The 57,671-nt window shown below is 59.7% G+C and carries 51 protein-coding genes (1 of these 51 running past the window's edge); 27 read left to right on the top strand and 24 right to left on the bottom strand.

What is annotated here, in order from left to right; translation table 11 throughout:
• The 4 genes from EI291_RS09315 to EI291_RS09300 form a co-directional block, all read left to right on the top strand.
• A protein-coding gene (locus tag EI291_RS09315; protein ID WP_125419549.1) for a PAS domain-containing protein crosses the window boundary here: on the top strand, window positions 1-740 show its 3' portion. The gene continues 562 nt to the left of window position 1, outside the view; only the last 740 of its 1,302 coding nucleotides appear in the window; the start codon falls outside the window, past its left edge; its stop codon occupies window positions 738-740.
• A 51-nt stretch (window positions 741-791) separates the two neighbouring features.
• Window positions 792-1,142 carry a hypothetical protein gene (locus tag EI291_RS09310; RefSeq protein WP_125419548.1) on the top strand — a complete coding sequence of 117 codons (351 nt, stop codon included), beginning with the start codon at window positions 792-794 and terminating at the stop codon, window positions 1,140-1,142.
• A 43-nt stretch (window positions 1,143-1,185) separates the two neighbouring features.
• Window positions 1,186-2,847 carry a M28 family peptidase gene (locus tag EI291_RS09305; RefSeq protein WP_125419547.1) on the top strand — a complete coding sequence of 554 codons (1,662 nt, stop codon included), beginning with the start codon at window positions 1,186-1,188 and terminating at the stop codon, window positions 2,845-2,847.
• Window positions 2,848-3,031: 184 nt separating this feature from the next.
• Window positions 3,032-3,658 carry a hypothetical protein gene (locus tag EI291_RS09300; RefSeq protein ID WP_125419546.1) on the top strand — a complete coding sequence of 209 codons (627 nt, stop codon included), beginning with the start codon at window positions 3,032-3,034 and terminating at the stop codon, window positions 3,656-3,658.
• A gap of 14 nt (window positions 3,659-3,672) precedes the next feature.
• On the opposite strand, the gene EI291_RS09295 is transcribed toward EI291_RS09300, so the two are convergent.
• Window positions 3,673-5,223, bottom strand: coding sequence for a glycosyltransferase family 39 protein (locus tag EI291_RS09295; protein ID WP_125419545.1), 1,551 nt, complete (start codon window positions 5,221-5,223; stop codon window positions 3,673-3,675).
• Window positions 5,224-5,256: 33 nt separating this feature from the next.
• Window positions 5,257-5,502, bottom strand: coding sequence for a hypothetical protein (locus EI291_RS09290; protein WP_125419544.1), 246 nt, complete (start codon window positions 5,500-5,502; stop codon window positions 5,257-5,259).
• 178 nt (window positions 5,503-5,680) lie between these two features.
• On the opposite strand from EI291_RS09290, the gene EI291_RS09285 reads away from it, so the two are divergent.
• Window positions 5,681-7,030, top strand: coding sequence for a YfcC family protein (locus EI291_RS09285; RefSeq protein ID WP_125419543.1), 1,350 nt, complete (start codon window positions 5,681-5,683; stop codon window positions 7,028-7,030).
• 170 nt (window positions 7,031-7,200) lie between these two features.
• Here EI291_RS09285 and EI291_RS09280 read toward each other — a convergent pair whose 3' ends face one another.
• A complete protein-coding gene (locus EI291_RS09280; protein WP_125419542.1) occupies window positions 7,201-7,602 on the bottom strand; it encodes a DUF6960 family protein in 402 nt (133 codons plus the stop codon).
• A gap of 320 nt (window positions 7,603-7,922) precedes the next feature.
• On the opposite strand from EI291_RS09280, the gene EI291_RS09275 reads away from it, so the two are divergent.
• Both EI291_RS09275 and EI291_RS09270 read left to right on the top strand, forming a co-directional pair.
• On the top strand, window positions 7,923-9,743 hold the full coding sequence (locus EI291_RS09275) for an alpha-amylase family glycosyl hydrolase (protein WP_240635469.1): 1,821 nt from the start codon (window positions 7,923-7,925) through the stop codon (window positions 9,741-9,743).
• A gap of 145 nt (window positions 9,744-9,888) precedes the next feature.
• The gene (locus tag EI291_RS09270) at window positions 9,889-11,727 is read left to right on the top strand and encodes a glycosyltransferase (protein ID WP_125419541.1); all 1,839 of its coding nucleotides are present in this window, start codon (window positions 9,889-9,891) and stop codon (window positions 11,725-11,727) included.
• 153 nt (window positions 11,728-11,880) lie between these two features.
• Here the strand turns inward: EI291_RS09270 and EI291_RS09265 are convergent, their stop codons facing one another.
• Window positions 11,881-12,909 (bottom strand): fasciclin domain-containing protein, encoded by a 1,029-nt coding sequence (locus tag EI291_RS09265; RefSeq protein ID WP_125419540.1) that lies wholly within the window; start codon window positions 12,907-12,909, stop codon window positions 11,881-11,883.
• A 218-nt stretch (window positions 12,910-13,127) separates the two neighbouring features.
• Between EI291_RS09265 and EI291_RS09260 the strand changes: the two genes are divergently transcribed.
• The 6 genes from EI291_RS09260 (at window position 13,128) to trpS (ending at window position 18,090) form a co-directional block, all read left to right on the top strand.
• Window positions 13,128-13,991, top strand: a complete 864-nt coding sequence (locus tag EI291_RS09260) for a DUF4198 domain-containing protein (protein WP_125419539.1) — start codon at window positions 13,128-13,130, stop codon at window positions 13,989-13,991.
• A 101-nt stretch (window positions 13,992-14,092) separates the two neighbouring features.
• Window positions 14,093-14,467 carry an STAS domain-containing protein gene (locus EI291_RS09255; RefSeq protein WP_044002696.1) on the top strand — a complete coding sequence of 125 codons (375 nt, stop codon included), beginning with the start codon at window positions 14,093-14,095 and terminating at the stop codon, window positions 14,465-14,467.
• Window positions 14,468-14,632: 165 nt separating this feature from the next.
• Window positions 14,633-15,550 carry a ribonuclease Z gene (locus tag EI291_RS09250; RefSeq protein WP_125419538.1) on the top strand — a complete coding sequence of 306 codons (918 nt, stop codon included), beginning with the start codon at window positions 14,633-14,635 and terminating at the stop codon, window positions 15,548-15,550.
• A 151-nt stretch (window positions 15,551-15,701) separates the two neighbouring features.
• Window positions 15,702-16,451: a queuosine precursor transporter gene (locus EI291_RS09245; RefSeq protein WP_125419537.1), complete on the top strand. Its 750-nt coding sequence runs from the start codon at window positions 15,702-15,704 to the stop codon at window positions 16,449-16,451.
• Between the two features lie 17 nt (window positions 16,452-16,468).
• Window positions 16,469-17,074 carry a hypothetical protein gene (locus EI291_RS09240; RefSeq protein WP_125419536.1) on the top strand — a complete coding sequence of 202 codons (606 nt, stop codon included), beginning with the start codon at window positions 16,469-16,471 and terminating at the stop codon, window positions 17,072-17,074.
• Between the two features lie 38 nt (window positions 17,075-17,112).
• A complete protein-coding gene (gene trpS / locus EI291_RS09235) occupies window positions 17,113-18,090 on the top strand; it encodes a tryptophan--tRNA ligase (RefSeq protein ID WP_125419535.1) in 978 nt (325 codons plus the stop codon).
• Between the two features lie 200 nt (window positions 18,091-18,290).
• On the opposite strand, the gene EI291_RS09230 is transcribed toward trpS, so the two are convergent.
• From EI291_RS09230 to EI291_RS09220, 3 genes are all read right to left on the bottom strand, one after another.
• Window positions 18,291-19,139 (bottom strand): hypothetical protein, encoded by an 849-nt coding sequence (locus EI291_RS09230; protein WP_240635466.1) that lies wholly within the window; start codon window positions 19,137-19,139, stop codon window positions 18,291-18,293.
• Window positions 19,140-19,324: 185 nt separating this feature from the next.
• Window positions 19,325-20,461, bottom strand: a complete 1,137-nt coding sequence (locus EI291_RS09225; protein WP_240635465.1) for a CaiB/BaiF CoA transferase family protein — start codon at window positions 20,459-20,461, stop codon at window positions 19,325-19,327.
• Window positions 20,462-20,482: 21 nt separating this feature from the next.
• Complete coding sequence (locus EI291_RS09220; protein ID WP_125419534.1) at window positions 20,483-21,223, bottom strand: class I SAM-dependent methyltransferase; 741 nt, start codon at window positions 21,221-21,223, stop codon at window positions 20,483-20,485.
• 228 nt (window positions 21,224-21,451) lie between these two features.
• On the opposite strand from EI291_RS09220, the gene EI291_RS09215 reads away from it, so the two are divergent.
• On the top strand, window positions 21,452-22,474 hold the full coding sequence (locus EI291_RS09215) for a Gfo/Idh/MocA family oxidoreductase (protein ID WP_125419533.1): 1,023 nt from the start codon (window positions 21,452-21,454) through the stop codon (window positions 22,472-22,474).
• 219 nt (window positions 22,475-22,693) lie between these two features.
• Window positions 22,694-24,334 carry a DEAD/DEAH box helicase gene (locus EI291_RS09210; protein WP_125419846.1) on the top strand — a complete coding sequence of 547 codons (1,641 nt, stop codon included), beginning with the start codon at window positions 22,694-22,696 and terminating at the stop codon, window positions 24,332-24,334.
• Between the two features lie 114 nt (window positions 24,335-24,448).
• Here EI291_RS09210 and EI291_RS09205 read toward each other — a convergent pair whose 3' ends face one another.
• From EI291_RS09205 to EI291_RS09190, 4 genes are all read right to left on the bottom strand, one after another.
• A complete protein-coding gene (locus EI291_RS09205; RefSeq protein ID WP_125419532.1) occupies window positions 24,449-26,428 on the bottom strand; it encodes a DUF2075 domain-containing protein in 1,980 nt (659 codons plus the stop codon).
• Between the two features lie 71 nt (window positions 26,429-26,499).
• Window positions 26,500-27,426, bottom strand: a complete 927-nt coding sequence (locus tag EI291_RS09200; RefSeq protein ID WP_125419531.1) for a 1,4-dihydroxy-2-naphthoate polyprenyltransferase — start codon at window positions 27,424-27,426, stop codon at window positions 26,500-26,502.
• Window positions 27,427-27,492: 66 nt separating this feature from the next.
• The gene (locus tag EI291_RS09195; RefSeq protein ID WP_125419530.1) at window positions 27,493-28,161 is read right to left on the bottom strand and encodes an HAD family hydrolase; all 669 of its coding nucleotides are present in this window, start codon (window positions 28,159-28,161) and stop codon (window positions 27,493-27,495) included.
• A 132-nt stretch (window positions 28,162-28,293) separates the two neighbouring features.
• Window positions 28,294-28,884: a glutathione peroxidase gene (locus tag EI291_RS09190; protein WP_125419529.1), complete on the bottom strand. Its 591-nt coding sequence runs from the start codon at window positions 28,882-28,884 to the stop codon at window positions 28,294-28,296.
• 179 nt (window positions 28,885-29,063) lie between these two features.
• On the opposite strand from EI291_RS09190, the gene EI291_RS09185 reads away from it, so the two are divergent.
• Window positions 29,064-30,152 (top strand): 3-oxoacyl-ACP synthase III family protein, encoded by a 1,089-nt coding sequence (locus EI291_RS09185; protein WP_125419528.1) that lies wholly within the window; start codon window positions 29,064-29,066, stop codon window positions 30,150-30,152.
• Window positions 30,153-30,279: 127 nt separating this feature from the next.
• On the opposite strand, the gene EI291_RS09180 is transcribed toward EI291_RS09185, so the two are convergent.
• The 4 genes from EI291_RS09180 to EI291_RS09165 all read right to left on the bottom strand — a co-directional run bounded on the left by EI291_RS09180 (window position 30,280) and on the right by EI291_RS09165 (window position 35,706).
• A complete protein-coding gene (locus tag EI291_RS09180; protein WP_125419527.1) occupies window positions 30,280-30,861 on the bottom strand; it encodes an LOG family protein in 582 nt (193 codons plus the stop codon).
• A gap of 176 nt (window positions 30,862-31,037) precedes the next feature.
• Window positions 31,038-32,831 (bottom strand): arginine--tRNA ligase, encoded by a 1,794-nt coding sequence (gene argS, locus EI291_RS09175; protein WP_240635463.1) that lies wholly within the window; start codon window positions 32,829-32,831, stop codon window positions 31,038-31,040.
• A 355-nt stretch (window positions 32,832-33,186) separates the two neighbouring features.
• Window positions 33,187-34,029, bottom strand: coding sequence for a universal stress protein (locus tag EI291_RS09170; RefSeq protein WP_170172584.1), 843 nt, complete (start codon window positions 34,027-34,029; stop codon window positions 33,187-33,189).
• 315 nt (window positions 34,030-34,344) lie between these two features.
• Window positions 34,345-35,706, bottom strand: a complete 1,362-nt coding sequence (locus EI291_RS09165; protein ID WP_170172583.1) for a L,D-transpeptidase scaffold domain-containing protein — start codon at window positions 35,704-35,706, stop codon at window positions 34,345-34,347.
• 280 nt (window positions 35,707-35,986) lie between these two features.
• Here EI291_RS09165 and EI291_RS09160 point away from each other — a divergent pair, with 280 nt between their 5' ends.
• Window positions 35,987-36,799: a universal stress protein gene (locus EI291_RS09160; protein WP_125419523.1), complete on the top strand. Its 813-nt coding sequence runs from the start codon at window positions 35,987-35,989 to the stop codon at window positions 36,797-36,799.
• Between the two features lie 5 nt (window positions 36,800-36,804).
• Window positions 36,805-37,533, top strand: coding sequence for a sulfite exporter TauE/SafE family protein (locus EI291_RS09155; protein ID WP_125419522.1), 729 nt, complete (start codon window positions 36,805-36,807; stop codon window positions 37,531-37,533).
• A gap of 33 nt (window positions 37,534-37,566) precedes the next feature.
• Here EI291_RS09155 and rocF read toward each other — a convergent pair whose 3' ends face one another.
• A complete protein-coding gene (rocF, locus tag EI291_RS09150) occupies window positions 37,567-38,541 on the bottom strand; it encodes an arginase (protein WP_125419521.1) in 975 nt (324 codons plus the stop codon).
• Between the two features lie 313 nt (window positions 38,542-38,854).
• Here rocF and EI291_RS09145 point away from each other — a divergent pair, with 313 nt between their 5' ends.
• The 3 genes from EI291_RS09145 (at window position 38,855) to EI291_RS22835 (ending at window position 40,910) form a co-directional block, all read left to right on the top strand.
• The gene (locus EI291_RS09145; RefSeq protein WP_125419520.1) at window positions 38,855-40,258 is read left to right on the top strand and encodes a type III PLP-dependent enzyme domain-containing protein; all 1,404 of its coding nucleotides are present in this window, start codon (window positions 38,855-38,857) and stop codon (window positions 40,256-40,258) included.
• Between the two features lie 143 nt (window positions 40,259-40,401).
• On the top strand, window positions 40,402-40,557 hold the full coding sequence (locus EI291_RS22840) for a hypothetical protein (RefSeq protein ID WP_170172582.1): 156 nt from the start codon (window positions 40,402-40,404) through the stop codon (window positions 40,555-40,557).
• A gap of 203 nt (window positions 40,558-40,760) precedes the next feature.
• Complete coding sequence (locus EI291_RS22835) at window positions 40,761-40,910, top strand: hypothetical protein (protein ID WP_170172581.1); 150 nt, start codon at window positions 40,761-40,763, stop codon at window positions 40,908-40,910.
• Between the two features lie 76 nt (window positions 40,911-40,986).
• Here EI291_RS22835 and EI291_RS09140 read toward each other — a convergent pair whose 3' ends face one another.
• The gene (locus EI291_RS09140; RefSeq protein WP_125419519.1) at window positions 40,987-41,493 is read right to left on the bottom strand and encodes a D-glycero-alpha-D-manno-heptose-1,7-bisphosphate 7-phosphatase; all 507 of its coding nucleotides are present in this window, start codon (window positions 41,491-41,493) and stop codon (window positions 40,987-40,989) included.
• Window positions 41,494-41,648: 155 nt separating this feature from the next.
• Between EI291_RS09140 and hemG the strand changes: the two genes are divergently transcribed.
• The 3 genes from hemG to EI291_RS09125 all read left to right on the top strand — a co-directional run bounded on the left by hemG (window position 41,649) and on the right by EI291_RS09125 (window position 45,043).
• Window positions 41,649-42,980 (top strand): protoporphyrinogen oxidase, encoded by a 1,332-nt coding sequence (gene hemG, locus EI291_RS09135; RefSeq protein WP_125419518.1) that lies wholly within the window; start codon window positions 41,649-41,651, stop codon window positions 42,978-42,980.
• A 196-nt stretch (window positions 42,981-43,176) separates the two neighbouring features.
• Window positions 43,177-43,968 carry a polyprenol monophosphomannose synthase gene (locus EI291_RS09130; RefSeq protein WP_125419517.1) on the top strand — a complete coding sequence of 264 codons (792 nt, stop codon included), beginning with the start codon at window positions 43,177-43,179 and terminating at the stop codon, window positions 43,966-43,968.
• A 139-nt stretch (window positions 43,969-44,107) separates the two neighbouring features.
• Complete coding sequence (locus EI291_RS09125) at window positions 44,108-45,043, top strand: TerC family protein (protein WP_125419516.1); 936 nt, start codon at window positions 44,108-44,110, stop codon at window positions 45,041-45,043.
• A gap of 169 nt (window positions 45,044-45,212) precedes the next feature.
• On the opposite strand, the gene EI291_RS09120 is transcribed toward EI291_RS09125, so the two are convergent.
• Window positions 45,213-47,360 (bottom strand): biosynthetic peptidoglycan transglycosylase, encoded by a 2,148-nt coding sequence (locus EI291_RS09120; RefSeq protein WP_125419515.1) that lies wholly within the window; start codon window positions 47,358-47,360, stop codon window positions 45,213-45,215.
• A gap of 169 nt (window positions 47,361-47,529) precedes the next feature.
• Between EI291_RS09120 and purB the strand changes: the two genes are divergently transcribed.
• The 3 genes from purB (at window position 47,530) to EI291_RS09105 (ending at window position 51,447) form a co-directional block, all read left to right on the top strand.
• Complete coding sequence (purB, locus tag EI291_RS09115) at window positions 47,530-48,894, top strand: adenylosuccinate lyase (RefSeq protein WP_125419514.1); 1,365 nt, start codon at window positions 47,530-47,532, stop codon at window positions 48,892-48,894.
• A gap of 82 nt (window positions 48,895-48,976) precedes the next feature.
• The gene (locus EI291_RS09110) at window positions 48,977-50,224 is read left to right on the top strand and encodes an Lnb N-terminal periplasmic domain-containing protein (RefSeq protein ID WP_125419513.1); all 1,248 of its coding nucleotides are present in this window, start codon (window positions 48,977-48,979) and stop codon (window positions 50,222-50,224) included.
• 116 nt (window positions 50,225-50,340) lie between these two features.
• Window positions 50,341-51,447 carry a glycosyltransferase family 9 protein gene (locus tag EI291_RS09105; protein WP_125419512.1) on the top strand — a complete coding sequence of 369 codons (1,107 nt, stop codon included), beginning with the start codon at window positions 50,341-50,343 and terminating at the stop codon, window positions 51,445-51,447.
• On the opposite strand, the gene EI291_RS23590 is transcribed toward EI291_RS09105, so the two are convergent.
• From EI291_RS23590 to EI291_RS09075, 6 genes are all read right to left on the bottom strand, one after another.
• Window positions 51,439-51,801: a DUF7079 family protein gene (locus EI291_RS23590; RefSeq protein WP_125419511.1), complete on the bottom strand. Its 363-nt coding sequence runs from the start codon at window positions 51,799-51,801 to the stop codon at window positions 51,439-51,441. The two genes, EI291_RS09105 and EI291_RS23590, sit on opposite strands and share 9 nt — an antisense overlap.
• Window positions 51,802-51,804: 3 nt before the next feature.
• Window positions 51,805-52,929, bottom strand: coding sequence for a glycosyltransferase (locus EI291_RS09095; protein ID WP_125419510.1), 1,125 nt, complete (start codon window positions 52,927-52,929; stop codon window positions 51,805-51,807).
• Window positions 52,930-53,063: 134 nt separating this feature from the next.
• Window positions 53,064-54,050, bottom strand: coding sequence for a glycosyltransferase family 2 protein (locus EI291_RS09090; RefSeq protein ID WP_125419509.1), 987 nt, complete (start codon window positions 54,048-54,050; stop codon window positions 53,064-53,066).
• Window positions 54,043-54,570: a DUF4199 domain-containing protein gene (locus EI291_RS09085; RefSeq protein WP_125419508.1), complete on the bottom strand. Its 528-nt coding sequence runs from the start codon at window positions 54,568-54,570 to the stop codon at window positions 54,043-54,045. The genes EI291_RS09090 and EI291_RS09085 overlap by 8 nt, the downstream gene beginning before the upstream one ends.
• Before the next feature lie 42 nt (window positions 54,571-54,612).
• Window positions 54,613-55,095 carry a DUF4199 domain-containing protein gene (locus tag EI291_RS09080; RefSeq protein ID WP_262697272.1) on the bottom strand — a complete coding sequence of 161 codons (483 nt, stop codon included), beginning with the start codon at window positions 55,093-55,095 and terminating at the stop codon, window positions 54,613-54,615.
• A 124-nt stretch (window positions 55,096-55,219) separates the two neighbouring features.
• Window positions 55,220-57,271, bottom strand: a complete 2,052-nt coding sequence (locus tag EI291_RS09075; protein ID WP_170172579.1) for a BatA domain-containing protein — start codon at window positions 57,269-57,271, stop codon at window positions 55,220-55,222.
• Window positions 57,272-57,671 lie beyond the last annotated feature (400 nt).

Genomic DNA, 57,671 nt, shown 5'->3' with positions numbered 1-57,671 from the left:
GGCAGGCTATGGAACAGCAAACCGGTCTGCAATGGATCAGCAGCCTGCATCCCGACGACCAGGAGCGGGTACGCAAAGCCTGGCTGGAGTGCGTGGACAGTGGCCAGCCCTATCAGGTGGAGTACCGCCTGCGCCGCGCCGATGGACAGTACCGCTGGGTGCTGGTACGCGCCCAGCCCCGCCTCGCCCCCGATGGCTCCCTGCTGATGTGGGTAGGCTGCGGCATGGATATTCATGACCAGAAGCAGATGGTGCAGGAGTTGCTGGAGCAGAACGAGCAGCAGGCCGTGCTTTCAGACCAGGCGTACCATGCGTTTCAACAGGTGCAGCAGCAGCGCGAAACCTTCTATAACCTGTTCATGCACACCCCGGCCCTGATTTGTGTGCTGCGGGGACCTCAGCACCGCTACGAGTTTGTGAACACCCAGTACCAGAGCATGTTTCCTGATCGGCAGCTGCTCGGGTTGCCGGTAGCCGATGCACTGCCCGAGTTAGTAGACCAGGGTTTTATTACGCTGCTGGACAATGTGTACAATACCGGCGAGGTATTTGTGGGCAACGAAATACCTGTTGCTATTGACAGGAATCAGAGCGGGAAGCTGGAAACCAATTATTTCAACTTCACCTATCAGCAACTGCGTGAAAACGGCGAAAAAGCCGGCATTACGGTGTTTGCGTATGATGTAACTGCTCTGGTACTGGCCCGGCAAGCCCTCGAAAACCGTGATGCTAATGCCTAGCAGGTCCCGGTATTTCCTTTTGGCTGGCTTCCGGGCCGAACTGCACACCCTATGGAGTTGAGTGTTCTGGATTTTCAGCAGGCCCGCATCAAGCAGGTGCTGTTCAAGTCGCGGCTGCGCTCGGTGCTGTATGGCGTACGGGAGCCCGACCCCAGTCTGTTCTCGCTGGCCGACAACCCGCTGGGCGTGTGGCTGCAAACAGTCGTGAAGCCCAAGTATGGCACGTCGCTGCCGTATCAGCGCCTGGAGCAGGAGCTGCAGCGGATGCTGCGCACCGGCCAGTCACTGGTGCAGCAGTACCAGCGCGGCCAGTTGGAGGAGTCGCGCGCAGGGCTGGAACAGTTGGATGATCACGCCGCCCGCATCGAAACGCTGCTGCAGGAACTGGAGCAGCTGGCTTAGTTCCACGGCGAAGGTATAAGGTCGTTGGTTGTACTTTGGGACCATGAAACGCCCTTTTCACCTACTTCTAACTGCCCTTCTGCATTTAGCTGCCACGTCGGTGCCAGCCCAGCTAGTTCCCAAAAAAGTTGATAAAGCCCTGCGACAGGTTCGCGCCGACGACCTGAAGGCCCATATTCAATACTTGGCCGATGATAAGCTGCGCGGCCGCAAGCCCGGTACCCCGGGCTACCAGCTGGCCGTGGATTATGTAACCGCTCAGCTGCGCAGCTTCGGCGTGCAGCCCGCCGGCGAGGACGGTACGTTTACGCAGCGCGTACGCCTGCGCCGGGCTACGGTGCAGCCGGGTGCCATGGTTACCTACCAGCCCGGTGGCGGACCACTGGCCGTAGCCCCAGCCGAGATTCACCTGTTTCCCCACCCCGAGCAGCCAAAGGCCCAGCTGCCCGCCTCTGCTCTGGCCTTTGCGGGCTACGGCATCTCGGCCCCCGACCAGGGGTACGACGACTACCAAAACCTGGATGTGCGGGGCAAAGTAGTGGTGATTGTCCGGGGTGCGCCGCGCCGCTTCCCCAGCACGGTGGCCGCCGCCAGCCAGGACCAGACGCTGTTGGTGCAAACAGCCGCCCGGCACGGGGCCGTGGGCGTATTGTTTGCCAGTTCCCGCCCCGCTCCCACTTCAACAGTTGCAACCCCGGCCCGGCCGCTTTCTACCACCAGCGTGCTGGGCTCCGATGGCCGGGTGGCCGCTTCCCGGGGCTTCATCAGCGGCTCGGGCGTGGAGCTGACGGGTACGCTGTCGGCGGCCGGGCTGCACGCGCTGCTGCTCAATGCCGCCACCGATACGGGCAAAGTGCTCAGCAGCCTGCGGCAGGGTATCCCGGCACCAGCGGCGTTACGCGGTACTTTGAGCGCCAATTGGCAGTCGTCCTACCAGGATATTGACTCCTACAACGTAATCGGCCAGATTCCGGGTTCCGACCCGGTGCTGCGTACTGAATACGTGGTGCACTCTGCCCACCTCGACCACCTGGGCGTAGGCGCACCCGTACAGGGCGACTCTATTTACAACGGGGCCCACGATAATGCTTCGGGCGTGGCTTCGGTGCTGGAAATTGCCCGATTGTACACGCATCTGAAGCAGAAACCCAAGCGCAGTATTTTGCTGGTGCTGCAAACCGGGGAAGAGCTCGGCCTGCTGGGCTCGGCCTACTTTGCCGCCCGGCCCACGGTGCCCAAAACCAGCCTCGTAGCTGACGTAAATACCGATATGCCAACCATCATTGCCCCGCTGCTGTCGGTGGTGCCGTTGGGGGCGCAACACTCCACGCTGGCGCAGCCCGTAGCCGAGGCCGCCCAGCACCTGGGCCTAACGGTAGAGGAGGATCCGGAGCCCGAGCAGAACCGCTTCATCCGCTCCGACCAGTACAGCTTTGTGGCCCAGGGTATTCCGGCCCTGCACATCAAATACGGCAACCGCACCGCCGACGGCAAAAACAACCTGGCTGAGCAGGTCCAGAAGTGGCGGGCCGTCACCTACCACAAGCCCCAGGATGACAGCAATGGCACCTTCGATTACGAAGCCGGTCGGAAATACGTGCAGCTCAATTTCCTGATTGGCTATCTGGTGGCCCAGAACCCAACACGGCCAGCCTGGAACCCCGACGACTTTTTTGGCCGCCGCTTTGGCCGGCCGCAGCCATAGCGGCACCTGGCAGCACTAGCATAATGCTAAAAAATGAACAGATTTAGGATTTTTTCTTGTCGAATTCCGGGTAAAAATTCCGAATATTAGGCCTCGACAATAGTGTACCACGAAGCCCCTTAACCGGGTCACGGCTTTATTGCTACTGCCGAGCCAAGCACTTCGCTTTCTGACCTGCTACCGCATGATTATCTACGGCTACCGCTCCTCTCATCTGCTTACTGAATCCGTTTCGGGCGAGTGTCTGGCCTGCTCCGCTCCCAGCGGGATGCGCATGAGTGTATTTGGCCGGTACGCGCACATTTACTGGATACCGCTGTTTTCAATCGGGAAAGTGGGAGCCTCGGAATGCGGGCACTGTCGGCAGGTGCTTAAGCCCAAGGAAATGGACACTGGCCTGCGCCAGACGTTTCAGGAGCTGAAACAGCGCGCCAAGGTGCCCGTGTGGCATTTTATCGGTCTGGCAGTAGTAGCGGCCCTGATCATCTGGGGACTAATAGCCAGCAGCAACAACCACCGGGCCAATCAGACGTTCATCACCGCCCCTCACAAAGGCGACTTATACCACGTGCGGACGGATAATGGCCATTACTCACTGTGGAAGGTGCAAGATGTAACCGGCAACACCGTGAAGCTGCTGGCCAACAACTACGAAATCGACAACGAAGGGAAAGTTCAGTCTCTGAACCAGCCGGAGTACTATGCCTCCGACCCCCTGGAGCTTACCCGCTACGACCTGAAAATCATGCTGGAAAAGCAGGAAATTGTGGACGTAGAGCGCCCGGAAGCCAGCGTGGTAGTGAAACGGTAAGTGAACAGTTGGCCTCAACGGTCCTGCTCCCGAAACTTTCCCCATTCGGCCAGCCCCTGCCGCCGCTCCTGGCGGATGCGCTGCACAATGGCACTATCGGGGCCGGTGCCGAGCAGGATGGCGGTGCCCCGCTCCCGGGCATACGGGTTGCGCACTTCTCCTACCCGGCAGAACGAGCGGAAGTGGGCGGCCAGATTATCCGGCTCGTCATCAATGAGGAGTACGTATTGCCAAGGCAATGAAGGCATGCGGCTTTGCCAGAGCAGGTAGCTGCCATTGAAGCTGTGCGCGGCCGGAAGTGGGCGGCGGCGGTTATAGTAGTTGATGGCCCCGGCCTGCCCATAGTTGGCCGCCAGAATAAGCGTGTGGGCGCGGGTGGCCGCGGGTAGCGCCAAGTAAGCCTGCCAGGTTTTGTCGGCCAGTTCCTGCCAGCCCAGCATATCGGCAAAATCCTGGGGCAGGGCGTGGTTGCGGCCATCTTCCCAGCGAAACGCACCGGTGCTTTGGTAACGCGGCCCCAGCGCCTGCATGCGGGCCGGGGGCTCCACGGTGAACAGCAGCGGCAGCAGCGGCAGACACAGCAGCACCGGCAGCAGCAGCAGGACCGGCCGGGCCAGGCGGGCAGCTCGCGGCCACTTAGCCCACGCCTGCTCCCACCACACCCCACCGGCCGCAAACAGAATGGGATAATACCCCAGGGCGTAATAGCTTTTGCCGTGCAGCACCGTAAGCAGCAGCCAACCACCGCACGAGAGCAACCCCACGGCCCGGTATTGCCGCAACGGCCCGGCCAGCAGCGCCAGCAGCCCGGCCGACCACACCCACAGCCCCGGCAGGTTCATCAGTAGCTGGTCTTTCCAGAAATCAGCTACCGATACGTTTACCAGTTGCGTATCGTGGAGCAGCGCCATATGATGCCGAAACGGAATGCCGTGCCGCAGCTGCCATAGCAGGTTGGGCAGCCACAGCAGCAGTGCCAGCCCGGCCCCCAGCCAGAAGGCCCGCGTGCGTAGTGCCCACCGCAGCGGTGTAAGCAACAGGGCTACTCCCAGGGCAGCAATAAAGAACAGGGCGGAGTATTTGTTCAGTAGGGCCAGTCCGAGCAGTATGCCCATCGCCAGCCACCAGCGTGGCCGACCGTCCTGCTGGTACCGGATGAGCAGGTAGCCGACTGCCGTGAAGGCAAACACCTCGAAGGAGTTGGGCTGAAACAGAAAATTAAGCCGGGTATAGGCTCCCACGAGGTAGCATATCCCGGCCAGTACCACCGCCCAGCTGCCGCCGCCCAGCCGTTGCGCCGCCCGGGCCACCACGTACACCGTAAGGCTGCCCCACAGGACCGGCCAGAACTTCACCCAGAACCAGCTCCCGCCCAAGGCCAGCGTCAGCCAGCTCTGCAGGGCCATCAGCGGCGGCACTTCCAGATACCCCCAGGCCAGGTGCTGGCCGTAGTTCAGGTACAGGTATTCGTCGCGGTGCAACTCGTAGGCGGAACTGGCCACCAGCATGCTGCTGATAAATTTTATAAAAGCCAGTAGCAGTGGCAGGAGGCGGGAAGGCTTCATGGCCTCAATATAGCAGCCGCCGGATACACGGCATTACAACTCCTCGGGCAGCCGGATGGCGCTGAGGTAGTCGTGCAGGCCGGCCGGATGCTGAAACAGGTGAATGAACAGAATCCGCTCCGCCTCCCATTCCCGCCACTCCTCCGCGTAAAAGTCGCCCAGGGCAAACAGCCGCAGCCGGAAGCTGTCCTGTCGCCGCTCGGCCAGCAGGTGGCCGTGCTGCGCCAGGTGCTCGGCCTGCCGGTACATATGCAGCTGCTTGAACTCGGCGTACTTCATGAAAGGGGAGTGATGAATGTTGAGTGATGAATTGGCCGGTGGTCAATGCGCAGGGTTTGCGGTAAACAGCTGCCGGGGGGCTTGTGGTTCGCGCTGCCCCGGCACAAAGTAGCCCGCACAGCAATTCATCACTCATTATTCAGAATTCAACTTTCAACATCCGTCCTACCTTCGCGGCATGAAAACGATACGCTTTCCGCACCCGCTGGTCCTGATGGTGGGGTTTATCCTGCTGGCCTGCCTGCTGAGCTATGTGCTACCGGCCGGCGTGTTTGAGCGCCACCCCGATGCCGCCACCGGCCGGGAAGTGGTGGTGGCCGGCTCCTACCACCGCGTAGCCGCCACGCCGGTCAGCCCACTTCAGGCCCTGGTAGATATTCCCAAAGGCCTGGTGGATGCTGCATCGGTGATTTTCCTGGTGTTTCTGGCCGGCGGAGCGTTTACGGTGGTGGACCTGACCGGGGCCCTGCGCCAGGGCGTCGACTGGCTGCTGAGCAAATTCCGGGGCCGCGAGGCGGTGGTGATTCCCATCATTTCGGTGCTGTTTGCTACTATGGGGGCGCTGGAGAATATGCAGGAGGAAATTGTGCCTCTGGTACCGGTGCTACTCATTCTGATGCGACGCATCGGGTACCCCACCCTCACGGCGGCGGCCGTCAGCATTGGGTCGGCGGCGGTAGGCGCGGCGTTCAGCCCGCTCAACCCGTTTCAGGTGGGCATTGCCCAGAAACTCGCCCAGTTGCCGCTCCTCTCAGGTGGCGGGTTCCGATTGATATTTCTGGCCTTGGCGCTGGTTATCTGGATTGGCGGCACCGTGCGCTACGCCCTGCGCCACCGCGTGCAGCCCGAAACCGCCGATGCGGCTGACCCGGCCGGCACCATTGCGCCGGGCCGCAACCACGGCGTGGTACTGCTCCTGCTCTTCAGTGGGTTTGCCTTTTTCGCCTATGGGGTGCTGAAGCTGGGCTGGGAGTTTGAACAGATGGCCGCCCTGTTTTTCACCCTGGGCATGGTGGCCGGACTGGTGGGCGGTTTGGGCCTCACGGGTACGGCCGAAGGCTTCATTGCCGGCTTCCGGGATATTGCCTTTTCCGCGTTGTTGATCGGGTTTGCCCGGGCCATTTTCGTGGTGCTGGAGCAGGGCCAGATTGTGGATACCATCGTCAACAGCCTTTCGGCTCCGCTGGCTGGTTTACCGGCCTGGATAGCAGCCCTGGGTATGATAGGCGTGCACACGGCCCTGCACCTACCGGTGCCCAGCGTAAGCGGCCAGGCCGTGCTGACGATGCCCCTGCTGGTGCCCCTCTCCGACCTCATCGGCCTTTCTCGGCAGGTTACGGTGCTGGCCTACCAGTACGGGGCCGGCCTCTGCGAGCTGATTACGCCCACCAACGGTGCCCTCATGGCCATTGTAGCCGCCTGCGGGGTGCGGTTTGATGAGTGGTGGAAGTTCGTGCTGCCCCTCTACCTGCTGCTGCTGGCCTTGGGAGCCGCAGCCGTGGTTATCGGTATTGCCGTGGGCGTGTAGGCACAAGCTAAAGGGAGAACGTAAAAAGCCTAACGCCGCATTCGTCATCCTGCGCACAGCGAAGGATTTTCTCACGTCAGCACGAGCCGTTGTACGGTTGTCGCTCTTACGTCAAAAGGCCCTTCGCAAGCTCAGGATAACGAATAGGGCGTTGGCTTTTTACTTCCCGGCTACACCAATTCCAGCTCATTGGCCTCGAATACACGCTTGATTTTGCGCTTTTTTTCCACCAGCTGAAACCGGAAAGCATCGGTGGCTTCGTCGTAGTACACGTCGGAAATCAGGCCTTCATGGGCGGGCTGGTCGTCGGCGGGGTCGGTTTCCTGCACCAGGTCACCGAAGCTAAACGGGGGCTTCACGTACAGCTCCTTAAACAGCTCACTGCTCACCTTGAACTGCTGCTCATCGTAGCGGAGCGAAATCCAATCGTCGGTTTCATCAATCTTCTCGAACACCTTGCCCAGCGGCTCCAGCCACTCAAACGTGCGGCGGTTGGCAGGGTGAACATAACGCAGGCCGTATTCGGGCGTCCAGGAATACAGGCCGTATACAACGGGTTTGGGACGAGGCACTCAGTAGAGAATGTTAGCAGTGAGGATGGGTAAACAGCCGGGCGCGGGCAGCAGTTCCGGATTGGGCCGGACGTGCGAATGGCATCAGCCCGGCAAAAATGCAGCTTTTCCGACTGGCCTATGGTGTATTTGCATGACCGTAGGTAACGCCTCTGCTCCTGCCAGCCGCATTACAGCAAGGGTAAAATCAGCTTTCTGCGCCGTATATCCATATCTGGCATATCGTTAAACCACTATACATAGCACAACCTTAATGCTTTAGTTGTAGTAAAGGGGGCATTGACTGTTGACCTTTTGTGCTGCCTTTCTTACACACTACAATGCCTGTAACCGACTCCCCTTCTGCCCCCGCCGTGCTTCAGGCCGGTATGGGCGCTATTCCGCATGAGCACGGCACCACGTTCCGGGTGTGGGCTCCGGCCGCTTCGGCCGTTTCGGTGGTCGGCCCGTTCAACGACTGGGACGCTACTGCTCACCCCCTCACCCACGAAGCCGACGGCTACTGGGCCGCTGATTTTGCTGACCTTGGCCCCGGTACCGAATACAAGTTTCACCTGACCACGCCCACCGGCGAGCTGACCAAAAACGACCCCTACACCCGCGAGGTAACGCATTCGGCCGGCAACTCCGTGGTGCACGACCCCCATTTCGACTGGGACACCGACGCTTTTCAGATGCCGGCCTGGAACGAGCTGGTGGTGTACGAGCTGCACATCGGCACCTTCCACGCCCCCGACCCCGAGCGGCCCGGCACCTTCTACGACGCCATTGAGAAGCTCGACCACCTGGTGGAGTTGGGCATCAATGCCGTGGAAATTATGCCCGCCACTGAGTTTCCGGGCAGCCTGAGCTGGGGCTACAACCCGGCTCACCCCTTCGCCATTGAAATTGATTACGGCGGGCCCAAGGCTTTCAAAGAGTTTATCAAACAGGCCCACCGCCGCGGCATTGCCGTAATTCTGGACGTGGTGTACAACCACTTCGGGCCGGGTGATTTGGACCTGTGGCAGTTCGATGGCTGGCAGGAAAACGACGGCGGCGGCATCTACTTCTACAACGACTGGCGCGCCGAAACGCCCTGGGGCCACAACCGCCCCGATTACGGCCGCGAAGCCGTGCGCCGCTACATCCGCGACAATGCCCTGATGTGGCTGGAAGACTACCGCGTGGACGGCCTGCGCTGCGACGCCATTGCCCACATCCGCAACGTGGACGGCACCAGTGACCCCTCCCGGGACCTGCCCGACGGCTGGAGCCTGATGAAGTGGATCAATGAGGAAATCCGGGAGCGGATGCCCTGGAAAATCACCATTGCCGAGGACCTCATGGGCAATGAGTACATCACCAAAAGCCCCGAGGAAGACGGCCAGGGCTTTTCGTCGCAGTGGGATGCGCGCTTTGTGTACCCCGTGCGCGACGCGCTGGTAACGCCCGAAGATGCCGACCGCAACATGTTTGCCGTGGCCGAAGCCGTGGAAGCCCGCTACAACGGCGACGCCTTCCAGCGCGTGGTGTACACCGAAAGCCACGACGAGGTAGCCAATGGCAAAGCCCGCGTAACCGAGGAAATCATGCCCGGTAACGCGGCCTCCTGGTTTCCGAAAAAGCGCTCCACGCTGGGCGCAGCTTTGGTATTCACGGTACCCGGTATCCCCATGATTTTCCAGGGGCAGACCATGCTGGCCGATGGCTCCTTTTCCGATGACCAGCCCCTGGATTGGAACCGGGCTGAGGAACACGCCGGGCTAGTGCGCCTGTACCAGGATCTGATTCGGTTGCGGCGCAACCTGGATGGCAATACCCGCGGGCTATTGGGCCAGAGCGTGCACGTGCACCACATCAACAATGAGGATAAGATTCTGGCCTACATCCGCCGCGACCAGGGCGGCCCCGGCGATACGACTGTGGTGCTCTGCAACTTTGCCGACCGGGCCCACCCCAACTACACCATTGGCCTGCCCCGCGGCGGTACTTGGCGGGTACGCTTTAACTCCGACTGGCAGGGCTACGACCACGAGTTCGGCAACTTCGAAAGCGTGGACTCCGAGGCCGACAATGGCGTGTACGACGACCAGCCTTTCCATGGCACTTTTGGCCTGGCACCTTACTCGGTGCTGATTATTTCCCAGGACCCACAATAGGCCTGAATTTTTGCGGAACGCGAAAGCGGCGTTTTACGGTGGGGCTTCGGGCCGCCCGTAAAACGCCGCTTTTTCTTGCAACGGCCGTCGGAAACTCCGGTAGGCCGTATATCTTGCCGGTACTCCCATCCGTAGTTGTTTGTTCATGCAAGTTCCCTTACCCACGCCCGAGCCCGTGGCTCCTGATGCCCTGCTGGTGGAAGCCGCCTGGGAAGTCTGTAATCAGGTCGGCGGGATTTACACCGTTATCCGCAGCAAAGTGCCCGCTACCGTGCAGGTCTGGGATGACCGGTATTGCCTGTTGGGCCCCTATTTCGCGCATCAGGCCCAGGGCGAGTTCGAGCCCTACGACGACTACCAGTTGGCCAAGCTCTCCGACCCGTTTGCCCGGGCCGTGCTGGAGATGCGCCGCCGGGGCTACGATGTGTGCATGGGCATCTGGCTGGTAACGGGCCGGCCCCGGGTAGTGCTCATCAACCCTTTCCAGGCATACCCCAGTCTCGGCCAGATCAAGTCCGACCTCTGGCATCACCACCACATCCCAATGCCCGACAACGACGACCTGCTGCACCAAGTAGTGGCGTTTGGAGAGCTGGCGAAGGTATTTCTGCAGATTCTGGCCGCCGAGGTAGCCCCGCCCCAGCAGCTCATTGCCCACTTCCACGAGTGGATGACGGGCGTGGCTATTCCGGCGTTGCGCCGCGAGCAGGTGCCAGTGCACGTGGTGTTCACCACTCACGCCACCCTGCTGGGCCGCTACCTGGCCATGAACGACCCCAACTTCTACGACCACCTCATGCAGGTGGACTGGCAGGCGGAGGCCCGGCACTTCAACATTGAGCCGGCCGTGACCATGGAGCGGGCCGCCGCCCACGGCTCCCACGTATTCACCACCGTGAGTGAGCTGACGGTGCGGGAGTGCATCTACCTGCTCGACCGGATTCCGGACGCGGTGCTGCCCAACGGCCTCAACATTGAGCGGTTTGTGGCCCTGCACGAGTTCCAGAACCTGCACCAGCAGTATAAGAGCAAGATTCACGAGTTTGTGATGGCGCACTTCTTCCAGTCGTATTCTTTTGACCTGGATAAGACGCTGTACCTGTTCACCTCGGGCCGCTACGAGTACCACAACAAAGGCTTCGACCTCACGCTGGAAGCCCTGGCCCGCCTCAACTACCGCCTGCAACAGAGCGGGCTGGAGGGCAACGTGGTCATGTTCTTCATCACTAAGCGGCCCTTCCACAGCATCAACCCGCAGGTGCTGCAAAGCCGGGCCGTGCTGGAAGAAGTGCAGGCCACCTGCGAGGCCATTGAGCAGCAGGTGGGCGAGCGGCTGTTCTACGCCGCCGCCGCCAGCACCGACCACCGTCTGCCCGACCTGAGCAGCATGGTGGACGACTACTGGAAGCTGCGCTACCGCCGCCTGCTGCAAACCTGGAAAACCACCAACCTCCCCCCCGTCATCACCCACAACCTGGTGGACGACGCCCAGGATGACATCCTGAACTTCCTGCGCCGCTCCAACCTGGTAAACAACCAGCACGACCGGGTGAAAATCGTGTACCACCCCGATTTCGTGGCGCCTACTTCACCCCTGTTCGGCATGGAGTACGGGCAGTTTGTGCGCGGCTGCCACCTGGGCATTTTCCCGAGCTATTACGAGCCCTGGGGCTACACCCCGCTGGAATGCGTGGCGCGCGGCGTGCCAGCCGTCACCAGCGACCTGTCCGGCTTCGGCGACTACGTGATGCAAAACGTGCCCAACCACGAGGAGAAGGGTATTTTTGTGGTGCAGCGCCAGGAAAAAAGCTTCGACGAGGCCGCGGAGGAACTCACCGATATGCTTTGGAACTTTGTGCAGATGAACCGCCGGGAGCGGATTATGCAGCGCAACAACGTGGAAAGCTCCGCTGAGATATACGACTGGAAAAACCTGCGCGTGTATTACGACCGGGCCTACGAGCTGGCACTGGAGCGGAGTTGATTTGTTAGTTGTCAGTTCCCAGTTAAAGTTCGGCCTCAGGAAACGGATGGCGAAGAACTAAAAACAAAAAGGTCCGCCTCAAGAGGCGGACCTTTTTGTTTTTAGTTCTTCGCTGCCAAATAAAAACTGACAACGAACAACTGATAACTAAATTCAGGGGCGAATTACCTGGTCGATGATGTGCACGACACCGTTGGTAGCCAGTACATTGGCCGTGGTTATATTGGCTGCAGTGCCCGCTCCACCGCGCACGGTGAAACCAGTACCCGCCGCAGCTACCGTTACGGGGCCGCCCAGCGTCGTGACCGTACCAGCCGTCAGATCAGTCGAAAACACCCGACCTGTCCCGATTACGTGGCGCGACAGAATAGCCGTCAGGTCGGCATCTGATACGGAGCTCAGCGCGGCCCCATTCAGCAACGTGCGGAAAGCGGCATCAGTAGGTGCAAACACGGTTACGTTAGCGCTCTGCGTACCAGCCGCCGTGAGAATGGCCGAGGCTGCCGGCCGCTGCAGAGCCTGAAGCAGCAGCGTGAATTCGGGGTTCGTAGTGCGGCTGGCGTTGGCTACCACAATCTGGGCAATGGTTTGGGAAGGCGGCATCAGCACATTGTCGATGGCGTGGATGGTACCATTGCTGGCGGCTACATCGGCCGTCACTACTTTGGTGTTGCCGTTGATGAATACGCCGTTGCTGTTTTTGCTTAGGTAGATCGTATTATCGTTCAGCGTCACGCCGCCCACCACGCTGGCTGGGCGGGCCGTGGTGCGGGTGCTGGCTCCGGATGGAATATCGGCCGCCTTAATATTGGCCCCTACCACGTGATAAAGCAGAATACCGCGCAATGTGGCAATCTGGTTGGCATCGGTAATGGCCGTAATGTTAGCCGCCGTGTTATAGGGTGGACTTAGCTTGGCAAACGCATCATTGGTAGGCGCAAAAACGGTAAATGGACCGGTACCGCTGAGCGTAGTGCCCAGATCGGCCTTGGTAACGGCGGCTACCAGCGTGCTGAAGCTGGCGTTGCCCTGCGCTACCTGCACAATATTCTGCGTGGTGTTGGCGGGCATGGCATCATCGTCGTCGTCATCGTCGCAGGCCGCGAGGCCCAAAGCCGCTACACCGCCCAGCCAGAGTGCCAGCACCCGTAGTAAGGACCATGTTTTCGAGAATCTGTCCATTTTGTTTAATTTTTTTGGGCGAAACATTAAACACATAACTACACTACCGTCAGTCTTTTACAAATGTTGAGGGAGCACAAAATTTTGTATCCTAACCAGGTAAATCCTGCTTAATTAGCAGATAAAGCGTATTACGCCATCTGAACATATCTCTGACAGCCACTAACCTCAGCCCAGGGCCGGCTTCCACCATTCCTGTAACCACCAGCATACTCGCCATGCTCCACATCCGCCCCGGCCGGCCGCTGGTCTGCCGTTTTGCCCTGCTCGTCGCTTTCAGCGGAGCCCTCGTTGGGGTTGCCCGGGCCCGGGAGTTCTGGCTGGAACCCGTTCGGTTTTGGGTGCAGCCGGGTCAGCGCGTGCACATCCGGCGGCTGATCGGCAGCCATTTTCAGGGAGATGTCTGGGCCGGCAAGCGTAACCGCCTCACCGGTTTCTGGCACCACGCTCCGGGCCAATCTTCGGTTGACCTACTCTCCGCCACTGCTCCCGCCGATACGCTAGCCAGCACCATCACGCTGCAGCAGCCTGGCACGCATCTGGTGACCCTGACCACCGATAACGCCTTCACAACCTTGCCCGCAGCTGAATTCACAACCTATCTGCAGCAGGAAGATTTTGGTTTTATCCTGGCTCAGCGCCAGCAGCGCGGTGATTCTGCCAAGCCTGGCCGTGAAGCCTACCGCCGTTGCGCCAAAACGTTGGTACAAGCTGGCCCGGTACTGCCCACCGACACAGCCCGCGCCTGGGCCCGGGTACTGAACTTGCCACTTGAACTGGTACCGGAGCAGAATCCTTATACCTTGATGCCTGGGGCCGCGTTTACCGTGCGCGTGCTACGCTATGGGCACCCGGTAGCGGGCCAACAGGTAGCACTTTGGCAGCGCGCCCACCAGCCTCAGGCACTAATCAGCAAGCTCCGCAGTAACCAAAATGGCCGGGTGCTGTTTCGTTTATCGGAGGCTGGTGAGTACCTTGCCAGCACTGTGCGCATGGAGCCAGCCCCTGCAGGCGTCTCCGCCGACTGGCAGAGCACATGGAGTACCCTGAGCTTCGGATTGGCAGGCAAAAAACGGCTTTAAGCCGCTGTTTTAGCCGTTTTCCGACCGTTCATCAACTCCTCACGTCCCATGAGTTTTTTTGTTACCTTCGCAACTCCCGTAAACACCGAATAACCTGCGGTATGAAGTACTCCATCGATAAAAAAGAAACCTACACAATTATTACGATTGACGAGAAGAAGCTCGACACCACTGTTGCGCCTGATCTGAAATCGGAATTTGTGAAGCTGAATGCCGAAGGCATCAATAACCTGATTCTGGACCTGAGCAATGTAAAATACACCGATTCGTCGGGGCTGAGCTCTATCCTGATTGCCAACCGTCTGTGCAACTCTACCGGCGGCCTGCTGGTGCTCACGGGCCTGCAGGACCATGTGATGAAGCTCATTACCATTTCCAAGCTGGAGTCGGTACTGCACATCCTGCCCACAGTGGAAGAAGGCATTGACCGGATTTTCCTCCACGCCATTGAGCGGGACCTGACCAGCAAGGAATAGCCGGTATAGAAGCTGTTAGCTGTTGGCTATTAGCTGTTAGCTTTCCGCTGATAGTTAATAGTCAACAGCTTTTTTTATTCCCTTCTGTGGCTTCGTAACCGCGCCTTTAGTTTGTGTTTTACCGCATATGCTAGCAGCCAGCAGCTAGTAGCTAACAGCTAAATTTTGGAGTTCGAGCTGAAAATTCTGGGCAGTGCCTCCGCCACCCCTTTCATGGACCGCCACCACACGGCGCAGGTCCTCACGGTGGGCGGCACGCAGTACCTCATTGATTGCGGCGAGGGTACCCAGCGCCGGCTGATGGAGCACAAAATCCGGCATCAGCGCATCCACACCATCTTCATCAGCCACCTCCACGGCGACCATTTTTTTGGGCTGTTTGGCCTGTTGGGCACTATGCACCTGAACGGTCGCACCGAGCCCCTACGGCTGTTTGGCCCGCCCGGTCTGGATGAAGTGCTGACCACACAGTTCCGGCACTCCTACACTCACCTCAATTTTGAGCTGGAGTTTACGCCCGTGGATACCACCCAACACCTCCAGATTTTTGAGGACAAGAACCTGACGGTACACACGCTGCCCATGCGCCACCGCATTCCGTGCTGTGGCTACCTGTTTCGGGAGAAGCCCAAGCGTCGCCGCCTGCTGGCCGAGCGTTTGCCCGATGGCCTCACCCCCGCCCAACTCACTGCCCTTACTTCCGGCGACGACCTGCTGGACGACTACGGCCAGGTACTGGTACGCAATGCCGAGGTAACCGCCGAGCCCAAACGGGCCCGCAGCTACGCCTTCTGCTCCGATACGCTGTATACCGAAAGTCTGGCTGATCTGGTGCGCGGCGTGGATCTGTTGTACCACGAGGCCACTTTTCTGGATGACATGCGCGAGCGGGCCGCCGCTACACACCATGCCACCGCCCGGCAGGCTGGCCTGCTGGCCCGGCGGGCCCAGGTGCACCGCCTGCTTATCGGCCATTTCAGCAGCCGCTACCGCGACCTGCAGCCCCTACTGGCCGAGGCCAAAACGCAGTTTGAATGGACAGAACTGGCCGTGGAAGGCCTGTCGGTAAGCCTGACTGAGTAGCAGAGCGTTATGCCGTAGCATAGCCAAGTATATTGCTTGAGACGTTACTAAGCTATCCAGACGCCAGCACGCGAGATGCTTCTCTGCCCTCTGCATAGTGCCCTTCCAGTACCCGAAATCAACCGCTGATTTCCTTCTTCTCCCCTCCCGTATGCCCCAACCTTTATCCCATAAAAAGCAGCAGCTCTACCTAGTGCTGAGTGGCATTTTTATTGTAAATGCGCTGCTGGCCGAAATTATCGGCGTCAAGATTTTCTCGGTGGAGGCGCTGCTGGGCCTGCCCGGCAACCTCACGGCGGGCGTTATCATCTGGCCGGTGGTGTTCATCACCACCGATATCATCAACGAGTACTTCGGGCGGGCTGGGGTATTGCGCGTGAGCTTCCTCACGGTGGGCCTGATTCTGTACGCCTTCCTCGTGATTCTGGCCACTACCAAGCTGCCGCCGGCGCAATTCTGGCTGGATGTGAATAGCAAGGATGGCCAGGGGCGGCCGTTTAACATTGAGTTTGCCTACCAGAGCATTTTCCGGCAGGGGCTGGGCATTATCATTGGCTCCATTACGGCTTTTATTATCGGGCAGGTGCTGGATGCGTCGGTGTTTCAGTGGTTCCGGCGCGTAGCGGGCGGGCGCTACATCTGGCTGCGGGCCACCGGCTCCACGCTCATCTCCCAGCTCGTCGATTCGTTTGTGGTGCTGTTCGTGGCCTTCTATGTATTCGGCAACTGGAGCTTCGACCAGGTATTAAGCGTGGCAAACACCAACTACTGGTATAAATTTGCGGCGGCCATTCTGCTCACGCCCGTGCTGTACCTCGCCCACGCCCTCATCGACCGGTACCTGGGCGACGAGGCCACCCGCGAGCTGCAGCAGGAAGCAGTGGCCGACGAGGCAGTGTAAATAATCACCATTAATCAATGAAAACGCTCTTATTAGTTTTGCTAACTATCTGCGGTCTTGGCACTCCAGCAATTGCGCAAAAAAAAGACAAGACCGGAAGCTTCTTATTAGTCAATGGCACTACAGGCAAAGGCGAAATAACTTACAATTTAGCCACCTTTTTCTCGCGTGCCAAGCTGGTTGTGAAAGATGAATCAGGAAAAAATAAATATCCGATTCATGAAGTACAGTCCTTTAATATTGATGGCCAGTCATTCATTCGGGTTGATAACATTCCTTTTGCCAACAGAGCTATTTATGACCGAAGGGAACATAATGACCCTGTTTTTTTGGAGATATTGGAGTTAGCAGAGATAGAAATTTACAGATATGGCTACGTCTATCAATCAGGCAATACCGTATCGTATTTAAACACGCCTGTATTCCGCAAAAAAGGCACAGATAAATATATAGTCTACACCTCTAAAAAAACTTTCGGTTTTAATAAGAACACTAGCTCTACTGAAGAGCTCCTGGCTCTTTTTCCAAACTCACCAGATATACAGGCATTACTACAAAATAAAAAAACAGAATTAGAAGCAATAGCAAGTCGTATACACCAATACAACATTACCGGAAAATAGAATTTCGAATTACATACGTCTTACTCCTGTTTTTCCTCATGTCCCGCATCCTCACCGGCATTCAGAGCACTGGCCGCCCGCACCTGGGCAACCTGCTTGGCGCCATTCTTCCGGCCATTGAACTCTCCAAAAGCAGCGCCAACGAAAGCCTGCTGTTCATTGCCGACCTGCATTCTCTCACCACCGTGCGCGACGCCGAAACGCTGCGCCAGAACACCTACGCCGTGGCGGCCTCCTGGCTGGCCTGCGGCTTCGATACCGACAAGAACCTGTTCTACCGCCAGTCGGACGTGCCGCAGGTGACGGAGCTGACGTGGTACCTGAGTTGCTTCACGCCCTTCCCGATGCTGGCCAACGCCCACTCGTTCAAGGACAAGAGCGACCGGCTTTCCGACGTGAATGCAGGCCTGTTCACGTATCCGGTGCTGATGGCGGCCGACATCCTGCTTTACGACGCGGAAATCGTGCCCGTGGGCAAAGACCAGGTGCAGCACCTAGAAATTGCCCGCGACATTGCCTCGGCCTTCAACAACCGCTACGGAGAAACCTTCGTGCTGCCCCAGGCGCGGGTGGATGAGCAGATCCAGACCATTCCCGGCCTCGACGGGCAGAAGATGAGCAAGAGCTACGGCAACATCATCGACATCTTCCTCGATGACAAGGCCCTGCTCAAAAACATCAAGCTCATCGTATCGGACAGTACGCCGCTGGAAGCCCCCAAAAACCCCGATACCGACACCACCTTCAAGCTGTTCTCGCTGCTGGCCACACCCGAGCAGACCGCCGAAATGCGCCAGAACTACCTGAACGGCGGCTACGGCTACGGCCACGCCAAGCAGGCCTTATTTGAAGTTATCCGCAGCCGTTTCGCCCAGGAGCGGGAGCAATTCAACTTCTACATGAACAACCTGCCCGAGCTGGACCGCAAGCTGGCCGAAGGTGCCGCCAAAGCCCAGGCCTACGGCTCCGAAGTGCTCAACAAAGTACGCGAGAAAGTCGGCTACCAGAAGCGGTAACCGTCATTGCGAGGAGGCACGACGAAGCAATCCGTCCTCTTCAAGGCGACAAGTATAGAATAAGCAGAAAGCCCCTGCCGTCAGTACGAACGGCAGGGACTTTTCGCTTTTTTGAGGCTTGTCACTTCGGACAGGACGGATTGCTTCGCTCCGCCCGCAATGACAGAACGTCAAGCTCACCACTTCACAAATTCACCAGTTCAATACGGCAGCCCGTCAATGCTGGGGTGATGCTGCTCGTGGTAGAAGCTGAAGCCCACCTTGCTGCCCCGGCTCACCTGCTGGTTTTCCAGCTTCTGCTTCACTGAAATTTTCTGAATGTCGCTCAGCGGCGGGGCAACCAGGTCGTTATTGACGGCGGCAATCATGGCGCTTTCCACGAACAGCTTGAGGCTGTCCTCCGTGACGGGGTTATCCGACATGTCGTTGTCAGGGAGTTCTAGCTGCTGCACCCCTTCCAGAAAGTAGTGGTTATCGATGTTAATGAGCAGCCGGCCCACCAGGTAGCCGGGGTCGTTCAAGCGCTGGTACTTGATGCTGTCGGCCATGAAGTTATAGGCCATGATGTGGCCGAAAAACCGCCGCCGGAAGTCTTCCTCCACGTAGCGGGTAGCCATTGGGCCATAGTCGTCGGGAAAAGTAACGATGTTGGAGTGCAGCACGAACACCAGCAGATCGCCCGAGAACCGGATGTGGAACTCCATATCATTCACCGGCCGATACTCGATAATCACCGTGGAATCGACGGGCGTAATTTTGCGGCTCAGCTCCACTACCAGCTCCTGTGATACCTTGCGCAGCAAATCAAACGTGGCCAGCGTATTGCGGTAGATAGCCTGCTTGGCGGAGGATTTCTGCTTCAGGCCGTCGAAAATGAGGTCAAGACGGTCTTCGGGCGAAGGTGCGGGGGCACCAGGCGCATTGGGGGCTTGGTTCTCGGAGTTGGGCGTGCTGGCGGTAGCGGCAGTATCGGCAGTGGCAGTGGGCAGCGGAGCGCCGGGGGTACCGTCGTCGGTTTGGGGCAGCGTGGCGGGCGAGGTGTGCGGCATTACCATGTGAGTAAGTGGACCAGGTCTGAAATACAGCGTTAAGCCCAGATTCAACAACCAACTGCGCCGGAGCACAGTCTTGGAATCTGGTACCTACGCAAACTAACCGGCTCTTAGTTTCGATTTATGCACTTTCGACCAACCTGCTTCCCGGCCGGATTACCCCTGACTGGCACCCGACAAATTTAGTTTTCGGCCTGTCCGGGCAATGGCGGCGGGGCCAGCAACTGCCCGGCAACCGGCCAGCTGTTGCTCCGAAAAGCTACCGTACGCAACCCCGGCCACACGAAACCAGCAGCGGCGGGCAGCAGCATCGCCTGGGCCGAGGGCTGGGCCAGCGCCTCACCTACCGTACGCACGGCTCCGGCCGGCACGGCCAGGTCTTCCAGGGCCGCCAGCAGCTCCGCACCGTTTACCTCAGCAATGCGGCCGGCCAGCAATTCTTCCAGCTCGGCACGGTGCGTTACCCGATTGGGGTTACGACAAAAACGCTCATCCCCGGCCCACTCAGGCCGTTGCAGCACGGCGCACAGCTGCTGAAACTGCCGGTCGGAGCCCACCGCCAGCAGCAGCTGCACACCATCCTGGGCGGTGTACACGGTACCGTAGGGCACGATGCTGGGGTGGCCGGAGCCCATTGGCTGGGGGTCGTGGCCCGTGACGAGGTAGGTGGCCGCCTGGTTGGCCAGGGAAGCCAGCGCACTATCCAGCAAACTCACCTGCACCAACGCACCCTGCCCGGTCCGCTCGCGCCGGTACAGGGCCGTGAGCAAACCTTCCTTGAGCTGATGGGCTGTGAGCAGGTCGATGAGGGCCACGGGCATTTTCTGGGGCGCGTGGCCGGGGCCGGCCGCGTTGAGGTGCATAAAGCCGGTTTCGGCCTGCAGCACGGCGTCGTAGCCGGCCCGGCTGGCGTGGGGGCCGTAGCCGGTGATGTGACCATAAATCAGGCGCGGATTCTGACTTGAAAGCGTGGCGTAGTCGGCCCCGAGCTTTTCGGCGTCGCCGGGCTTGTAGGAGGTCAGCACGATGTCGGCGCGGGCGGCCAGCTGGTGCAGCGCGGCGCGGCCGACTTCGGTGGTCAGGTCGATAATCTGGCTGCGTTTGCCCCAGTTGGCACTGCTGAAGTAGGCCGTTACGGTGGTGGCGGGGTCTTCGGCAGGGGTGCGCCAGGTACGGGTGACGTCGCCGGCCGGGGCTTCCAGCTTGAGCACCTCAGCCCCCAGCTCGGCCAGAAACTGGCCCACCTGCGGCCCGGCCAGCACCGAGGCCAGCTCCAGCACGCGCAGTCCGGCCAGGGGTAGTTCAGAAGCAGTATTCATGCGGCCGAAGGTAGCACCGCTCTACTCAACCTGCCCCGCCCGCGCAAACACCGGAAACACTACCTCCCGCTCCCCCGGCCCCCACAGCTGCGTCAGCTCCCCGGCAAGCTGCAGAACGGGGTCCTGCTGGTGCTGCTTCTGAAAGTTGGCCACGCTCGACCACGTGCGCAGGTAGTTCAGCAGCCACTCCGCCGACCACTGCCGCCGCACCGCAAAGCGGGCGGTTTGCGCCCCGACAAACGGAAACGGCAGTCGGGCGTACTCATCCATAATGTGCCAGCGGTTATCATCCCAATAGGGCCGCATGGTGTCGTCGTGGAAGTGCCGCACCAGCGGATCAATTTCGGGGCTGATGGTGAGCAGGTTGTAGCCCCACTCGGCCAGCACGCCGCCCGGCCGCAGCACGCGGCGCACCTCGGCATTGAAGGCGTCCATGTCAAACCAATGCACCGCCTGGGCTACCGTTATCAGATCGAAGCTATCCGCAGCAAACGGCGTATGCTCAGCGCGGGCCGTTTGGTAGCGGATGTTAGAGCGTTGCGGGGCCTTACTTAACTGGGCGGTGCTGATGTCGGTGGCCTCTACCTGGGCGAAATGCTCGGCCAGCACCGCCGCTACCTGCCCGTTGCCGGTGGCGCAGTCCCAGGCTCGGGCCCGGCCCGGCACCTGCGGCAGCAGCCATTGGTATAGCTCCGTCGGGTAGTCGATGCGGTAGCGGGCGTACAAATCTGCCTGGGAAGAAAAACGGTCGAGCGTAGCCATGGTTTGGGTGGAGGGGTAATAAACAGAACGTCATTCTGAGCGAAGGCGAAGCCGTAGCCGAGGAATCTCGCGTGCTGATGTTGTAGCAACTAACTCTTACGGCAAGTTTACCATTGCACGCGAGATTCCTCGGCTCCGCTCGGAATGACGTTCTTGAAACGACGTTCCTGGAATGACGTTCTTGACATCCCGCCCTTCCACTTTCCTCTCCAACCACGAAAAACGCCCATGTCCTTCCCCATTCAAACCGGCTTGCTGGCCTTCGGCATGTCGGGCCGCATTTTCCACGCGCCGTTCGTGCAGGCCCACCCCGGCTTTCAGCTGCGGGCCGTAGTGGAGCGTAGCCGCAAACAGGCCCAGCAGCACTATCCCACCGTCACGAGCTACGACAGCGTGGCTGAGCTGCTGGCCGACCCGGAGCTGGAGCTGGTTATCATCAACACACCCAACGACACGCATTTTGCCTTGGCCAAGCAGGCCTTGCAGGCCGGTAAGCACGTGCTCATCGAAAAGCCAGTGGCAACCACCGTAGCCGAGCTGGACGAGTTGCTGGCTGTGGCCGCGGCCCAAAACCGGCACGTACTGGCCTACCAGAACCGCCGTTGGGACTCCGATTTTCAGCTGGTGCGGCAAGTAGTGGAAAGTGGGCAGCTGGGCGAACTGACCGAGGTGCATTTCCGCTTCGACCGGTACAAAACGGCCCTCAATACCAAAACTTTCAAGGAAGACCCGGCCGTACCCGGCAGCGGCCTCAGCTTTGATTTGGGCCCGCACGTGCTGGATCAGGCCTTGAGCTTGTTCGGGCAGCCCGAACGCACCCATGTCACGCGCGCCAGTCACCGCCCCGGCTCCCGCGTCGATGACTACTTCCACGTGCATCTGCAGTATTCGCAGGGACTGAACGTGTTTGTGGCTGGCAGCCTGCTCACGGCCGCCCCGGTACCGGCGTACGTGCTGCACGGTACCCTCGGCTCCTTTCAGAAAAGCCGCGCCGACGTGCAGGAAACCCAGCTTGATCAGGGCCTGCCGCCCACTGCGCCCACGTATGGCCACGAGTCCGCCGGCCAGGAAGGCACCCTCACGCTGGTACCCGCCCCCGGTGAAATCCAGGTTTCACACCTTGCCGCGCCCCAGGGCCAGTACCAGGGCCTGTTCGAAGCCGTCTACCAAACCATCCGCCACGGCCAGCCCTTCCCAGTGCGCGCCGAGCAGTTGCGCTGGCAGCTGGAGGTGCTGGCGGGTAAAGGCTGAAAAGAACGTCATTTCTCGCTCCGCTCGGAATGACGTTCTATGCGCGCTACTACCGCCCAGCCGCAACGGCACGCAAATCCCTCTATCTTTGTTGCAATTCACAAAGCGGTTTGCTGACCGAAAAGCAGGGTCAGCCATCAATCAATCTAAAAACACAGCTGCACCTTGACGTTTCACGAGTTTAACCTGCACGATGACCTGCTGGCGGGCATCGATGCCATGAATTACCTGAATGCCACGCCTATTCAGGAGCAAGCCATTCCGCGCATTCTGGAAGGCAAAGATTTGATAGCCTGCGCCCAGACCGGCACCGGCAAAACGGCAGCCTACCTGCTGCCCCTCATCGACAAGATTTCCCACGCCAAGCACGGCACCACCTCCACCCTCATTCTGGTGCCCACCCGCGAGTTGGCCACCCAGATTGACGAGCAGGTGACCGGCTTCGGCTACTTCGTGGAAGCCAGCTCTATTGCCATCTACGGCGGGGGCAAAAGTGAAGGCTGGGAGCAGCAGAAGCGCGCCCTCACCTCCGGCGCCGACATCATCATTGCCACGCCCGGCCGCCTCATTGCCCACATGCAGATGGGCTACGTGAAGTTCGAGGACCTGAAGTATCTGGTGCTGGATGAGGCCGACAAGATGATGGACATGGGCTTCTCCGATGACATCCTCAACATTGTGCGGCAGCTGCCTAAGGAGCGCCAGACGCTGCTGTTCTCGGCCACCATGCCCAGCAAAATCCGCGACTTTTCGCAGCAGCTGCTCAAGAATCCGGAGGAAATCCGCCTGGCCGTATCCAAGCCCGCCGCCGGCATCGACCAGCAGTTCTACATGGCCTTCGACCGCCAGAAGATTTACCTGCTGGAGCACATCATTAAAACCCAGGATGTGCAGAGCATGGTGCTGTTCACCAGCCAGAAAGCGGCCGTGGGCGGCATCGTGCGGGCCATCAATAAGCTGGGCATTGAAGCCCGGGGCATCTCATCCGACCGTACCCAGGAGGAGCGGGAGGAAATCATGCGCGCCTTCAAGAACAAGCAGTTCCCCATTCTGGTAGCCACCGATGTGCTCAGCCGCGGCATTGATATCGACTCGCTGAGCCACGTGGTGAACTACGACATTCCGCGCGCCGCCGAGGATTACGTGCACCGCATTGGTCGCACGGCCCGCGCCGCCACCAAAGGCACGGCCATCACCTTCATCAGTGACCAGGACCAGGACCGGGTTATCAAGATTGAGAAGCTGATTGAGCGGGAAGTAGAAAAGCAGAGCATCACCGAGGCCATGGGTCTGGGCGAAGCGCCCGAATTCGACCCCAAACGCTTCAGTGGTCTGCGCGGTAAAATTGGCGGACGCCCCGAGCGCGGCGGCCGTAGCGGCGGCTCCGGCGGTGGTGGCCGTGACCGTGGCCCGCGCTCCGAAGGAGGCGGCCGCAGCGGCGGTGGCCGCGACGGGGCCCGCCCCAACCGCGGCGACGGCAAACCCGACGCCGACCAGCAGGCCCGCATTGCCCGCGCCCAGGCGGCTCTGGCCGCCCTGGATGCCGGCCAGGCCCCCGCTCAGCCCTACCAGCGTCCGCCCCGTGAAGACCGGCCCGAAGGCAGCGAAAGCCGCCCCCGCCGCGAACCGCGTGAGCCCCGTGCCCCCCGCCCCGAAGGCGAAGCCCGCCCGCCCCGGGAGCCCCGCGCTCCACGCCCGGAAGGTGAAGCCGATGCCCCCCGGGCCGAAGGCGACAAGCCGGAAGGCCAGCGCCGCCGCAAGCGCGGGGGCCGCAACCGCTCCGGCCGTGGCCCTCGCCCCGAGGGCGGCGCACCGGAAGCGGCAGCCAATGCCGCCCCCGCCGCTCTTAGCGCAGAGTAAATTTCAGGTATAAAAAAGCCCCCTCTACGCAGTGTAGCGGGGGCTTTTGTGTTTTTACTGGCTTTATATGGCTGCGTATTTACGAAGCTAACAGAAGGCATAAGGATCTAATTTCTACTCGACTTCCGGAACGCCGACAGCACGGAAAAAAGCGTATACTTCCTGATAAAATTCGGGGCGGCGGGTGGGATCTTCAGCACTGCCTTCAGGGATAAAAATCACCATACCCTGGCGGGCTCTGGTGAGCAGTACCCGGTAGGCATTCAGAAGATAACGTTGGCTATCGGCCGTGTTGCAGTTTTGCCACCGGGTGCCTACAAACTTGCGGAACTGCCACTGGCCGTTGTGCAGCCACAAATCGGCATCCCAGGCCACGCCTACCCAGTCCAGTTCCAATCCTTGGATATCAAACTCGGTGGCTACATCCTCCAGATAATACGATGAACGCACATCGTCCCTCTCATTCAGAAACCAGACGGGTGCATCTATTTTGTCGCGAATGTTGAGCCCAAGCGGCTTGAGTCGATGCGCACCGGATGAGGCCACAAGACCATACCGCTCAGTACCACGCGCTTGCTGACGTAGCCACGTTCTGGCTGCTGCCAGCTGCCGCGTAATGCGCAAGGGGTACACCGTGGCCAGATAGGTAGTGTATAGCCGGCGGGCCTCCGCCATATCCGCGTCCAGCACTGCCTGCACGAAAGCCGCCAGCCGCTCGGCCCGGAAAGAACGCACCGAAACGGCTAGGTGCAGCGCATCGAGCGGTTGCGCTTGTAGCGCGTCCAGGCGGGCTACGGCAGCTTGGTCAGGCAGGTAATTCCGGTCGGTGAGGATGCGGCGGGAGTAGTGGATGTGCCAGTGAGGGAAACGGGACTCGAAGGCCCGCAGCCATTCCTGCAGCCCAGCCTCGCCGGTATTGATTTCCTGCCCGCCCCCAATCAGGCACACTACGGTACACCAGTCGGCATGACGGTCCATTACTTCCACCAAAAATTCGGGCTCCGACATGTTAAAATCGGCTTGTCCGCGCTTCTGCTGCATAAACTTGGTGGCCTGCTGCGCCGACCATGCCCGTTGGGCTTCATCAAACACCGTCACTTTCTCCAGAGGCGGCCCGGAATGCCGCAGCGCCTCATCCCGAAAGTGGTGAATATTCTGGATGAACGACTTCACCTGCGAAACCGCCTGTTTTTTGTTGAGACGGGTACCAGACTGCTTTTCTTCCCGCACTTTGTCGCGCGCCAAGGCTTCCCGCAGCACATCCACCAAAGGCCCATTACCGGACAAAAATACCGCGTGTTCCTGCGCATCAATTTGGGTGCGCTCTACCGCAATATTGAGCCCGGCCAGCGTTTTACCAGCTCCCGGCACGCCAGTCACGAAACAAATATGCTTGGTTCCGGCGGCCTTAGCCTCCTCGATTATCTCGGCAATGCAGGCTCCCGTAACGGCCAGATTAGCCGCTCCGGCATCTGACCGGGTAATGGCTGTTACCTGATGGCCTTTGTACAAGGCCTGTGCCGCCTCAATGATGGTTGGCGTAGGCTGATAGCCAGCGTGGAGCCACTCCATTGGCACGATGGGAGTAGATTGCGCGTCACGTAGGCCCAGACGCAAACACTCAGCCACTTGCGCGGCATTAGTTAATAGTGGCTCATACACGCCATCATCGAATGGACGTAGCGTGTTGGCATGCACTGCTGCCCGCGTGGCAATCAGAACAGGTAGAATACGAACTTGGTGACTGCCGGCATGAAAATTCTTCAGGTCCAAGGCATAGTCCAACACCTGGTCTTGACCGCTCTGGTCGTAGCTGAAGCTTCCCACTTTAAATTCGAGGACGTACACCGCATTGACCAGCAATAGCACGGCATCCGCCCGCTTGCCCATCCGCGGAATAGCCACTTCCAGTAACAGATAGCCCTGAGGAAATTCGGCTAACTCCCGCTTCAGAATACGGATTTGTTGCTGCCAGGCCTGCTTCTGTAAGTCTTCAAGCGCATGCTCGTGCGCTAGCGCCAATACGCCCATGATGGACGTTTCGTCGTGCTGCAGAAAGTCGGGCACGGTAGCATGATAATAGGCACGTTGCATAAGCAGGATATGATACTAATCAACTCACATAACTTACTCGACTGATTGTCTGGGGTAGCAAATTCAATTACTTACAACACCTGCCCCAATCCAAACAGCAGCGTAAATACTAGTGTGGTCAGGGCCATTTGCTTCAGCAGCGGGTCCAGTTGCATACTGTCCTGGCGCTGCCACACGGCGGCGGCATTGCGGGCCAGCAGCGGGGCGGAGAGCAGGAACAGCCACTGCCAAGGCGAGTGGTAGGTGAGCACCACGTAGAGCACGGCGCATACCAGCCCGGCCGTGAGCAGCACTACGTGGTACAAGCGGGCCCGCTGGGGGCCCAGCCGCACCGGAATGGTGATTTTACCGGCCAATTCATCGGAGCGAATGTCGCGGATGTTGTTCACGTTCAGCACGGCCGTGGCGAAACAGCCCAGTGCGGCGGCGGGCAGTAGCACCGGCAGCGGCAGGTTGCCGGCCTGCAGAAAATAGGTGCCGCACACGCCCACCAGTCCGAAAAAGATAAACACCGACACGTCGCCGAGGCCGGCGTAGCCGTAGGGTTTGGCACCGGCCGTATAGTTCACCGCCGCCCAGATGGCCGACAGCCCCAGCACGAAAAACGCGGCCGTTACCCACACGGCCGCCGCACCCAGCGCCACCCACAACAGGGCCACTCCGCTCACCAGCGACAATGCCCCAAACACCAGCATACCCCGCTTCATCTGCTCCGGACTGATGGCCCCGCTTTGCACGGCCCGCTGCGGCCCTTCCCGGTGCACACTGTCGGCCCCGTTCTGGGAGTCGCCGTAGTCGTTGGCCAGGTTGCTCAGGATTTGCAGCAGAATGGTGGTAAGGGCCGCTAGCGCCACCACGCTGCCCCGGAATTGCCCGTTGCTGGCCGCCAGAAAGCCCCCGGCCATAATGCTGGCCAGCGCCAGCGGCAGCGTACGCGGCCGGAAGGCCGAAATCCAGGCTTTGGCGGGACTGGCGGGAGCAGAAACGGAAGACGACATGAGTAAGAAGTGAAACTGTGGCGACGCATACCCGCGCCGTCCGATTACGAATACGATGGTAGCGGCCTAGCGGACGGCGGGCTCCAGCGCGGCAATGCCCTCCGCCGTCAGTTCCCGGAAATGCCCGACGACTAAATCAGCGTGACTCAAATCCTGCAGCGGGGAATGTTCACTGTTGTACCCGATGCAGTAAATACCCGCCGCCTTAGCCGCCGATACGCCGTTGCTGGAGTCCTCAATTACCACGCACTGGCTTTTAGGCGCTTCCGACAAGCTGGCGGCGTGCTCAAAAATAGCCGGATCGGGCTTGGAACGGGGGAAATCCTCGCCGCTTACCAGATGCGAGAAATACGGCCCCAGCGCAAACCGCCGCATCACCCGGTCGATGGTTGATTTGGAAGCCGATGAGGCCAGAATCAGCTGCATCTGATGCTGGTGCAAGTCTTCGATGAGGTGGCGCACGCCTTCGAGCAGGTCCAGATCCGGCTTCTCATCGAAAGCCCGGTTGAAAAACTCCCGCTTCATCAGCACCAGTTCCTCCACATCCAGCGCCAGCGCGTGCTTGTCTTTGAGGTGCTGGTACACGTTGCGGGTGGAGCGGCCCGTGAAGGAGGCATACTCTGCCGCCGGCACCTCAATGCCCAGCTCCTCAAAATGCCTGTAGTAGGCGTAGCGGTGAACGGGCTCGGTATCGACGATAACGCCGTCCATATCAAAGATTACGGTGCGGACCATACGGGCAGATTGGGTGGAGTTCAGCCACGAAGGTAGTGCCCCAACGTAAGAATAGCGCGCAACCCCAGGCTACGCGCTATTCTGACTAGAACTTACTGTGAAGCGGGTCACTGAGGGTCAGCCAATGGCTGCTTACTTCATAATGGCGGCCACCAGTTCCTCGCTCATGGGCTTTACCTTGGAGGGGTAAAAGGCCACCACGTGGCCTGTTTCGTCAACCAGGTATTTGCAGAAATTCCAGTCGGGGGCATTACTCACCCGGCCGTTTTTCGCTTTATCCGCCAAGAATTTGTAGAGCGGAGCCGTGTCATCACCCTTCACGGAAATCTTGCTGAAAAGCGGGAAGCTCACGCCGTAATTTTTCTCGCAGAACAAAGAAATCTGCTCGTTGGTACCCGGCTCCTGCCCCCCGAAGTTGTTAGCCGGGAAGCCCAGCACCGTCACCTTGTCGCCGTGCTTTTTGTACAGCTCCTCCAGCTCCTTGTACTGCGGGGTGTAGCCGCATTCGGAAGCCGTGTTGACAATGAGTAGTTTTTTGCCTTTGTACTGGCTCAGCTTGACGTCTTTACCATCAATGCTCTTTACTGTGAAATCATACACCGTGCCGGTGGCGGCGGTGGTTTCCGGAGTAGGGGCAGTAGTCATGGCTGGAACGGTAGAGTGGGTGGGGAAGCTGGCAAAGCCGGTGGCAACCAGCGCGCCCAGCACAACGAAGGCTTTCATGGAAGTACTAATGAAGGGAAGTCAGCATAAAACCGGCAACCATATGCAATGTTCAGGGCACCGGATGGAGGAAGAAAGGTACGGCCGGAGAAGCAGTGTGCGAGACCGGCAAACTCCGCAATGCCAAAAATCTGTACATTTGGCCTTGACCGTGTCGTCATTCCGCGGTTACTCTGCTCATGCGTAAGACTCTCTATTCGGTCATTACCGGAACGGGCAGCTACCTCCCCTCTCAAATTATTAAGAACGAAGCCTTCATTACTACTTCGTTTTTTGATGCTGCCGGCAACCAGCTCACCAAGCCAGGGGCCGACATCGTCCAGCAGTTTGCCAACATCACCGATATCCAGGAACGGCGCTACGCCGAGGACAATCAGGTGGCTTCTGATCTGGCTTTTCTGGCGGCGCAGGATGCTCTGCACTCCAGCAGCACCGACCCCGAAACCCTGGACTACATTCTGGTGGCTCACAATTTCGGCGACGTGGCCCTGGACAACCGCCGCTCCGATTTTGTACCTACGCTGGCCGCCCGCGTCAAGCATAAGCTCGGCATTGAAAACCCGAATTGCGTGGCTTACGACCTGCCGTTCGGCTGCCCTGGCTGGCTGCAGGGCGTCATTCAGGCCGATTACTACCTGCGCTCCGGCGACGCCCGGCGGGTGCTGGTGATTGGGGCCGAAACCCTCTCGCGCGTGTGCGACCCCCACGACCGGGACAGCATGATTTACGCCGATGGAGCCGGCGCTATGCTGCTGGAAGCCCGGGAAAGCGACGAGCCAGTGGGTATTCTGGCCCACGGCACCCGCTCCGATACCATCCAGGCCGCCCACCTGCTGCGCATGGATAAGTCGTTCAACCCGGCGTATGAAGGCACGGAGCTGTTCCTGAAAATGGAGGGCCGCAAGCTCTACGAGTACGCGCTGAAAACCGTGCCCCAGGCCATCAAGGATACGCTGGATAAAGCCGGCCTACCCATTACGGCCATGCGCAAGCTGCTCATTCACCAGGCCAACGGCAAAATGGATGAGGCCATTCTGAAGCGCCTGTACGCGCTGTACCATATGGATACGGTGCCGGCCGGCGTGATGCCCATGACCATTTCCTGGCTGGGTAACTCCTCTGTAGCCACCCTCCCCACCCTGCTGGACCTGATGCTGAAGGGCCAGCTTCCCGACAACGACCTGCAGCCCGGCGACACCATCGTATTTGCCTCCGTGGGTGCCGGCATGAACTGCAACGCCGTGGTGTACCAGATGCCCACGGAATAAAGCGGGCTCAAATAAAAGCGTCATCCTGAGCGGAGCGAAGGACCTTATCACACAAGAGCAAATCCTGCCGACGTGATAAGGTCCTTCGCTCCGCTCAGGATGACGCTTTTTTGTCTTCGCCTATCGGCTACGTCGTTTTCGGCGTGAGCCATTTTTCCAGGCTCACGGGCTGGTAGGCCAGCATGGCGTCCAGCATGCCGTGGGGCTCGGGGTGGCTGAGGAGCTGGTTGCGGTTTTCACGGCGTAGCAGGCCTTCGTCGGCCATGTGGTCGAGGGCGCGGAGCAGGTGGTCATAATAGCCAGCCACATTGAGCACCCCGATGGGCTTTTGGTGCAGGCCCAGCTGGCCCCAGGTGAGTACTTCGAACAGCTCTTCCAGAGTACCGTAGCCGCCGGGCATAGCCACGAAGCCTTCGGCCAGATCGGCCATCATCAGCTTCCGCTCGTGCATGGTTTTTACCACGTGCAGCTCGGTGAGGCCCACGTGCGCCAACTCCTTATCGGCCAGAAAATCGGGGATGACGCCAATGGCTTTGCCCCCGTGCTGCATTACGGCATCGGCAACGGCCCCCATCAGGCCGACGCGGCCCCCGCCGTACACCAGCGTGAAGCCCCGCTCGGCCAGGGCCCGGCCCATGGCCTGGGCCTGCTGGGTGAACAATTCGTTGGTGCCGCTGCTGGCACCGCAATACACGGCTACACTTTTCATACTCTACTGTTATTGCGAGCGGAGCGAAGCAATCCTTCCTTCTCCGGCTCTGGGGTTTTACCTAAGTGATAAGCCCCTGACGTGGCAACCACGTCAAGGGCTTATCTGATTGTTAAGCGTGCTGTACTGCGAAAAGGAAGGATTGCTTCGCTCTGCTCGCAATGACAGCCGGGTTGCTACATCCGGTCAGGCACCTGAATGCCCAGCAGGCCCAGGCTGGCCTTGATGGTGCGGCCGGTTTGGGCTGAGAGGGCCACGTAGAACGAGCGGCTGGTTTCGTTGGGCTCAGTGAAGATTTTAATATCGGTGTAGAAGCGGTTGTAGGCGCGGGCCACATCGTAGGCGTACTGGGCCACCACGGCGGGCGAGAACGTACGGGCGGCTTCCTGCACCACGCTAGCGTAGCGGCCCAGCTCCTGCACCATTTCGCGGGCGGCGGCGGGCAGCTCCGTCAACGTGCTCAGGTCGGCGGCCTGGCTGATGCCCATTTCGGCGGCCTTGCGCAGAATGGCAGCAATGCGGGCGTGCGAGTACTGAATGAACGGTCCCGTGTCGCCTTCCAGCTTCACCGATTCCTCGGGGTTGAAGAGCATGCGCTTCTTGGGGTCCACCTTCAGCAGGTAGTACTTCAGTGCGCCCAGACCCAGCATGTGGTAGAGCTGGGCCAGCTCATCCTCGCTCAGGCCTTCGGTTTTACCTTTTTCGAGGGTGGCGGCCTGGGCCGCATCCACTACTTCGCGCACCAGCTCGTCGGCATCTACTACCGTTCCTTCCCGGCTTTTCATCTTGCCCGAGGGCAGATCCACCATGCCGTAGCTGAGGTGGTAGATGGCATCGGCGTAGGGTTTGCCCAGTTTCTGAAGCACCGCTTTCAGCACCTGCATGTGGTAGTTCTGCTCATCGGCAATAACGTACACGCTCAGGTCGTAGCCGAAATCCTGGTACTTCAGCTCGGCCGTGCCCAGGTCCTGGGTGATGTACACTGAGGTGCCGTCGGCGCGGAGCAGTAGCTTCTCGTCGAGGCCTTCTTCCTTGAGGTCCACCCACACCGAGCCGTCTTCCTTCCGGAAGAACACGCCCTTCTGCAGGCCTTCCTCCACCCGCTCCTTGCCCAGCAGGTAGGTGCCCGACTCGTAATAGTACTTGTCGAAATCGACGCCAATGTTCTGGTAGGTGGCGTCGAAACCCTCGTACACCCAGCCGTTCATCTGCTTCCAGAGGCTTACTACCTGCTCGTCGCCGGCTTCCCAGGCGCGCAGCATGTCCTGGGCTTCCAGCATCATGGGGGCCTGGCGCTTGGCCACGTCGGGGGCCACGCCTTCGGCTTCCAACTGGCGCACCTGCTCGCGGTAGTGCTTCTCAAACAGCACATAGTACTTGCCGGCCAGGTGGTCGCCCTTGATGCCGGCGCTCTGCGGAGTCTCGCCCTGCCCGTACTGCTGGTAAGCCAGCATGGATTTGCAGATGTGAATACCCCGGTCGTTGACTAGGTTAGCCTTGGTTACGGTAGCGCCGGTAGCCTTCAGAATCTCGGCCACCGAGTAGCCGAGGAAGTTGTTGCGCAAGTGGCCCAGGTGCAGGGGCTTGTTGGTATTGGGCGAGGAATACTCCACCACCACGTTCTGGGGGCCGCCGGTAGGTACGGGCGCGCCGGCCGGCTTCAGGAGGAGCTGCTCAAAGGCTTTCACCCACTCGGTATCGGCAATTTCCAGGTTCAGGAAGCCTTTCACCACGTTGTAGCCGCTCACCAGCGGCGAGTTAGCCACCAGCCATTCGCCTACGGCCTGCCCGATTTGCTCGGGGCCTTTGCCCAGGGTTTTGGTGAAGGGAAACGTAACGAGCGTAAACTGCCCGGCAAACTCCTTGCGCGTGGGCTGCAGCGATAGTTGGGCGGCGGGCACCTCGGTGCCAAATACCTGTTGAATAGCAGTTCCGAGAGCTGCTTTGAGAGTTTGTTCGAGTTGTTGCACGAGAAAAGCGAAGCGCTTAAATGAAGCCGGTACGGGGGCTTCGGGAGGATACATTGACCAGCGGAAACACGAGCAGGGCGTAAACAGCGGTGGGCGGCAACCGGGGCGGCAACAGTACCACCCAGCAGCGCCCCGAGCCGATGATTACGCCGGGAGTCGTCGTTGCCGAAGCCAATAAATCGGAACCATAGAGACTTGCGCAGCCGATAGAAAGCCGGGCTGCGGCTGCAAAGGTAGAAACCTCCGCCGGAAGCTATTCGAAAAAGTACAACTGCTTATCCGGTCTGCCCCAAACACAACCGGCCGACTGACAACAGGTCAGCCGGCCGGCGGGAACAGGTAAACAGGAAATGCGTCAGGCCTCCGTGGGCAGCAACAGCACCGGAAAGCGGCAGTGGTGCAGTAAACCAGCCACTACACTGCGGTGCCACAGTCCGGCCAACACGCTCCGAGGGCGCAGGGGCAGGATCAGCAGGTCGGCCTGGGTGTCGGTGGCCGCCTGCAGGATGCCGGCAGCCGGGCTGGCAGCCTGTACCGTGTACGTGTCGCAGGGCTGCTGCGGGAACAGTAGGCCACTGTCCCAGACGTGGTTGAGGACCCGAACGACTGGGCTGGCACTGGTTTCCCACTCTTCGCGCACGTACACCACCGTGTAAGCCGCCGCCCAGCTGTTCAGCAGCACCCGCCGTGCGGCATATGATGCAGGTGTCAACCGAAACGGCTCGGTATCGGCGGCTATGACCACATGACCGGGCAGTTGCGTGACTGCAACGGCTTCGGGCACCAGCAGCAGCGGCAGGCCCAGGCGGCGCAGTACCGGCACCGCCTGGTTATTAAGCAGCCGCTCCAGCCAGTCGTGCTCGGTACTCACGCCCACCACTACCAGCAGCGGCTGATAGCGGCGGTTGGCATCCAGCACCGCCTCATAAAGGCCCATAACGGTTACTTCCGGCTCGGCCGGCACGGGCAGATCATCTGCCAGCTGACGCAGCGCGGCGGCGGTTTCGGCTTGGTTACGGTAGGCCAGCTCGGCGGTTATCGTCACCATTTCGGGCGCCAGCAGCGGGTCATGGAACAGGTGCAGCAATACCAGCTGCGCCCCCAGCGGCGCAGCCAGCGCAGCAGCATACCGGGCGGCCCGCTCGGCAGCGTCCGATAAATCGGTCAGGACCAGGAAAGTGGGGTGCGAGGGTTCCATCTGAGTAAGCATAAGCAGCGTTGAAATACCAATCGAAAACGGCAGCGTGCGGCCCGTATACTTCAGGCAGTAACCGAGCGGCGGCCCGATTCGAGCTTCAATCCCAGCGCGGCCAGCGCCAGAACCAGGGCCAGGGAAAACAAAAACGTGGGCGTGACCATAGGAGTAAGAGAAAGTGCCGGCAGCCAAGCTCCGGCGGTTGCACCATTGAACTACCCAAATTTCCTAATTCACTATCTTTTAACCACTGACAATCATCATTTTACCATATGACAATTATCATCCATATTTCTACCCGCTACTGCGTGCGTAGCCTTACTTGCCCACGGCAAACAACCGATGGCGCAGCATTTCGTCGCGGTGGTAGATATCGGGGTAGAAATGCAGCCGGCTGTTTTCGACGGCGCAGGTAGCGTAGCGGATGTACAGCGTGACGGGGTGACGCAGCGGGTAATTGCGGGGCACAGGCTGACGGGCACAGGCATCTTCGGGTGGTAGCTGCACGTGCTGTCCATCGGCCTGCAACAAGTAGTAGGCCAGCGAAAACGGCTTTTCCAGCCGCACGCAGCCGTGGCTCAGGGCGCGGTTGGCCTGCCAGAACAACTCCCGCGTTGGCGTATCGTGCAGATACACGGAATACGGGTTATCGAAGCGGAATACGATGTTGCCCAGCGCGTTATCACAACCGGCGGCCTGACGAATGAAATACGGAAAGTGCCGGGCCGACACCTGCTGCCAGTTGACGGTAGCGGGGTCCAGAGGCTGGCCCTGCTGGTTGTACAGGCGCAGATTGTTGCGGGTGAGGTAGCTGGCATCGTGGCGCAGGCGGGGCAGCATTTCGCGGGTGGCAATGGAGGTGGGCACGCGCCACTCGGGGGCCACCGTGAAGTACCGGATGCTGCTGCTGAGCGTGGGCGTGGGCGTAGCAGGTGCCCCTACAATTACCCGGTGCCGAGCCCGCAGACTATCGGCCGCTACGGCGTACAGCTGCTGGGCCGGCAGGTTAATGAGCAGGTAGCTGGAATCGGGCAGGGCTTCGGAGCGCCATCGGTCCAGGTTGAGGGCCGCCGTTTCGTAGCGCCACTGCCACTGCGCCGCCGAGTCGGGCGGAACGGGCCGCTGCAGCCAGGCAGCCAGGGCGCGCTGCAGCTGCTGGTACTCGCGGTGGCGGGGCTGCACCCCCCGGAAGGCCCCCGGTACATCCGTTGTAGCCAGGGCCGCGCGTAATACTGCTTCGGGCCGGAATAGCAGCCCGGTTGCCCGCTCGATTGGGGAAACGGTGTAGGGGTGCAGCCGGCCCCGCCGCAGGTCGGTCAGGAGTTGCAGCACGGCATCCGTGAGCAGTAGCTCGGCCCGGGCCAACTGACCGGGGTGTAGCGAGCTGGTAAGGCGTAGCGAGTCGTGCAGGGCCTGCAGGTGCGGGCCGTGGTAGAAGGCAGGAGCCAGCCCCAGCTCCCGCACCCGGGTCAGGAACTGGATGGTGGCTTCGGCCTGAGCGCTTAGGCTGTCGGGAGCGGTGAGCCACACCGGTACTGGCTGGCTCCCATAAAAGCGGCGCACGGCCGGGCCGGCACTCAGGCCGCGCAGGCTGTCGGAGTGGTTGGCCTGAGTACCAGCCGTATCGAGCAGAGCGCGCAGCAACACGGCCGGACCGGGAGCCGCTGCGGATACGGCCACGGGCCGCGCGCCTGCCGGAACAGCCGCATGCGGGACTTCTGAGCAGCCCCGGAGCACCAGCAGCACGCTACTTAATACCAACAGACTCCGTAGCAATAGCACAACCCCCGATTCAGGTGAATACCGTCTGACCGCAGCGTTGGGCCAGCCCTGCAAGTGTATGGGATTCAGGAATGGTAAAAGATGATTACTATCAGGTAAGCTTCACCACTTTTCCCCTTGTGCACGGCGCACAGGTTAGCGTACTTGGCGGCGTATCCTCACGCTTATTTCGCCGGCCATGACTACTTCGCTGCTCATCCTCACCGATTTCTTTCAGGCGGCCGATGCGGCCTTGAACTACGCCACCAACCTGGCCGCTCCGCTGGATGCCCGCCTGGTGCTGCTGCACGTGCGCCGCGACTCTATTCTGGACCCCGAAATGTTCACCGGGCAGCTCTCCAACCTCAGCCGCGAAGCTATTCACCTGGCTCTTAACAGCCTCGCCCGCGACTTATCGGTGCCGGTGGTGGCGGAAGTGGGGCACGGGCGGGTGGCGTTTGCCGTAGCCGATGCCGTGAGCCGCCACCACCCCGCCCTGGTGGTGCTGGGCCGTCCCGATACATCGGGTACGCCCGACGAGCTGGTTACCACTACTTCGCTGGATATCCTGCGCACGGCCCCCTACCCCATGCTGGTGGTGCCGCATACGGTGCACAACCCCGCCCTGCCCCGCCGCATCCTGCTGGCCACCGACGGTGAGGAGTTTACCCTGGGCCAGTTTGCCGGCACCGCCCGCCACCTGCTCAACGCTTTGCACGCCGAGCTGACGCTGCTGCACGTAACGCCCGACACAGCAGATGATACCGACACGGCCACGCTGGACTCTGTGATGCGCACCGGCCTCGCCGCCGACCTGCCCGTCGTGCATACCCGCACGGTTGTAGCCGAACAGCCTGCCGAGGGCATTTTGCAGCTGGCTCCGGAATATGACGCAGTGGTGCTCATTGCCCGCCGCCGCAGCTTGCTGGGGCAGCTGTTCCACCGCAGCGTCACGGCCGATATTATCCGGCAAAGCCCGGTGCCGGTGCTGGTGCTGCCGGCCCAGGAGTAGCGTCCATGACCTGGGCCCTTTTCTTTCTGGCGGCCCTGCTGGCCGAGGTGGCCGGTACGGTGGGAGGCTTTGGCAGCTCGGTATTCTTCGTACCCGTGGCCCAATGGCTCCTGCCGGTGAAGGCGGCTCTGGGCGTTACGGGTGCCTTTCATGTGTTCAGCAACCTGGCGAAGCTGGGGCTGTTCCGGCAGGGCATCAACTGGCGGCTTGTGCTGCTGGTAGGCGGGCCCAGCGTGGCCCTGGTAGTGGTGGGGGCGTACCTGAGCAACCACATCACCGGCTCCCTTATTCAGCTGCTGCTCGGCATTTTTCTGATAGGGTTTGCGCTGCTGTTTCTGCTGAAGCCGGCCATCCGTCTCCCGCCCACCCCGACCAATGCCGTAGCCGGGGGCGGGTTGGCTGGTTTTCTGGCCGGCCTCACCGGTACGGGCGGGGCTGTGCGGGGCCTCACGCTGGCGGCCTTCAACCTCGAGAAAAATGCGTTTGTCGCCACCTCCGCTGCCATTGATATGGCCGTGGACCTGAGCCGCACGGTAGTGTACGTGCAGCAGGGCTACCTGCAGCGCGAGTACTGGCCTTACGTAACCGGGCTGGTGGTAGTGGCCTTCGTAGGTTCCTGGCTGGGCAAGCAGATTCTCAGCCGCTTGTCGCAGCATGCATTCAGGCGTGGGGTGCTGGCCTTGCTGCTGGGCATTGGCCTGTTCACCATCTGGGCGGCCCTTCGTCGCGGCTGAAGCTATTCCACTCAGCCGCGACGAAGGAGCGCGTTACCGGCTCACAACTTCCTCCAGCCGCAGCCGGTTCTGAATGGCGTCGGTGGCGGCTTCCAGAATATCGAAGGCGTTGGTGGCCATGGTGTTTTCGGAGTCGAGGGTGGGGTTGATTTCCACCATCTCGAAGCACACTACCCGGTCGTTATCCAGCAGGGCGCGGCACAGGCTGATGGCTTCCTCCACGTTCAGGCCATCTACCACGGGCGTGCCGGTGCCCTTGCTGAAGCGCGAGTCCAGCGAGTCCACGTCAAAGCTCACGTACACCAGGTCGCAGAAGCGGAGGCGCTCAAACACCTCCCGCGCTATCTGCCGGGTACCTTTTTCCCGCACTTCGGCAATCTGGTAGTTTTTGATGCCCAGCCGCTCCATTACAGCGTCCTCCTCGTGCTCCGTGTCGCGCACAGCAATGTACACCAGGTGCTCGGGGGCCACTTTGGGGCCCGCTTCGCCCAGGTTTTTCAGCTTCTGCCAGAAGAATTCGGTTTCGGGCTCGGGCTGGTTGCGCTGACATTCGCGGTTATCATCGCCCAGCGAAATGGCCAGCGGCATGCCGTGCATGTTGCCCGAGGGAGTGGTATAAGGCGAATGAATATCGGCGTGGGCATCTACCCACACCACGCCCAGCGTTTTGTGCGGATAGGCCGCCTTGATGCCCGCAATGGTACCGGAAGCGTTGCTATGGTCGCCGGCCAGTACCAGCGGGAACTCCCCGAAGCGCAGGGTTTGCTCCACGGTGCTGGCAATGCCCTTTTGCACCGTATAAATAGAATCGATGTGCTTGGCCCTCGGGAAGTGGTTTTTCTCGAAGAGCACGTGGTTCAGGTCCGGAATGGCCACGGAGTTGAACCGGCGAAAGTAGTCGGAGCCCTTGTTAAGGCAGGCTACTTTGAGGGCATCTATGCCCAGGCTGGCGCCACGGGTGCCGGCTCCGAGTTCGGAGCGGACCTCCAGAAGCTTAATGCGTCGCATATTACATTGGCAGAAAAAGGGTTAAGTGGTTTTGATGCTTGCCGATTGAGCAGGTGGGATTCCTCTCAGGCTTGACGCGCGCGGACCTTCCGGCGCAACCAACGAACAAAGCACAACCAAAACCCCCGCGAGGGGGTATCTTTGCCCACGCAAGTTCGGCAAAAGGATTGCGAAGAAAAAGAACGTCATGCTGAGCTTGCCGAAGCATCTCTACTGAGGGTAATCAATTACTACCGCAACGAAGCGGTAGAGATGCTTCGGCAAGCTCAGCATGACGTTCTTGCCTCCAACTTCTCCCCCATACATTCCTTCAATGGATACCTACCACTCCCTGATTTCGCAGACGTTTGACTTCCCCACGGATGAATTCCACGTGGAAAACGACGAGTTGCGCTTCCACGACATTGATTTGATGGCGCTGGTGGAAAAGCACGGCACCCCGCTGCGCATTGCCTACCTGCCCAAAATCAGCACCCAGATTCAGCGGGCCCAGGAGTGGTTCCGGGTGGGCATTGAGCAGACCGGCTACCAGGGCAAGTATTCCTACGCCTACTGCACCAAGGCCTCGCACTTCAGCTTTGTGGTGGAAGAAGCCCTGAAAAACGGGGTGCACATCGAAACCTCGTCGTGGTTTGATACCAACATCATCCGGGCCATGCACGCCAAGGGCCGGGTGCAGAAGGACACGTTCATCATCTGCAACGGCTTCAAAACCGAGGAGTACAAGTACGAAATCACGCGCCTCATCAACGACGGCTTCGTGAACTGCATGCCCATCCTCGACTCGCCCAACGAGGTGGATTACTACCACGACAACGTGCGAGAGAAGTGCAACGTGGGCATGCGCCTGGCTTCCGACGAGGAGCCGCGCTTCCAGTTCTACACCTCCCGCCTGGGTATCCGCTACACTGATGCTATTCCGCTTTGGGAGCAGAAAATCAAGGACGACCCGCGCTTCGAGCTCACGATGCTGCACTACTTCATCAACACCGGCATCAAGGATACCAGCTACTACTGGTCGGAGCTGAGCCGGTTTGTGCACAAATACTGCGAGCTGCGCAAGGTGTGCCCCACCCTCACCACCATCGACATCGGCGGCGGCCTGCCCATCCAGACCAGCATTCAGAAGGAGTACGACTACCCCTACATGATTGCTGAGGTGCTGCGCACCATCAAGCGCATTTGCGAGGAAGAGGGCGTACCGGAGCCCGACATCTTCACCGAGTTCGGCATCTTCACGGTGGGCGAATCGGGCGCTACCATCTACTCGATTCTGGATGAGAAGCTGCAGAACGATAAGGAGCTGTGGTACATGATTGACGGCTCGTTCATCACCAACCTGCCCGATACCTGGGCCCTGAACCAGCGCTTCATCATGCTGGCTCTCAACAACTGGAACCGCGGCTACAAGAAAATCCAGTTGGGCGGCCTCACCTGCGACTCCCAGGACTACTACAACGCCGAAAAGCACATTTACCAAGTGTTCCTGCCGGAGCGCAAGCCCGCCACCGACACCAAGCCGCTGTACGTGGGCTTCTTCCACACCGGCGCGTATCAGGAAAGCCTCTCGGGCTACGGCGGTGTAAAGCACTGCCTGATTCCGGCCCCTAAAATGGTCATCCTGGACCGCGACGCCGACGGTAACCTCACCGACCGGGTATTTGCCGAGGAGCAGACCGCCGACTCGATGATGCGCATCCTGGGGTATCAGGCCTAGTAATCAGGCAGAACGAGTCCGCCGAAGCGGTGCGTTGGCGGACTTGTTCTTTCCCTGGTGGGTTGCACACCGGCGGGAGTTCCCGTACCTTTACCCATGTACCCCCAAATAGCCGGGCCCGGCCCGTTCACATCTTACTCTGTATGAAAAAAGTACTACTTCTGGCGTGTGTGGCCGGCCTTGGGCTGAGCTCCTGCAACAAAAAGTCTCAATGCCCCGCGTACTCCAGCACCAAAGATGCTGCCCGGGTATCCTCCACTATCGTAGCACAGCACGGCACCGCCACCGAGCGTCAATAGGTATAGTTTCTGCGGGGCTGCATTTAGCAGTTCTAGCATAAAACGGCCCTTTCTCCACGTGAGAAAGGGCCGTTTGCATTTAGCAGCTGCCGAATAATTATACGAATACAACAATTTACGGGCAAAGGAATCGTTACAGAACAAACGGGGTTGTTGCTGAAGGACTTGTGCTTGAAGACCAGCCGTACTTTTTGTCTTTTACCATGAAAAAACTTTGCCTCTGGGGTGGCCTGCTGTTGGCGGGCGCTACCTCCTGCCGTAACCAATGCCCGGCTTACTCAGCCACCAAATCAGCTGAGCGGGTGGCCGTACCAGTTACCGCCAGCACGGCTGCGGTGGCCGAGCAGCAGTAATTGACTCTTCGTTCACCGCACAACGCACCGGCGCGGCTTCTCTGGCAGAAGCCGCGCCGGTGCGTTATAGCGTTACCTACTCGGCCAGAATAAGGTCGGTAGCGGCCCGCAGGTCTGCTACGTGGGGTTGGTAGCCTTCTTGCTGCTCCGGGCCAACCAGAATTCCCCGTACACCAACGCGCTGACCGGCCTGCATGTCGCGTAGCCGGTCGCCTACCATCCAGCAGCGGGCGGCATCCAATTTGAATCGAGCCAGGGCTTTTTCCAGCATCAGGGAGCCGGGCTTGCGCGAAAGAGACTCGGATACCTGCGGATGGCCTGGGGCGAAGTAGAAGGCGTCAATCAGGCCGCCGGCCGCATCCTGCAGTTTCTGGTGACAGGCCTGTACGTGGGCCGTCGTATAGAGGCCTTTGGCAATACCGGCCTGGTTGGTCACTACAATCAGATAATAGCCGGCAGCCTTCAACCGGGCCAGACTTTCCGGCACCCCCTCCGACACCACGAATTTCTCCAGCTCCCACACGTACTCCCCTATCTCGTTATTTAATACTCCGTCGCGGTCCAGAAATACGGCTTTGTTCATGATGCTAGGTGACAGGTGACAGGTGACAGGTGACAAAAGTAAGTAGTCCGGCGGGCTATGGCGGGCGTGTGTACTTTTGCGCGGGTGATTGTTCGGGCGCTGAGCCGGTTCAGGTCTCACCATTCCACTACCTCACCATTTCACCACCTCACCGCATGGCCATTGCTATTCTGGGCGGCGGTATTTCGGGCCTTACGCTGGCCTGGTACCTGCAGCGCGCCGGCGTCGACTACGACTTGTATGAAGCCAGCCCCCGCCCCGGCGGCAACATCCGCTCGGAGCAGCGCGACGGGTATCTGGTAGAAACCGGCCCTAACTCACTGCAGCTTTCCGAGGAGCTGCAGGAGCTGCTCGGTGGGCTGGGCCTGAGCAGCCAGCTGCAGGATGCCGCGGCCGTGAGCCAGAACCGCTACGTGCTGCGACAGGGCCGCTATCAGAAGCTGCCCTCCTCGCCCCCAGCCCTGCTTACCAGCTCGTTTTTCAGCCTGAACACCCGGCTGGGCCTGGTGCGCGAGCTGTTCAAGCCCGCCCAACCCGCCAACCCACAGGAAACCCTGGCGCAGTTTTTCACGCGCCGGTTTGGCTCCGAGGTGGTGGACTACGCGCTCAACCCGTTCATTTCAGGCATTTATGCCGGCGACCCTGCCCAGCTGCTGTTGCACAAAACCTTTCCGCAGCTGGCGGCCCTGGAGCAGCAATACGGCTCAGTGATAAAAGGCCTGATGAAAACGAAGAACCCGGCCGGCCGCCGCCGCATTGTGTCGCTGGTCGGGGGCCTGCAGACGCTTACCAGTACCCTGGCCTCCAAGCTGCGGCGGGCCCATTTCGGGCAGGCGGCCACGCACCTGCACCGCCGCCCCAATGATGGCCTCTGGGAACTGGAAACCTCGGCGGGCCCAGCCCCCCGGTTGTACCACAAGGTGGTGGTAGCCCTGCCTGCGTATGCTGCCGCCCCCTTGCTCCAGGAGCAGTTTCCGGCCGTAGCGGCAGCTCTCAGCCACGTGCAGCATCCGCCCATGGCCGCTATTTACACGGCTTACAACCGCACCGATGTAGCGCACCCGCTGGACGGATTTGGGGCGCTCAATCCCAAAGCCGAAACCCCCTACGCCGCCGGCAGCATCTGGACCAGCTCTATTTTTCCCGGCCGGGCACCGGAGGGGCAGGTGCTGTTTACTACGTTTGTGGGCGGCACCCAATACGCGGAGCAGGCCCGCCAGCCTGAGGCCGAGCAGAAAGCCGCCGTACACGCCGAGTTAAGCCGCCTCTACGGCATCCGGGCCGGGGCCACGCCAGTGTGGCAATACCGCTACTACTGGGATAAGGCCATTCCGCAGTTTGATGAGCATATTGGGCCCGCCCACGCCGCTATTGATGGATTGGCGGCGCAGGGCCTGCATGTGGCGGCCAACTGGCGGGCCGGCGTGGGTGTACCCGACTGTGTGCGACAGGCCCAAAATCTGGCAGCTCTGCTGGCCGGGCGGTAGGATTCGGGCATATAAGGCTGCGTAACTATTTAACCTACATTCGTAAACCCAAAGGCGGCTTTCGAGTGTTATTCAAACCCAGCCGGTTTCCGGCAACCTCCCGGGCACTTTGTGCATCTGTTACTCAGCATATACTTGGTCGTGTCGGCGCGGCCAGATGCTTCGGCACACCGAACAAACTTCTACCTTTGCGGCAATGACTGACGGGCTTGTCCTGATACCGACCTACAACGAGAAAGAAAATGCGGAGTTGATTATCCGCAAGGTCTTCTCATTGCCTCAATCGTTGGATGTGCTCATCATCGATGACGGCTCACCCGATGGCACCGCTGATATTGTACGCGGCCTGATGCGGGAGTTTCCGGACCGATTATTTCTGGAAGAGCGCCAAGGCAAGCTGGGCCTGGGCACGGCCTATATTCATGGTTTCCGCTGGGCGCTGGAACGTGGCTATGAGTACGTGTTTGAGATGGACGCCGACTTCTCGCACAACCCCGACGACCTGATCCGTCTCTATGATGCCTGTGCCCACCAGCACTATGATCTGGCCATCGGTTCGCGCTACATTCAGGGCGTGAACGTGGTGAACTGGCCCATGGACCGCGTGCTGATGTCGTATTTCGCCTCCGCCTACGTGCGTATCGTAACGGGCATGCCCATTATGGATGCCACGGCCGGCTTTAAGTGCTACACGGCCCGAGTGCTGCGTACCATTCTGCAGAATCGGATCCGCTTCGTGGGCTACGCCTTTCAGATTGAGATGAAGTGGCTGGCATACAAGTATGGCTTCCGCATTAAGGAAGTGCCCATCATCTTTACCGACCGTACCCGGGGCTCATCTAAAATGAGTAAAGGCATTGTCAAAGAGGCCTTTTTCGGCGTGCTGCAAATGAAAATTGACAGCTGGTTCCGGTCGTTTGAGCGCAACCGTTCGGCTTCCACCGATACTGCAGTACCCGCCCTGCCCGCCACCCCCGAAACTCGCTAACCCTAGTTCAGCTTTTGCTAACCCAAACGGCCCGCTACTCTTACCATGAAGAGTAGCGGGCCGTTTGGGTTAGCCGGCAGCAGTACTTTCGTCGGCAACCAATAACCGGAAGTGAGGTCGGCCGCGTATCTTACTCCCGATGGCTATATCTCCGCTTTTCTGGGTTGGCTTCAACGTGTTTGTGCTGGCCCTGCTGTTGCTGGATTTGCTGGTGTTCAACCGCCGCGAGCATGTAGTGCGTATGCGGGAGGCCCTGGGCTGGAGCGCCTTCTGGATTGCCTTATCCCTGAGCTTTAATTTTCTGGTGTACCGCTGGCTGGGCAAGCAGGCGGCCATGGAGTTTCTCACCGGCTACCTCATTGAAAAGTCGCTGAGCGTAGACAACCTGTTCGTGTTCCTACTGATTTTCAGCTACTTCAAAGTTCCGCCGCAGTATCAGCACAAAATTCTGTTCTGGGGCATTATTGGAGCGCTGGTGCTGCGGGCGGCGTTTATTCTGGCGGGCGCGGCACTGCTGGCCAAGTTTCATTTTCTGCTGTACGTACTGGGCGCGTTCCTCATTTACACCGGCGTGAAGATGGCCACCAGCGGCGGTGAGCCGGAAATTGACCCCGACAACAACCCCGTCGTCAAGTTTCTGAGCCGCCATTTGCCCATCACAAACCGCCTGCACGGGGGCCGCTTCTTTGTGCGCCAGAACGGCATGCTTTTCGCCACCCCCCTGCTGGTAGTGCTGGTGATGGTGGAAACCACCGACGTGGTATTTGCCGCCGACTCCATCCCCGCCATCCTGGCCGTCTCACGCGACACGTTCATCGTGTACACCAGCAACGTATTTGCCCTGCTGGGCCTGCGGGCACTGTATTTCGCGCTAGAAAGCCTCATGCGCCTGTTTCACTACCTGCACTACGGCCTCTCGCTCATCCTCATCTTCATCGGCGGCAAGCTCCTGGCCACTGAGTTTCTGCACATCCCAATGGGTATTTCCCTGGCCGTCGTCGGCCTGATTCTGGCCGCCTCCATTGGGCTGTCGTTGCTGTTTCCGAAGAAGGAGGAAGTGACAGGAGACGAATAACAGCTGTCATTGCGAGGAGGCACAACGAAGCAATCCGTCCTTTTCAGCGCACCAAACCCAGACAAGCAGAAAGCCCCTGACGTCCGTGCTGGCATCAGGGGCTTTTGAATAGTTCTCAGCTCTGCACTGCGTGAAGGACGGATTGCTTCGCTTCGCGCGCAATGACGGGCTAATTCCCCTGTGGCGGATTGGCCGGGGGAGCGGGCTGGTTGGTGTTCACGCCGGCGTCGGGGGCGGTGTCGCCGCCGAGCAGGTCAATCAGGTTCAGCGGCTCGTACTGCGAGGAGTCGGCGGCTACCACGGTGCGCACCGTGTCGCGGGTGGCGCGTACGATGTACTGCCGGGCTGGGCCCTGGAAGTTCACCGAGGTGCCCAGGTTCTCGTACTCGCTCTGCGAGATGTAGCCTTTGCGGGCCATCAATTGGGCAATGAGCCGGTGGAAGTACCGCCCGCTCACGCGCATTTCGCCATACTGGTTGAAGCCGTTGCGGTAGTACTTGGGACGCGGGATGATGCTGGCCAGAAACAGGCTTTCCGACAGGTTCAGGTTGCGCGGCTCTTTATCGAAGTAAAAGGCGGCCGCCTCGTGCACCCCGTAAATCTTCGGGCCCCACTCAATGATATTCAGGTACACCTCCAGCATCCGCTCCTTGGTAGCCAGGCGGGTGTTTTCGATGATCCACACAATCAGGGCCTCCTCGGCCTTGCGCACAAGGGTTTTCTTGCGGGTCAGGAACACGTTTTTCACCAGCTGCATACTGATGGTGCTGCCCCCGCGGGCAAAGCGCCGCTCCTTGATGTTCTGAATGGCCGATTTCACAAAGGCCTTTTCCATAAAGCCCCGGTGCGTCATGAAGCGCGGGTCCTCGGCCGTCATGATGGCGTACTTCAGGTAGTCCGACACCTCGTTGTAGGGCGTGTACTCGGGGTTCGACGGGCCCACCAGAAAGGTCTTCACGGTGTCGCCCTTGTCGTTGTAGGCGGTGTATGGGAACTCCTCGTTCAGCTTGTTCAGGTTCTCGCGCCCGAAGCGAGTGATGCGGAACTTGGTAGCCCGCAGCCCCGAGTCGAACTTGAGGCTGTCGAGCTTATTCATGTCGAGGTCGGCCATGAGGTGGTACTGCACCGTACCCTCGGCCTGGGTGCCTTCCAGCGTCTCAAACATGCCCTCGGGCAGGGAGGCGAAGAAGTCGTTGGCCTTGGTTTCGGCTGATTCCACGTTCAGCTTCACCTGCAACCCGGCCAGCAGCTGGTTGCGGTTGGTAAGGCCGTTGACGTCCTTGCCAATTACGCGCTCCGGCACCGGCAGGCGGCGCACGCTCAGCTCCGGAAACAGCTCCATTTTGTTGAGCAGCACCCGCGTGCCCTTTTCCAGCGCAAACGAGGCCTGCCCCAGCTTCAGCACGAAATCAATACCGCCGCGCGGGAAGCGCACGTCACTGTCCGAAAGCTTGGGGTGGTTCACGATGAAGTTGGCCGCCGCGGCCGTGCCCTTCACCGTCAGCTCGTCGTCGCCGCCAAAGTCCTTGTCCGACAAACTCACGCGCACCGAATCAAACTGCACCCGGGCCCCGTAGCGGCTTTGCACGTAGGGCAGCACCACGGGGCGCTTGTCCAGCCCGAAAATGTTGGCGTCCACCTCGTAGTCGCCCGCATCAATGTGGCCCTGCACGCCCACGCGGTTCTCCACCGAGTCGATGTTGGCGGTGAGTTGGCCGGTAATGTCGCCGTCCTCAATAGCCAGTCGGGGCATTACCAGGCGGGCCTGGTGGCGGGGGCTCTGGTAGGTAACCAGGAAGTTCTGGAAATCGGCCTCGTCGGGGATGTTGTCGAAGGTGGCCTCCAGCAGCTGGTTGGCCAGCAGGCCGTAGTTGGTGCCCTTGGAGGTATCGACGGGCGCTACGGGCTGGTTTTTCTTCTTCTTGTAGAGGAAGGAGTAGTTGTCCTGGCCGGCACGCGTCTGGCGGGCGGTGAGGCGGGCGTTGTCGATTTCGAGGTTGCTGAACACCGGGCGACCGGCAAACAGGCTCCGTACGCTCAGTGAGGCCCGTACTTGCTTGGCCGTAAACAGCGTATCGCGCAGCGTGGTGGGCACCAGGCTCACGCCTTCGAGCTGCACGGTGTTGAGGTCGGTGAAGCGGGCGGGGCCCAGCGTGAGCACCACGGGGTACTTGCCTTCTACTTTGGTTTTCACCTTGCGCAGGGCCAGGTCCAGCAGTTCCTGCCGCTTGGCCAGGAAAATACCGAGGCCCGTGAGCAGAAGTGCGGCCAGGATGCCCAGGCCGATGCCGATTTTTTTCTTGGTTGCTGAAGTCACGCGCACAGATCGGGGAGAAAGGAAGTCGCGGCCGGGCCGAGCCAGATTCGTGCCGAACCCGCCGCCGCTCGGACGGCAAAGGTAACGAAAAAGGCCCGCGCCCCGATTGGCCCGCGCCCCGCCTTCCGCTACCTTTGGCCCGTCCCTGGCCAATTTCTTCCTTCTACGTATGTCCGCTGCCCTCGACTACACCGTCCTGACGCCCCTTACCGCCGTTTCGCCCCTCGATGGCCGCTACCGCCGCCAGACGGCCCCGCTGGCCGCCTATTTCTCCGAGCTGGCCCTGATCCGGTACCGGGTGCTGGTGGAAGTAGAGTATTTCATTGCCCTCTGCGAGCTGCCGCTGCCCCAGCTGCAGGGCGTGAATCCAGAAGTATTCGGCCCGCTGCGTGCTATCTACACCCAGTTCAGCACCGCCGATGCCGACGCCGTGAAGGCCCACGAGCGGGTTACGAACCACGACGTGAAGGCCGTGGAATACTTCCTGCGGGACCGGTTTACGGCCCTGGGCCTGGGCCAGTACCTGGAGTTTATCCACTTCGGCCTCACCTCGCAGGACATCAACAACACTGCCATTCCGCTCAGCCTCCAGCACGCCCTCATCCATACGCTGCTGCCAGCCTACGCGCAGGTGCGCAACCAGCTGGCCACCCGCGCCCAAAGCTGGGCCGCCGTGCCCATGCTGGCCCGCACCCACGGCCAGCCCGCCTCCCCCACCCGCCTGGGAAAGGAAGTAGACGTATTTGTGGCCCGCCTCGATGCCCAGGTGGAGCTGCTGGGCCAGGTGCCGTTCGGCGCGAAGTTCGGCGGGGCCACCGGCAACTTCAACGCCCACCACGTGGCCTACCCCGGCACCGACTGGCACCAGTTTGCCCAGCAGTTTGTGGAAGGCCGCCTGGGCCTCAAGCGCAGCCACCCCACCACCCAGATTGAGCACTACGACCACCTGGCCGCCCTCTGCGACGGCCTCAAGCGCCTCAACACCATCCTTATTGACCTGGCGCGCGACGTGTGGCAGTACATTTCGCTGGGCTACTTCCGCCAGACGGTGAAGGCTGGCGAGGTAGGTTCCTCGGCCATGCCTCACAAGGTGAACCCCATTGACTTCGAAAACGCCGAGGGTAACCTGGGCCTGGCCAACGCCGTGCTGGAGCACTTGGCGGCCAAGCTGCCCATCAGCCGCCTCCAGCGCGACCTCACCGACTCCACCGTGCTGCGCAACCTGGGCGTGCCGCTGGGCCATACCCTCATTGCCCTTACCGCCCTGCAGCGCGGCCTCGACAAGCTGGCCCTCGACGAAGCCGCCCTCCGCCGCGACTTGGACGACAACTGGGCCGTGGTGGCCGAGGCCCTGCAAACCGTCCTGCGCCGCGAAAACTACCCCGACCCCTACAACGCCCTCAAGGCCCTCACCCGCACCGGCTCGGCCATCAGCCAGGCCACCATCAGCGAGTTTGTGGACGGCCTCAGCGTGAGCGATGCCGTGAAGCAGGAGCTGCGCGCCATCACGCCCAGCAGCTACGTGGGCGTGTAGCACCTACTCATATCGATTTTTCGCCGCGTAAGCGCGGCCCGATATCTTTTCCCTGTGTGATTTCAGTAGCTTCGCTGGAGCTATGATTTATTCACCTACGGAAAAGGCGTCGGGCCGCGTTTCTGCGTTCTATCTACCCGCATCAGGTATTCGGTTATTGCTTCTGGCCTTTTTGTGGGTCTGGGGTGCAGGGGCTGCAGCAGCTACCCCCGCTACCAACGACACCCTCGCCATCAGCCTGCTTACCTGCGCGCCAGGCTCCGAAACGTACGCCTTGTTCGGACACTCCGCGCTGCGCGTTACCAATCCTGGCCGGGGCCTGGACCGTGTGTACAACTACGGCACTTTTGATTTCCGCACGCCTAACTTCTACTGGCGCTTTCTACGCGGCGACCTGCGTTATTTTTTGTCGGCCACCTCGTTTGCTGAGTTCCGGAAATCTTACCGGCAGGAGAACCGGGCCGTTACTGAGCAAGTATTGGCCTTGCGTCAGCCCGAGGCCCAACTGCTGCACCAGCAGCTGGAAACTACGCTGCACTCAGGGGCCCGATTTTACCAGTATCAGTTTTTCACCGATAACTGCACCACGCGTCTGCTGGGCCACCTGCGCAGCGTGACGCAGGCGCAACCGCTGCACCACTACACGTACGCCGACTCGGCTATCCGCTACCGGCAGCTCCTGGCCCCTTATCTGGCTCCGGCGCCCTGGGTGTCTTTCGGCATAAACATCGGCCTGGGTATGCCCGCCGACCGTTACGCCTCCTTCGAGCAACGGCTCTTTCTGCCGCTTGAGCTTCAACGGGCACTTGCGCATGCTTCCCGGCTAGGGCGACCCTTCGTACAGCAGACCCGGCCGCTGCTGACGACTACGCCGCCACGCCCACCCCAAGTGTTTACGCCTTCGTTCTTCCTAGTTGGCTTGGGCTTGCTGTTGTTGCTCGCGCAGCTGCTTCCGGCCCGTTACAGCTTGGTACCACGAGTGCTGCAAAGTAGCTTCCTGGCAGCGGCTGGCCTAATGGGCTGCTTTCTGGTAGGCCTTCAGTTGATTTCCCTACATTCTCCCGTTCACGCCAATTACCAGGTGCTGTGGTTGCAGCCGACGCACTTGCTTTGGGCCTTCGTTCAGCCTCGCCGCGTTTGGCGCCCTTTTCTGGCAGCAGCCTTATTGGGTATCGTAGTAGGCGGTTCGTTGGGGTGGGTTGTTGACTACATAGAGCCAACGTCCGAATCCGGGCTGTTGTTGGGGCTGCTGTTCTGGCAATTACTGGTTTTGTTTCGGCGGTGCGGCCAGGTAGCGGAGCCACTGAAGCAAGCGGGGGTGTCTGACTGAGACTACTCCTGATCTATTTTCGCTTACCTCAGTATCAACCTATTGCCTGGGCTTCATTGGCTGATGGCAGCCAGCCTGCTACTTTTACCGGCTCATTCCCCTGTTTCCTTCCCCCAATGCCCCACCTCAACGGCGTTACCGTTCACCCCGACTGCCGCCATTTCCGCGGTGATATTCCCTGCCGCCCCAACAAGGAGCACGGCTACCAGTGCGCCGGCTGCCCGATGTACGCGCCCACGCAGCAGCGCATTCTCATCATCAAGCTCGGGGCCATTGGGGACGTTATCCGCACCACGCCGTTGCTGCGGCGGCTGCGCCAGGAGTATCCGAACAGCAAAATCACCTGGCTTACGCTCACGCCCGCCATTCTGCCCCAGGGCGGCGGCTGGATTGATGAGGTGCTAAAGCTGGAGCTGACCAGCGTACTGCACCTGCAGCAGCGGGAGTTCGATCTTCTCTTCAACCTCGACAAGGACAAGGAAGCCTGCGCGCTGCTGGGCAGCATCCGGGCGCACCAGAAGTTTGGCTACCAGCTGCACCCGCAGTACGGCGTGGCGTGGCCCGTGAATGAGCTGGCCAACCATAAGTACCTCACCGGCGTGTTCGACGAGCTGAGCCAGCAAAATCAGAAGCCCTACGTGCAGGAAATCTTCGAGCTGTGCGGCTACGAGTTCCAGCACGAGGAGTACGTGTTCGACACCCACGAGGACAAGGGCTACGACTGGAGCCAGCTGCCCCAGAGCCGCCCCCGCATCGGCCTCAACACCGGCTGCGGCGACCGGTGGACGACCCGCCTGTGGTCGGATGAGAAGTGGATTACCCTCATCAACCAGCTGCAGCAGGCCGGCTACGCGCCCGTACTGCTGGGCGGTGAGGCCGAGGATGAGCGTAACCGCCGCCTCCACGCCGCCACCGGTGCCGCCTACCTGGGCACTTTCTCCCTGCCCCAGTTCATCAACCTGATGCACCAGATGGACAGCATCGTGACGCAGGTAACCATGGCCATGCACATCAGCATCGCCCTGCGCAAGCCCACCATCCTGATGAACAACATCTTCAACCCCTACGAATTCGACCTCTACGGCCGCGGCCAGCTCGTGCAGCCGGATAAGCAGTGCGTCTGCTTCTACCGCGGTTCCTGTAAGCTGGGCACCAGCTGTATGGAGCAATTGCCAGCAGAGAAAGTATTCGAGGCTGTACGGACGAGTGTGCCTTTAGCGTAAGTAAACAGCTACGCGGGCCAATGCTTTCTGCGTAAAAACGTCTACCCGTTTCTGCCACAACCTTGTAGAGCCAAGCCACTTATGTGTTGCGGGTCGGTAGGAATGTTGAATGTGCGCTATGAGCCATTCCTCATCCCAACCAGCCCACTCACCTGCTATGTCTTGCACATTAAACCACAGAGCTGGCGCTACCTCATTGTAGTTAATAAGCTGGATTTCAGCCCACGAAAAACCACTCTCCGCGCATACAGTAGCAATCCGCTGGAAATCCTGCTCCTGCAGCTCAGTGTCTAAATACAAATCAGCTAGTGCTACCCATACTGGCCGCCGACGTTCTTCATTGGGAATGCTCATAGGTCAGCCGGCCACCTCTTTCAACGCCTTTACCATCACGTCCCAGGAAAATTCCTTTTTCTTAGCCCACACGCCGGCGGTGAATTCCTGCTCACGCTGGTGCTCGTAGAAATCCACTAACGCATCGGCAATGGCCTGGGGCGTGGGCGGCACCACGTAGCCGACTTCCCCGTTCGGAATCAGCTCGGCCAGACCGCCTACGTCGGTTACCAGCATGGGGCGGCTGAAGTGATAGGCAATCTGCGAGACGCCGCTTTGGGTGGCGTTTTTGTAGGGCTGCACTATCATATCGGCGGCGCAAAAGTAGTCTACTACCCGCTCGTTCGGGATGAAGTCGGTGGCGCGCACGAGGCGGCTTTCCAGGTTGTGCTGCCGGATGAGGGCTTCGTACGGCGCGGCGTCTTCGTAATACTCGCCGGCAATAATTAGCTTTACCGGCAGCTGGGCCAGCCGGGCATCGGCAAAGGCTTCCAGCAGAATATCCAGCCCCTTGTAAGCCCGGATGAACCCGAAGAACAGCAGGTAGCCGAACGCAGGGTCGAGGCCCAGGGCGGCCAGGGCATCGGCTTTGGGCTTGAGGGGGCCGAAGTTGTCGTAGAGCGGGTGCGGGCGGTAGAGGGCGGGCTGCTTGAAGTGCAAACGGCGCAGGTCGGCCAGCACTGAGCGGCTCATTGTTACGAACCCATGGCAGGCCGAGAGGAAGTAGCGCGTGAGCGGCCGGTCGCCGGGCCGTTTCTCGTGCGGAATTACGTTGTCGGTAATAGCCACTATGCGGGTGTGGCGGTTGCGCCGGATGAGGCGGGCCACCGTGCCCAGCGCCGGCCCCATAAATGGCAGCCAGAACCGGAAAATCACCAGATCGGGCCGCTCCCGGCGCAGGCGGTTGCCCACCCGGTACCAGCTCAGCGGGTTCACCGAGTTCAGGCTTACCTCAATATTCAGATCAGCAGGCCCCGGCTCGGTGCTGAACTGCGTCTGGCCCGGAAACAGAAAATCGGGGTACTGCAGCGAGAAGGTAACCAGGCGCACCTCGTCGCCAGCCTCACGGAAGGCCCGCGCCAGCCGCTCGTTGTAGGTGGCCAGCCCGCCCCGCAGCGGGTACGCCGGCCCGATGATGACTACGTTCATAGGGGAAAACTTATGAAAGCAGAACGTCATGCTGAGCTTGCCGAAGCATCTCTCCCGCAATGCTAACTGTTTGATTAGCCTCGGGAGAGATGCTTTGGCAAGCTCAGCATGACGTTTTACTACTGTTGATTTATCTACTTCAGGTTCAGCCGCTCCTTTACCAGGTAATCGTTGCGGTTGGAGCCGTTGAGCTGCACCATTTCGGCCAGGAAACCGGCCAGGAACAGCTGCACCCCAATTACCACGGCCACCAAAGCCAGGAAGAACAACGGCTGGGCCGTTACGTCGCGGGAGAGGTGGTTATGCCACGACAGCCACACCTTCTCCCCTACCAGCCACAGCGTAATCAGCATCCCGATGAGAAAGGAAATGGTGCCCAGCGCCCCGAAGAAGTGCATGGGCCGCCGCCGGAACCGACTCACGAACGTGATGCTCATCAAATCGAGGAAGCCGTACACGAACCGCTCCAGCCCGAATTTGGTGGTGCCGTACTTGCGCTCCTGGTGCTGCACCACCTTCTCGCCAATGCGCCGGAATCCGGCCCACTTGGCAATGACGGGGATGTAGCGGTGCATTTCGCCGTACACCTCAATGCTTTTCACCACCCGGCTGTCGTAGGCTTTCAGGCCGCAGTTGAAATCGTGCAGCCGGATGCCCGAAATCCAGCGCGTGACGCCGTTGAACAGCTTGGTGGGAATGGTTTTGCTGAGCGGGTCGAAGCGTTTTTTCTTCCAGCCGCTTACCAAATCGAGGCCATCCTGGGTAATCATGCGGTACAGCTCCGGCAGCTCTTCCGGCGAGTCCTGCAAATCGGCATCCATGGTGCATACCACCCGGCCGGTGGTTTCCCGGAAGCCCACGTTCAGGGCCGCCGACTTACCGTAGTTGCGGTTGAAGCGGATGCCGCGCAGGTGCACGTCGGTGGCGGCCAGTTGCTCAATCACCTCCCAGGAGTCGTCCGTCGAGCCGTCGTCAATCAGTAGGACCTCGTAGGTAAGGCCATGCTGGGTGAGCACCCGGTTAATCCAGCGGGTGAGTTCCGGCAACGACTCGGCTTCGTTGAGCAGGGGAATGACGATGGACAGCTCAACCGGAAAATGCTGCGAAAGACGCTTACTCAAACTCAGGACGGGTATTTTTGGTGAAGGCGGAGATGATGAGCGAGATGATGAAGCCCATAAATACAGCTCCAATCAGACCGAACACAATAATCATCGGACCACCGCTGAACTTCTGTGCCATACCGAGAGCCTGATCTATCTGGGCATCATCCAGGCCCTTGGCTTCCATTTTAGCTCGTTGTAGCTCCATCACCCGCGTCATGTATTCGGGGTTGATGAACGTCATGTACAGGTAGCTGAAGACACTGCTGACTAGGCCACCAACCGCTGATACAATCGTGCCGATTCCCAGGCCCTGACCGTATGACATGAAACCATGATTCAGCTCCTTGAACTTCTTATGTGCCAGCACAATACCTACAATAGCTACAATCGCACCCACCCAACGAAAAGGTGTTTCAGGGTCTTCAAATAGACTCAGCTGAATAACTGACAGGATTGCGCTAACAACGCCGATAATCAATCCGTAACGGATGCCAACAGACGAGGGAGTTGCAGCAGGAGTAACAGTAGGTTCCATAGCGAGGAAGAGTGGTTTGGTGAACAGATGCGGGAAGGTAGATTATTTCCGCAAAAACACCCCACCTGGAATACTCAGCACTGTACCAAACAGTAGTTTTTTCACAAACTCATCCTGCGCAAACCCGGCTGCCGTAGTCGCCAGATTGCGTAGTGTTGCCTGATATTGCTGCATACCGTTCGCCTGCTTCATGTACATGGCTTTGGTAGCTTCCAACATCTGCCGGGCCTCCGCCAAATGCCGCACAATCAGCTCGGGGCCCGTGAGCCGGGAGAAGGTGTACATACCCGCCGCAGCCACCATGGCCGTTACTACCGAGGTCAGTATCCCTACCCCAACGGATTTCCCAAGTCCCGGGCCCTGCTCGCCGTAGTAGCGGCGCAACAGTATCTGGCTTGCCACCGCTGCAATAGGAGTAAAAAAATCGGCCAGGGTGCGTTTCGGCCCATACGGATTGTTATCCGTCAGGTACAAAAACAGTACCCATGCGATACACAAAAGCCCAGTAATGGTGCCGCTCAGCACTGCCGTGCGTAGTACAGGGCTAGGGGTTGAAGAAGATGATTTCACTGCCAGAAACAAGTAAAGGCAGCAAGATACAAGCTAACAGGGCAATCTGCCTCGCTCATCGTCTGCAACCGTCGCGCAATTAGGCTGCCGTAGCAAGCGGCGCTGGCTCTGTACGCCGGTACCAGCGTAGCAGCAGTGCTTCCAGCAACAGACATCCTAAGGCTCCCCATATAAAGTAGCGCCACAATGGTGTCCCTACTCGGGTAGCTTTGTAGCGTGCCGCAACTGTTTGCCCTTGTCCCGTCTCATACACCTGTACATTGGGCCGGTTAGGGCCAATAAGCTGCCGCAGCTCCGTGGCTGTATAGCTGCGCAGGTCTGACTCCCGCTTATCAATATTGAATGCCAGTGTGGTTACCGTCTTGCCGCTGCGTTGCAGGGCGTAGAAACCTGCCTTACGTAATGTGGGCGGGATATCAAGACGAAGGATACTCCCCTGCACCTGCTGTCCGGGAATAAACCGGAGGCTATCCTGCACCAATTGATAGGCCGCCTCTGCAGTACGACCTTCTTTCGGAAGCCGCAACCGAATAGCGGCCGCCGTAAGGCGGTAAGCCGGTTGTTGCTCCTGCTGATAGCTCATCATGGCTAAGCGGTAAAATACCGGCACAAACAACGGATGCTGTGCAAAATCTGAGTACGAAGCACTGAGTGGAGCTGCAAACACATACACCATTCCGGCCCCACTCGTAAATCCCGATAGGTAATCTTCCCCATCCCGTAATTGCAATACATCGGCACCGGAACGGGCCCACCGAAGCAACGGAGCTGCTTTCGGCATCCCGCTGCGCACATTCGCACCCGAAAAAACGTCTCGAAAAAACGGATTTTGAGTACTGGGCAGCGCCAGTTCCTGCAGTACCGGGCCACGCGGTGATACCGGCTGCCATTGAATCGGTCCCACACCCAGCTCCCGAAATAGCTGGTTATATGATTCCCGGCTGCCCGGCGCTGCTGTGGGAACAACGACTAAAGTGGCTCCTTGCTGCACAGCCCGCCGAATGGTTTCACGCAATCCGGCACTCACAACCGAAGCTTCCCGCACAATCAACAGATTCGCCGCTTCAATCAGCCGGTAATCCGCTGACCCGATTCCCACATGCTGATAGGAGAACAGAGGCTCGTTTCCGTATAAACGGCCTAGTTCAGCTTCATTGCTAATCTCTAGCACCTGAATGCGGTTTGCAGCTTGCAGAGTGAAGTAATACACGTTATCGAACTCAACAGGAAAATCCTCCACCTCTACCCGGGCCAGTTGCACGTCGGTATTCTGTAACCGCGCGCGTACTTGCGTTGTGACGGCCTTTCCAGCTGGTACAGTTGCCTGGAATGTCGCAGCCTGCTGTGCCCCCAGAAACAGCTTTACCTGCCGATTTTCGGCCGTCTCTTGCCCGCCGTTTCGCAGTCGAATATGCAACTGCAAGTCCATTCCTGTCCGTACAAAAGCGTCATCCAGCCACACACTGTCTACAAACACATTCGCTTGTTTTTTGCCATCAAGCGGAACTAGAAGTACGTCTTCGCTTGGCTTTATACCGTCGAAGGACTTGGCAGAAAAGCTATTTTTCTGGAAATCAGAGAAGACGAAAGTGACACCGCTCTGCACTGCTGAACGCCCTTTCCTTTGCTCAATCATCCTCCCAACCGATTCCGCTTGTCCGCTGACTTGTACCTGCTCCACGGCAGTTTTGTAAGCAGCTGCGGAAAGCGGCTCTTCCTTACCGGGCCACAGGACAAAACGCGTAGCCTGCGGAAACACCAACGACAACTCGGCTGCCTGTTCACCACCATGCTCCAGCAATGCCTGATCATTCAAGGCCAACTGTTGCATACTAGGCGAGTTATCCAGTATCACCCGCACTGCCGCTGCTTGATTGGCTCGGGTCTCTGGAGCAGGAATGAATGGTTGTGCAAATACCAATACCAGACACGATACCACCCCTATCCGACACGCTAACACCAGAAGATGCTTAAGCTTCCGCTGTCTGGCCGTAATCAGTTTTACCTGCTGTATAAACTCTACGTTGGAAAAGAGAATCCGCTGAGGTTTACGTAGCTCAAACAAGTGAATCAGAACTGGAATTGCTACTCCCAGCAAACCCAACAAAAACCAAGGATATGTAAATGCCATGCAAACAATCAATGAATCTGTGAAGATAGTTACCAAACCTAGTGCATCGTCCGCTGCCTAATGGTTGGCTAATTCAGCAACAAGTTCAACAGAAAAGCCAGCGCCTCCGAATAAATTTCACAAATGGAAATTTATTCGGAGGCGCTGGCCACGTTCATTTGCAGCAAGGTAAGAATGCTTATAAGCTTATCGACAAGATACTATTTATAAGAAGCGGCATACGAAGCCAATACAAAAGCAATTATCAGATCATACCCCGCACGCCCCCGAAGGCTACGCGGGTGGTCGTAGACAGCAAGCGGCCAGGCGCGCGGCGACCGTACCACCGGGGGGGTAAGGGAAGAGCCCCAAACGCAACACGCCCCGCGCATTCCCGGATGAGGGGAACGCCGCGGGGCGT

The organism is Hymenobacter rigui, assembly GCF_003944715.1.
GTDB classification, from domain to species: Bacteria; Bacteroidota; Bacteroidia; order Cytophagales; family Hymenobacteraceae; genus Hymenobacter; species Hymenobacter rigui.
The sequence above is the reverse complement of the archived record's forward strand: the minus strand, read 5'-3'. Positions and strand labels throughout refer to the sequence as shown.

Coding starts and splice junctions, on each gene's coding strand:
- EI291_RS09310 (WP_125419548.1), top strand. CDS start 792: ATGGAGTTGAGTGTTCTGGATTTTCAGCAGGCCCGCATCAAGCAGGTG.
- EI291_RS09305 (WP_125419547.1), top strand. CDS start 1,186: ATGAAACGCCCTTTTCACCTACTTCTAACTGCCCTTCTGCATTTAGCT.
- EI291_RS09300 (WP_125419546.1), top strand. CDS start 3,032: ATGATTATCTACGGCTACCGCTCCTCTCATCTGCTTACTGAATCCGTT.
- EI291_RS09295 (WP_125419545.1), bottom strand. CDS start 5,223: ATGAAGCCTTCCCGCCTCCTGCCACTGCTACTGGCTTTTATAAAATTT.
- EI291_RS09290 (WP_125419544.1), bottom strand. CDS start 5,502: ATGAAGTACGCCGAGTTCAAGCAGCTGCATATGTACCGGCAGGCCGAG.
- EI291_RS09285 (WP_125419543.1), top strand. CDS start 5,681: ATGAAAACGATACGCTTTCCGCACCCGCTGGTCCTGATGGTGGGGTTT.
- EI291_RS09275 (WP_240635469.1), top strand. CDS start 7,923: ATGCCTGTAACCGACTCCCCTTCTGCCCCCGCCGTGCTTCAGGCCGGT.
- EI291_RS09270 (WP_125419541.1), top strand. CDS start 9,889: ATGCAAGTTCCCTTACCCACGCCCGAGCCCGTGGCTCCTGATGCCCTG.
- EI291_RS09265 (WP_125419540.1), bottom strand. CDS start 12,909: ATGGACAGATTCTCGAAAACATGGTCCTTACTACGGGTGCTGGCACTC.
- EI291_RS09260 (WP_125419539.1), top strand. CDS start 13,128: ATGCTCCACATCCGCCCCGGCCGGCCGCTGGTCTGCCGTTTTGCCCTG.
- EI291_RS09255 (WP_044002696.1), top strand. CDS start 14,093: ATGAAGTACTCCATCGATAAAAAAGAAACCTACACAATTATTACGATT.
- EI291_RS09245 (WP_125419537.1), top strand. CDS start 15,702: ATGCCCCAACCTTTATCCCATAAAAAGCAGCAGCTCTACCTAGTGCTG.
- EI291_RS09240 (WP_125419536.1), top strand. CDS start 16,469: ATGAAAACGCTCTTATTAGTTTTGCTAACTATCTGCGGTCTTGGCACT.
- trpS (WP_125419535.1), top strand. CDS start 17,113: ATGTCCCGCATCCTCACCGGCATTCAGAGCACTGGCCGCCCGCACCTG.
- EI291_RS09230 (WP_240635466.1), bottom strand. CDS start 19,139: ATGCCGCACACCTCGCCCGCCACGCTGCCCCAAACCGACGACGGTACC.
- EI291_RS09225 (WP_240635465.1), bottom strand. CDS start 20,461: ATGAATACTGCTTCTGAACTACCCCTGGCCGGACTGCGCGTGCTGGAG.
- EI291_RS09220 (WP_125419534.1), bottom strand. CDS start 21,223: ATGGCTACGCTCGACCGTTTTTCTTCCCAGGCAGATTTGTACGCCCGC.
- EI291_RS09215 (WP_125419533.1), top strand. CDS start 21,452: ATGTCCTTCCCCATTCAAACCGGCTTGCTGGCCTTCGGCATGTCGGGC.
- EI291_RS09210 (WP_125419846.1), top strand. CDS start 22,694: ATGAATTACCTGAATGCCACGCCTATTCAGGAGCAAGCCATTCCGCGC.
- EI291_RS09205 (WP_125419532.1), bottom strand. CDS start 26,428: ATGCAACGTGCCTATTATCATGCTACCGTGCCCGACTTTCTGCAGCAC.
- EI291_RS09200 (WP_125419531.1), bottom strand. CDS start 27,426: ATGTCGTCTTCCGTTTCTGCTCCCGCCAGTCCCGCCAAAGCCTGGATT.
- EI291_RS09195 (WP_125419530.1), bottom strand. CDS start 28,161: ATGGTCCGCACCGTAATCTTTGATATGGACGGCGTTATCGTCGATACC.
- EI291_RS09190 (WP_125419529.1), bottom strand. CDS start 28,884: ATGAAAGCCTTCGTTGTGCTGGGCGCGCTGGTTGCCACCGGCTTTGCC.
- EI291_RS09185 (WP_125419528.1), top strand. CDS start 29,064: ATGCGTAAGACTCTCTATTCGGTCATTACCGGAACGGGCAGCTACCTC.
- EI291_RS09180 (WP_125419527.1), bottom strand. CDS start 30,861: ATGAAAAGTGTAGCCGTGTATTGCGGTGCCAGCAGCGGCACCAACGAA.
- EI291_RS09170 (WP_170172584.1), bottom strand. CDS start 34,029: ATGGAACCCTCGCACCCCACTTTCCTGGTCCTGACCGATTTATCGGAC.
- EI291_RS09160 (WP_125419523.1), top strand. CDS start 35,987: ATGACTACTTCGCTGCTCATCCTCACCGATTTCTTTCAGGCGGCCGAT.
- EI291_RS09155 (WP_125419522.1), top strand. CDS start 36,805: ATGACCTGGGCCCTTTTCTTTCTGGCGGCCCTGCTGGCCGAGGTGGCC.
- rocF (WP_125419521.1), bottom strand. CDS start 38,541: ATGCGACGCATTAAGCTTCTGGAGGTCCGCTCCGAACTCGGAGCCGGC.
- EI291_RS09145 (WP_125419520.1), top strand. CDS start 38,855: ATGGATACCTACCACTCCCTGATTTCGCAGACGTTTGACTTCCCCACG.
- EI291_RS22840 (WP_170172582.1), top strand. CDS start 40,402: ATGAAAAAAGTACTACTTCTGGCGTGTGTGGCCGGCCTTGGGCTGAGC.
- EI291_RS22835 (WP_170172581.1), top strand. CDS start 40,761: ATGAAAAAACTTTGCCTCTGGGGTGGCCTGCTGTTGGCGGGCGCTACC.
- EI291_RS09140 (WP_125419519.1), bottom strand. CDS start 41,493: ATGAACAAAGCCGTATTTCTGGACCGCGACGGAGTATTAAATAACGAG.
- hemG (WP_125419518.1), top strand. CDS start 41,649: ATGGCCATTGCTATTCTGGGCGGCGGTATTTCGGGCCTTACGCTGGCC.
- EI291_RS09130 (WP_125419517.1), top strand. CDS start 43,177: ATGACTGACGGGCTTGTCCTGATACCGACCTACAACGAGAAAGAAAAT.
- EI291_RS09125 (WP_125419516.1), top strand. CDS start 44,108: ATGGCTATATCTCCGCTTTTCTGGGTTGGCTTCAACGTGTTTGTGCTG.
- purB (WP_125419514.1), top strand. CDS start 47,530: ATGTCCGCTGCCCTCGACTACACCGTCCTGACGCCCCTTACCGCCGTT.
- EI291_RS09110 (WP_125419513.1), top strand. CDS start 48,977: ATGATTTATTCACCTACGGAAAAGGCGTCGGGCCGCGTTTCTGCGTTC.
- EI291_RS09105 (WP_125419512.1), top strand. CDS start 50,341: ATGCCCCACCTCAACGGCGTTACCGTTCACCCCGACTGCCGCCATTTC.
- EI291_RS23590 (WP_125419511.1), bottom strand. CDS start 51,801: ATGAGCATTCCCAATGAAGAACGTCGGCGGCCAGTATGGGTAGCACTA.
- EI291_RS09095 (WP_125419510.1), bottom strand. CDS start 52,929: ATGAACGTAGTCATCATCGGGCCGGCGTACCCGCTGCGGGGCGGGCTG.
- EI291_RS09085 (WP_125419508.1), bottom strand. CDS start 54,570: ATGGAACCTACTGTTACTCCTGCTGCAACTCCCTCGTCTGTTGGCATC.
- EI291_RS09075 (WP_170172579.1), bottom strand. CDS start 57,271: ATGGCATTTACATATCCTTGGTTTTTGTTGGGTTTGCTGGGAGTAGCA.